We start from the raw sequence: 55,603 nt of genomic DNA, 5'->3' as shown, positions 1-55,603 counted from the left end.
GTGCAGCCGATGTTAATTCGTTTCCATCACTATACATTTTTATCGTGAGATTGCTCATAATCGCCGATAATAAAAAGGATATTCCCAGTACGATAACCAATGCAATAGTGCCCAAATTCAACGCTGTTAGTAATGTGGATTGCTTGACCGCCTTTTTCATATTGATTTACCCTCCTCGGATCCAAATTTCAAAGCGAGATGTATATTAAAAAGCGAAATTTGATGTGTCATATTCGCTATCTTTTCCACTGCTGAACCCTGCCCGGCAAGAGGCATTTTCGATGTTGTTCGCGTTTTGTACAAATTGATTGTTATTAGTATAACCTATCTTGTCCAAAAGGACAATGGTTTTTGGAAAAAATTGTGTACTAAAAAGAGCGATTTTACCAGCTGACAAATAGGGAGGATAGAGTCATGAGGTCAATGCTGCGTTGCAGCACTCAAAAATCACAAGAGCGGATAACCACGGATAAAAAGACGTATACATGCGGCATGATATCTGGACAATCCTTTCGTGAAATACCGCAGAAATGCGTTATTCAGAAACCGAAATAGATTGTTTCAGAGAAGTGTACGGAGATTGCTGCTCCGGCCTTGCTAAATAAAGAGTGATGCAGCTGCTGCACATGAGAAGCAATTCCAGAAGAAGGGCAGCATAGAATTTTATCAAAGTAGAAAGGAGGCCAAACAATGAATGATACCAAAAAAAACACGTATCCTGTACCGTGCCGTGCCACACTTCTCCAGCTGCTTGAGAACGCCATTGTGGCGCAGTTCGAGGAAGAGGCGGCCGGAAAGTCGGCATAGGTTAGCGGGAACGCTGGCGGTCGGCAAATGGGGAAGGGGAGATCATTATTCAAAAATTGTCGGCCGCCTGTAGAACGGTCTTGTATCTGCGGCTGAGCCGTGACGACGATAATCCGGGCGAAAGCGAAAGCATCCAGAACCAACGCAGCCTTTTACAGGCGTATGCGGCGCGGGAGGAACTTTGTGTTATAGGGGAGTATGTGGACGACGGATGGTCGGGCACCAGCTTTGACCGTCCGCGCTTTCAGGATATGCTCCGTGACATGGAGCAGCACCGGTTTGAGGTCGTTCTGGTTAAGGATTTGTCACGGCTTGGGCGCGATTATATCCAAACCGGGCGGTATCTGGAACTGGTATTCCCGGAGCATGGTGTGCGGTTGATTGCGGTAGGGGACGGGATTGATACCGCACGGGCAGATACCGGCCTGGCACCGTTTCGCAATGTCGTCAATGAGATGTACGCTCGTGATACCAGCCGTAAGATTCGCGGCGCGCTGTATACAAAAATGCAGGCAGGCAAGTTTATCGGTAACTTTGCGCCGTATGGATACCAAAAAAGTCCCAAAGACAAAAACCATTTGATTCCGGACGAGCGGGCTGCTGCGACCGTGCGGCAGATATTTGCTTGGGCAGCTGTCGGCAAACGGCCGGCAGAGATTGCGCGCATGCTGAACGAGCGCGGCAAACCGCCGCCTTCTGTCTATCGCTCTTTGGTGCATCCGGCACTGAGTCCCGACCATTACTCCAAGCACAAGGAGTGGACCTCGACGGGGGTCAGCCGCATGTTGCAAGATGTGGTATATCTGGGCCATATCGCACAGGGAAAGACCGAAAAAGTCAGTTTCAAAAGCAAAAAAACGCGCGTAAAACAGGCGGATGAATGGATTCTTGTCCCGAATCAGCACGAGCCGCTGGTTTCTGAACAGACTTTTGCTGCGGTGCAGCGCCAGCGGTCGGCCCGCCGCTGTAACCGGAAAGAGGCGTTTTCCAATCTGTTTTCAGGACTTGCTTTCTGCAAGGATTGCGGTAAGGCCATGTCCACAGTCGGAACACGCAAGAAAGGCTCGGCAGCCAATCTGGCTTGTGGCGCGTATAAACTTCGGGGCATATCTGCCTGCTCCAATCACTTTATCGCCTATGAGACGCTCTATCGCTGTGTATTGGAGGCGGTGCGGCAATACGTCTGCCTGTCTGAGCAGGAGTGCAGCGCATTATTTGAGAGGTTGAAGCGTCGTTTACGGCTTGACGAGCGGGGACAGGAAACGGGTCGTGAGCGGGAGCGGCTAATGCAGGAGATGGGGCAGGTGCAGCGACTGGTGGCGCAGCTTTACGAGGACCGCGCAGCGAATCGGATTGGGGAGACCAACTTTTATCCGATTCTGGAACGATATGAACAGAGGACGGCCGCGCTGCAGCAGCAGATCGACGCGTTGCAGCCGGATAGCGGGGCAGAAAGCCTGCATCGGCTGCAAGAACGATTGTGGGCAATCATTGGCCGGTATACAGATGTGGAGGAATTGACGCCGTCCCTGCTGTTTGAACTAATTGAGCGAATCGAGGTCGGGCAGGGTACATACGAAAAAACAGGGAAAGGCAGGGTCAAACGGCAAAAGATCGTTATTTATTTCCGTTTTTTGTCTGTGCCTTACGAAATTGACTGGATAGAATAAACGGGACGTACCAGCCAGATGGTACGTCCCGTTTGCTTGTATCCCTTGTGGGGTTATGGCAGTGCGGTGAAGTTCGTCAGAATTTTTGCTCCTTCTGCACGGGTGGCGCTGCCCAGCGGGGCGAGTGTGGTCGCTGTGCGGCCGTTGAGCAGTCCGGATGCCACTGCCCATTGCATGGCTTCCCGTGCGTATGCGTTGATTTGCGCGGCATCCGTGTATACAGACAGGTCGGCGCGTGCGCTGGTATCCTTGCCGAGGAAGTTTGCAAGTCGATAGAGCAGGACGGCGGCCTGTTCGCGGGTGACCGTGTCATTCGGTGCAAAGGTTTCGTCGGTGTAGCCGGTCACAAGGCCGTTGGCCCGTGCCCAGTAGACGGGCAGGGCATAATAGGCATTTGCATCCACATCAGCATACGGATAGCCGAGATTGTCGCCCACGTCGGGCTTGCCCGCGAGGTTGTACAGCACCGTGGTCAGCATTGCGCGCGACATTACGGTGTCAGGTGAGAAGGTATATGCGTCTGTACCGTTCATCAGCCCTTGCTGGACAATTTCACCCACACTGTCATAATACCAGCTGTCCGCAGGAACGTCAGTGAACAGACGACCATATTGAGTCAGTGTGCAGGTGACGACCGGGCTGTTCAGATGGCCGGATAGGATGGCGATGCACTTGGTGGTTGTCGTGGGTGTAAACGGCCCGGTGTAGGGCGTGCTGGACGCGGTCGGCGTGGAGCCATCGGTCGTGTAATAAATGGACGCACCCGCGGTGGCGCAGTTTAGTGTCAGCACACCGTTTTCATATAAAACCGTCGGCGCAGTCGTCGGCGGTATTCCCGCAACCGTCTGGGTTGTCACCGGTGTGCGTGTGCCATATTTGTCGATGCCGATGACCGTGAACGTCGTGTCACGGGTGATCGTGATAGGGGCGGTGTATTTGGTGCTTCCAAGATGCGGGGTCGCGTTGCTGGTTGTATAGTACAGGGTCAGCCCTGTGTCAGCGGTCGAAAACGTGACCGAAACGCCGTTGTCACCCGGTGTGGAGGTGATGGTCGGTGCGGCATATGCGGGCAGGTTGGTTCCTTTGTTCGGGGCGCTGGTGTAGACAAGGCCGTTTTGTGGGGTGATGCCGCGTCGGCGCAGCAGCTCGGCAACCGTGACAAATTCATATCCTTGTGCTTTGAGCGTATCAATCGCGCGCAGCGCACCCTGTACGCTGGTTTGATAGATGTCGTGCGCCAGCACGATTGCACCGTCGTGCGCGCCCCTGATGATGTTGTTATAGACTGTGCTTGCGTTGCGGTACTTCCAGTCGAGCGGGTCCACGCTCCACTGGATGATGGGGGCGGCAACCGTACTTTTGACCGCGCCGCCCAGCGCACCGCCGGGCGTGCGCACCATGTCGGTGTATGCGCCGCCCATGCGGTCAAACAGCAGACTTTCCACGCGACTGACTTCGCTTGAGATCGTGGCCGCGCCGTAGCTGTCAAACGGAATCAGGTGCTGATACGTATGGTTGGCGAGCTGGTGGCCTTCCTCGCGCATGCGGGTGAGCAAAGAGCCGTGGCTTACGATGCCGTGCGGGCCGTTTGCACCGTTCATAAAGAAGGTCGCTTTGGCGCCGCGGGCCTTAAGTCCATCCAAAAGGGTAGCGGTATAGGCCGATGGGCCGTCATCAAAGGTGAAGGCGATCAGTTTGGTGCCGGTACTTGCCGCAACGGGCGTTTCCGCAGCTGCCGCAGCAAGTGGCAGGCAGGGGATAAGCAGGACAAGCATCAGCAATAGAGCGGTGAGTCTTTTTTTCATAATAGTCTCCTTTTCGGGGAAAACATGGGATGTAAGTATCCACATTGTAACCGGTTTTTACCGCGCCGTCAATCATCCGATACGGGACGAAAAAAGCCGCTGCCCTGGAGGACAGCGGCCTGTGCCAGCAGTTTTTGCTTATAGGAAGATATACTTGAGGATGAACAGCACCGCCAGCACATACATGAGCGGAGTCACCTTTTTGCCCTTGCCAGCGGCGAGGTTGAGCAACACATAGGAGATCACGCCCATCGAGATGCCTTCGGAAATGCTGTAAAACAGCGGCATGGAGATGATGGCGAGGTAAGCCGGGATGGCTTCGGTCAGGTTGTCCAGATCGAAGCGGATCTCGGTGACCGTGCCGACCATCAGGAAGCCGACCATGATCAGCGCCGGCGCGGTGGCGAACGAGGGGATGGCGGTGAAGATCGGCGCAAACAGCGTGGAAACGAGGAACAGAATGCCGGTAACCAACGCGGTCAGACCGGTGCGGCCACCGACAGCTACGCCGGAGGCAGACTCAACAAAGGTCGTCGTAGTCGAGGTGCCGAGGATAGCGCCCGCAGAGGTTGCAATGGCATCCGACAGCAGTGCGGGCTTGATGCCCGGCAGCTTGCCATCCTTGTCGAGCATTTTTGCCTTGGTGGCAACGCCGATCAGCGTGCCGAGCGTGTCAAAAATATCGACAAACAGGAACGAGAAGATGACCACAACAAAGTTGATGATGCCGACCGCGCCGAAATCCACGTTAAAGCACTGGCCGAAGGTCAGGCCCAGCTTGGAAAAGTCGGTCATACCGAAGGCCGGGAACAGGGTGTAGAAGCCTGCTTCCGCGTTCGGCACATACAGACCGGAAAGCTCACACAGCATGCCGATGACCCAGGTCGACAGGATGCCAAACAGGATGGCACCTTTGACTTTGTGGATATACAGCACCGCCGTGATAAACAGGCCGACCAGCGCGAGCAGCGCGCAGATGCCCGAGGTGTGGAAGTTATCCGTGAAGCTGGTGATGGTAACAAGTGTGGACGAGTCCACCGCAAGACCCGCGTTCTGCAGGCCGATGAAGGCGATAAACAGGCCGATACCGACCGAAACGCCCTTTTTGAGCGTCAGCGGGATGGCGTTGAAAATCGCTTCGCGCACGTTGGTCAGCGAAAGCACGATAAAGACAAGGCCCTCGATGAATACTGCGAGCAGCGCAACCTGCCAGCTGTAGCCGTAACCGGCGACAACGGTGTATGCCATAAAGGCGTTCAGACCCATGCCGGCGGACAGCGCAAACGGTAGATTTGCCATAAACGCCATACAGACCGTGCCGAGGAAGGACGCCAGTGCGGTTGCCAGCAGTACAGCAGTTGGGTCCATGCCGGTTGAGCCGAGAATACTCGGATTGACCGCGAGAATGTATGCCATGGTCATGAAAGTAGTGAGTCCTGCCATGACCTCGGTGCGGACTGTAGTGTGGTTATCCGACAGCTTGAACATCTTTTCAAACATGTGTGGTTTCAACCCCTTTTGATTTTCTCTTTTTCCCTTTTCTTATTTGCCGTCGTAGGATACGACCGTCGCAAGCGGGTAGCTCTGCAAACGGTCGCGGCCGTGAAGCCCCTTTAGCTCGAGCAGGCAAACAATTTTGACCACCGTTGCGCCGAGCGATTCGAGCAGCTTAGCCGCCGCTTCCAGCGTGCCGCCCGTGGCGATGAGGTCGTCGATCAGCACGACGCGCATGCCCGGCTGAATGTCGTCACGGTGCACCTCGATCGAGGCGGTGCCGTACTCCAACTCGTAGGACATACCGGCGGTCGCACGCGGCAGCTTGCCTGCCTTGCGGATCGGAATGAACGGCTTGTGCAGCTTGTACGCGATCGGCATACCGAACAGGAACCCGCGCGATTCCAACCCCGCGACTACATCAAATGTTTCCCCCTCCAGCAGCGCGGCCATTTCGTCTACCGATAGCTGCAAGCCGTCTGCGTTGCCGATGACTGTGGTGATGTCGCGAAAGATCACGCCCCGTTCGGGAAAATCCGGGATACTGGTGATATACGGTTCAATTTTACTCATGCTTCCTCCTCCATGCAGTGTTTGTTCCGCATTCTGTGTGTAGTCTTATGCCGCCTACAGGCGACAAATCATACACAACCATTTTAAGCAAAACCCGCGCGCATTACAAGAGTTTTATTGCCGGAAATCCGATGAGATATGTAGCTTTTTCGCCCTACACAGAATTGAAAAGACATTTTTGTACAAATTTGGGAGAAGTGTACGGATTGGCGGGAGCAGAACGTAAGACGGCATCCGTTTTTGACCCAAGCACATGGTTAGACTTTGCTTGCCGCAGGCGTGTGCGCGGCGAAACGCATGGTCGAGCTGAAAGGCGACGCGCGGCAGGTAGCCTGCGTCCTCAAGCAGTGTGAACAGCGGAAAAAAGATGGCCATGGGCGGCAGCATGACCGATACAACCGTCGCCAGCACACGCCACAGGCCGTCTACCAGTAGGGAAACGACAAATGGCGGCAGGCCGAGTGCGGAAAGAAAGGCGGTAAGCGGTACGCTCAGACCGAGCAGGTGCTCGCCCAGCCATTCGCTCGGGATGTTGGCGCCGAACAGGGTGATGTAAAAGACAAGCGCAAGCAGCAACAGCATAAGCGGCAACCCAAACCGACGGCTGAGCAGGATGCGGTCTATGCGCCGGTCACGGGCATCCGCATCCGCGGGGCTCTGTACGCAGGTCAGGGCGATCTCCTCGGCGCGCAGCGCTGCCGCGGCGGTCATCCAATCGTCTAACTGCTGCGCGGACAGCCCCTCTGGCGGATGCTCGGAGAGCGCGGCGAGCGCCTCTGCGCGCGCAAGGCCGGATGCGTGCACCGCGTTCTCAATTTCGACGGGATAGCGAATGGCCGTGGGGCTGGGGAGGGTTTCTCCATCCAGCACGCTGCAAACTGCCTGCGTCAGCGCGGGCAGACCCCGCCCGCGCCGTGCGGCGCATGGCACGACCGGTACGCCCAGCTCGCGCTCAAGTGCGGGTATATCAATGTGGATGTGCTTTTTGCGTGCCTCGTCCATCAGGTTCAGGCATACAACAACGTTGGGCAGCAGTTCCAGCACTTGTAGAATCAGAATGAGGTTGCGCTCCAGACAGGTTGCATCCGCAACCAGAACAGCGGCGTCTGCTTCGCCATCGGCGAGAAAGTCCCGCGCGACGCGCTCCTCCGCTGAGCGGGGACGCAGCGAATACGTACCCGGCAGGTCGACCAGCGTCATTTCCCGTCCGCCGCATTGCATTGTGCCGCGCGCACCGGATACGGTTTTGCCGCTCCAGTTGCCGGTGTGCTGGCGCGCGCCGGTCAGCGCGTTAAAGACGGTGGATTTGCCGACATTGGGGTTGCCCATCAGCGCCACGACCGGAGTTCGCTCCGCCCCCATCAGGTATCCACCCCGATTTCAATTTGCGCGGCATCGTCTGCCCGCAGCGCGATGATCGCGCCGCGGATACGGTAGGCCGTCGGGTCGCCTGCCGCGGCGCGTTGGATGCAGGCCACCCGCGTGCCCGCCACCAGCCCGAGGTCTTGCAGACGGCGGCGCATGCCGCCCGACAGGTGCAGGGCATGCACCCGCGCCCCCGAGCCTTCGGGCAGTTCGGACAGCGGGGAAAAGATTTCGTGATCCATGCAATCATTCCCAGTTTGATAAATTTTTTGCCGCATTTCCCGCAGGGAAAGCGGTCATTGCATCCTATGCGGCAGCAGAACCCCGTGTGCGCGACAGAAAAAGCCGGAACCCGAAGGTTCCGGCTTTTGCGTCACTCTGCCGAAGACAGCATCAGCTTGATGCGGTTTTCCTGATTGATTTTGGATGCGCCGGGGTCATAGTCGACCGCGACGATGTTCGCCTGCGGGTAGACCTCGCGGATCCTGCGGATCATGCCCTTGCCCGCAATGTGGTTGGGCAGGCAGCCGAACGGCTGGGTGCAGACGATGTTGGTCACGCCTTCGTTGATGAGCTCGACCATTTCGGCCGGCAGCAGCCAGCCCTCGCCCATCTTAACGCCCTCGCCGATGATGGCCCGTGACTTTTTGCGCACCTCGTCAAACGGCATCGGGGGACGGAAATTACCGTCCTTGTTCATCAGCTTGATGATGTCCGCCTGCTTGCCCAGCAGGAACTGATAAACGAATTTGTAAATAGCGGCACGCTTGGCCGAGCGGCCGTACAGGTTATGGTCGATAACCGAGTTGTAGATGGAATACAGGCAGAAGTCGGTCAGACCGGGCAGTACCGGTTCGCAGCCTTCCGAAAGCAGGAACTCCTCCAGTTGGTTGTTGCCAAGCGGGGAGAACTTGACATAAATCTCGCCCACGATGCCGACCATCTTCTTTTTCTGCGTCTTATCCAGACGCAGTTTGCCGAAAGCGGTCAGCACATATTGGTACAGGTGCTTGACTTCGCTGTAACGCACCATGCGGTCGCCCGTAAAGCGGGCAGTGACCGCATTCATGCAGATTTCGATGGCTTTTTCGGTCGAGCCGGGCACAACCTCGTAGGGGCGGCACTGGTTGGCCACCAGCATAATCAAATCGCCAATGAGCAGCGTGTAAGCGATCTGGATGAGCATGGTCTTGGTCAGCTTGAAGCCGGGGTTGGCATCCTCTTCCAGACCGGCAAAGTTGAGCGAAATGACCGGAATAAAGCCGTATCCGTTCTTTTCCAGCGCCTTGCGCATCAGATGGATGTAGTTGGAGGCGCGGCAGCCGCCGCCGGTTTGCGGCAGGATGAGCGCGATCTTGTGGATATCGTATTTGCCGGACTCGATGGCGTCCAGCAGCTGGCCGATAACCAGAAGCGCGGGGTAGCAGGTGTCATTGTGGACGTTGCGCAGGCCCTGCTCTGCGATGTTCGGCCCAAAGGTGTGGAGCAGCTCCATGTTATAGCCGAAGTTCTTCATCAGGCGGCACATCAGGCCGAGCTGCACGGGCAGCATATTGGGCACCAGAATGGTGTAATCCTTGCGCATTTCTTCCGTGAACTGCGCGTATTCATAAGTTTTAGGCGTTGTGCTGTTGTTTTGCAAGTTTTCTGCCCTCCTCTACGGCAGCCAGCATACTGCGGATGCGGATTTTTGCCGCACCGAGGTTGCTGATCTCGTCAATCTTGAGCTGTGTATAGAGTTTGCCGCCATTTTCGCAAATGGCGCGCATTTCGTCAGTGGTGATGGCGTCGATGCCGCAGCCAAAGGACACCAGCTGAATCAGCTGCGCGTTTTCCTTTTTGGTGACGTATTTGGCCGCGCCGTACATGCGCGAATGGTAGGTCCACTGGTTAAGGACATGTACCTGCGGCGCTTCGGTCAGCTGCCAGACCGCGTCCTCGGACACGATAACCAGTCCAAACGAAGCAATCAGCTGGTCGATGCCATGGTTAATCTCCGGGTCGACATGGTACGGACGGCCCGCGATGACCGCGATATCCAATCCGTGCGTGTCTGCATAGGCAATGGCCTTCTGGCCCTCCGCGCGGATCTGCGCGTAATAGTCGGCCAGTTCCTGATAGGCGGCCTTAGCCGCAGCATCCACCTGCTTTTTCTTCAGCTGCGGATACTTGCCGCAGAAATATTTTGCCGCGTGCTGGATAAACCGCTTGGGATCGACCAGCTCAAAATACGGCATCATAAAGTCGAAGTCGGAAAGCGCCGCGACGTTGGCCTGCAATAGCTCGGGATAATATGCCACAACCGGGCAGTTATAGCAGTTGGTCGCGCGGCCCTCATCCATGTTGTAGGTCATGCACGGATAGAAAATCGCGTCCACGCCCTTTTCCAGCAGGTTTTCGATGTGGCCGTGCATCAGTTTTGCCGGATAGCATACGGTGTCCGACGGGATGGAGTGCTGGCCCTTCATATACATATCCCGGGTGGACACGTCACTCAGCACGGTTTCAAAGCCGAGCGTGCGCAGGAACGTTGTCCAGAACGGCAGCAGTTCGTAATAGTTCAGGCCGAACGGCAGACCGATCGTGGCGAGCGGCGCGGGATTGCCGGATGGCTCGCCGTAGCTTTTGAGTTTATCCAGCTTCCATTTATAAAGGTTGGGCAGCTCGCTCTTTTTCACGCCGCCGAGCGGACGCTCACAGCGATTGCCGGAGATGAAGCGGCGGCCGCTGCCGAAGTCGTTGATGGTCATGTTACAGTGGTTTTCGCATAGGCCGCAGCGCGCCGTGCGCACCGTATGCTCGAAAGCCGAGAGCACATCGGTTCCGATGAGCGAGGTCTGTTCCGGGCGGTTGTCCTTGGCGTGCAGCGCCGCGCCGTAAGCGCCCATCAGGCCGGCGATTGCCGGACGGGTGACGTCGCGGCCGATTTCCTGCTCGAACGAGCGCAGAATGGCGTCATTTAAGAAGGTGCCGCCCTGCACAACGATATGCTGGCCGAGGTCATCCGGCGAGTGCGCGCGGATAACCTTATACAGTGCGTTTTTGACAACCGAAACCGACAGGCCGGCCGAAATCGTGTCGATGCCTGCGCCGTCCTTCTGTGCCTGCTTGACCGAGGAGTTCATGAATACCGTGCAGCGCGAGCCGAGGTCGATGGGATGCTGGGCAAACAGGCCGAGCTTGCAAAATTCCTCGATAGAGTAGCCCATCGAACGGGCAAAGGTCTCAATGAACGAGCCGCAGCCCGACGAGCAGGCCTCGTTGAGCGAGATGTTATCGATGCACTTGTTGCGGATTTTAAAGCACTTGATGTCCTGTCCGCCGATGTCGATGATGAAATCGACATCTGGGCAGAAGTGGCGTGCCGCGCGGAAGTGCGCGACCGTTTCCACCAGACCGAAATCCACGCCGAAAGCATTCTGGATGAGCGCTTCGCCGTAGCCCGTGACCGCGCTGGACACGATATGTACGCGGTCGCCGCACAGCTCATACAGTTGGGTGAGCTGCTCACGGATAACGTCCGCCGGGTTGCCCTTATTGGATTGGTAGTGGTGGTACAGAATTTGATGGTCCTCGCCAATCAGCACCAGCTTGGTCGTGGTCGAGCCGCAGTCAATGCCGAGATAGGCGTCGCCCTCGTACATGGTAACGTTTTGCGTCATGACATCATGCACGCCGTGGCGATGTTTGAATTCCTCATACTGCGCTTCGTTTTCAAACAGCGGCGGCAGATAGTTTGCCACCACGGGCGCGCCCGCCGCCTGCTCGAGCGCGTCGAGCAGCGACGAGACCGTATAGGTTTTCTGCGTGTCGCCTGCGTATTCCGCAGCGCCTGCGGCAATCGCGTAGGGGGCAAGGTCGGGGAAGTGCGCATGCGCGTCATCCAGACCGAGCGTCTCCTGAAAACGGCGCTGCAAGCCCTTGAAGAAGAACAGCGGCCCGCCGAGGAACAGCACGTCGCCTTTGATTTCACGGCCCTGCGCCAGTCCCGCGACCGTCTGGTTGACGACCGCCTGAAAAATGGACGCGGCAACGTCCTCCTTGCGCGCGCCTTCATTGAGCAGTGGCTGCACATCCGATTTGGCAAATACGCCGCAGCGGGATGCGATGGTGTAGAGTCGCTCCGCATTCTGCGCAAGCTGATCCAGTTCGCCGGGGGTTACGTCCAGCAGCACGGCCATCTGGTCGATGAAAGCGCCGGTGCCGCCTGCGCAGGAGCCGTTCATGCGCTCCTCGAGCTGGCCGGATAGGAACACAATCTTGGCATCCTCGCCGCCCAGTTCAATGACCACATCCGCCTGCGGCACATGTACGCCGACCGCCTTGCGGGTGGCAAAAACCTCCTGCACAAAGTCAATGTCGGCAGCCTTGGCTACGCCCAGCCCAGCCGAGCCGGTGATGGCGCAGCGCAGCGTGGTGTCTTCCCCAATCAGCGCGCGCGCATCTCGCACCAGCTCGACCGCTTTTTCGCGTACTTTGGAAAAGTGGCGCTCATAGTGCTTGTGGATGATCTCGCCATCGCGCACAACGACGATTTTAACCGTTGTTGAGCCGATATCGATTCCTACATTTACGTTCATATATCCTTATTCTCTCCCATGATAAAAACAATGCGTCCGCAGGACGCATGGTGAATGCCGGTAAGAACATATCAAAAAGCCGCACAGATCGGCTGGCGGCAAGGTACATTCTTACTTATTTAATATAACGGTGCGCAGAGAAAATGTCAATCCGCTTACAATATCCGAATTTGCTGAAATTTTCCCTTGACAAATATTCTGTTTTTATGTAAAATAAACTGCGTAAGTAAATATATGACCTTATCCAGAGCGGTGGAGGGAACGGCCCAATGAAACCCGGCAACCTGCGCAAAACCATGCGTAAGGTGCCAAATCCGGCGTAGGAACACGAAAGATGAGGGGGCAAAACGGTTTTTTCGCTCCCTGACGGGAGCGTTTTTTGTTATGTCCCGACGTACATTAGAAAGAAAGGAACGATACCATGGCACATCATTTTTTCACCTCGGAATCGGTAACCGAGGGACATCCGGACAAGATTTGCGATCAGATCTCGGATGCGATTCTTAGCGAAATCTTAACGAAAGATCCATATGCGCGCGTTGCCTGTGAGACGACCTGCACCACCGGCATGGTGCAGGTGATGGGCGAAATCTCGACTGCCTGCTATGTGGACATCCCCAAGGTCGTGCGCGACACGATTCGGGAAATCGGCTACGACCGCGCCAAGTACGGTTTTGACTGCGACACCTGTGCGGTGCTGACCGCAATTGACGAGCAATCTGCGGACATTGCGCTGGGCGTAGATAACTCGCTTGAGCGCAAGGAGGGCGCGTCGGACGCCGACCTCGCCATCGGCGCGGGCGATCAGGGCATGATGTTCGGCTATGCGTGCGACGAAACACCCGAACTGATGCCGCTGCCTATCTCGCTGGCGCACAAGCTGGCCAAGCGTCTGACGGAGGTGCGCAAGAATGGTATGTTCACCTACTTGCGTCCGGACGGCAAGAGCCAGGTGACCATTGAGTACGATGAGGACAACCTGCCGGTGCGTGTGGATACGGTCGTGCTGTCCACCCAGCACAGCCCGGACGTTTCGCTCCAGCAGATTCGCAAGGATATGATTGAGCAAGTGGTAAAGCCGGTTATTCCGTCCCATCTGCTCGATGAGAATACCAAGTATTTCATCAACCCGACCGGCCGCTTTGTCATCGGCGGCCCGCAGGGTGACTCCGGCCTGACCGGCCGCAAAATCATTGTCGATACCTACGGCGGCATTGGCCGCCATGGCGGCGGCGCATTCTCGGGCAAGGACCCGACCAAGGTCGACCGCTCGGCGGCATATGCGGCGCGCTGGGTCGCTAAGAATATCGTGGCGGCAGGTTTGGCCAAGCGCTGCGAGATTCAGCTGGCGTATGCCATTGGTGTGGCTGAGCCGGTTTCCGTCATGGTTGAGACCTTCGGCACGGGCACTGTGGATGAGGGCAAGCTGGCCGAGGCGGTACGCAAGGTATTTGACCTGCGCCCGGCGGCAATTATCGAGACACTCGATCTGCGCAAGCCGATTTACAAGCAGCTTGCTGCTTACGGCCATATGGGTCGTGAGGAGCTGGGCGTTAAGTGGGAGAATACCGACAGGGTAGAGGCGCTCAAGGCCGCGCTCGCGTAAGCGCATAGCGAACGAACTTGCGAAAAGTGGCAAAGCATGACGGAGGAAGAAAAATCGTTAATCGGATCGTCATGGGGATGCGCGTCCCCTTATCGGGAACAATGTCCGGATTGCGGAGAATAGAGACGCGAATGCCAATATGGAGCCGCTTTGACGGGAAAGTATAGAAAAAGTCCTGCCGGGATTCCGGCAGGACTTTTTGGCTTCAGTCCAGCTTTTTGTCCAGCAATTTGTAGGCGAACAGCAGCAGGAGCGGTAATACAAGCGCAAGCAGAAAGTGCATGGTAAACAGAGGTTGCTCGAGGAAAAAACCGGCACATAATGCGGCAAGCAGGCAGAGAAACAATATGACAAACAGCAGTCTGCTCGTCCGCGCGCCCGGGGAAAAAGACGTGCGGCTGATCAGCGTGACGGCGCCGGAAGCTGCTGTCAGCAGCAGCACACCGCCGAGTATATCCCCGACGGTCACGGTTAGCATCGGCCATGCCGCTATGCCGATGGCATATTCAGATAGTCTGCCGATCAGCCAGATCACCAGCAAAACGACAGTGGCAGGTAGAATGTCCCGCAGTGCTGTCAGCGCGCGGGCGCTTGCCGATAGCGGCGGTATCTCAGAGATAACGCTGTCACAGAAGGTCTGATAATCGTTTCCGATTACCGACTGGGCATCGTCGCCGCGCGCTTCGCCGTCGAGAAGCATCTGCGTGATATCCCGCCGCACGCTCTCCTGTCGATATAAGCTGATGGGTGCCGTGCGCAGATAAACAACAATGTCGGTCAAAATCTGTTGTGCGGCAGCGGAGAGCTGCTTTTCCGCCTCATTATTTTCCCGTAGCAGCAATTTGGTGCGTTTGTTCATCGTTATCCTCTCCTGTATCAGCCAGAAGTTTGTCGACCGCTTGCGTCAGCTCACGGTAGCTTGCGAGAAAGCCCTGCAATTGTGCACGGCCTTTTTCGGTCAGCGCGTAATATTTTCGTTTTGGCCCGACCTCGGAGGCGCGGTATTCCGCCTGCGCCAACCCGTTCTTCTCCAGCCGCAGCAGCAGAGGATAAATCGTACCCTCGACAATCTGGCCGAAGCCGTAAGAAGAAAGCTGCTCGGTAATTTGGTAGCCGTAGGTCGGCGCGCGGCTGAGTATGGCAAGAATACAGCCCTCAAGCGTACCCTTGAGCAGTTGTGACGGTATCACACCGGGCGCACTCCTTTCTTTGATATCTTGCTTTGCAAGGTAGTAGCTATATTGTAATGCAATGTAGTGTGATTGTCAATGTATCCGGACAAATCCAGCGAAATTGCCAAAAGCAGGCTGTGAAATCCAGCGTAAATGCTAAAAAAAGGACGGCGGATTGACACAGCGGTTCAAAAAAGCTATGCTTAAATCAGAAAAAAGGGAGGCGGATACATAATGCAGGTGTTGGAAAACGAGCTTTTCCGGGTGGAGATTAACCCGTTAGGGGCGGAATTAACCAGCTTTAAGAGTAAAAAGACTGGCACGGAGTATGTCTGGCAGGCGGATCCCGCCGTGTGGAACCGGCATGCGCCGCTCCTGTTCCCGATTGTCGGGCGGCTCAAGGATAAAACCTATACCGTGGGCGGAACGCCCTATGAAATCACCCAGCACGGCTTCGGACGCGATTTGGAATGGCAGGTCGGTGCTGCGGGTGAAGAGTATGTGGAATTTGTGCTGGAAGCGAATGATTTCACCAAGAAAATGTATCCGTGGGATTTTGTCTGCACGGTGCGTTATACGCTGACAGACGCAACCTTGAAAAAAGAGCATATCGTGTTTAACCGCAGCGATACCGATATGTATTACGAGGTCGGCGGGCATGATGGGTATACACTCTGCTGGCAGCCGGATGAGTCGATTGCAGACTATTTTGTGGCGTTTGAGGGCACGACCGTGCTGCATCCCGTTCTGATGGATGAAAACGTGATGCTTAGCCGCGCGCACGGTGATTTGCTGCTCAAGGACGGCCGTCTGCCCATCACGCGCGAGACATTCCGCAACGACGCAATCATTATGGACGACCTTCCGGTGCGCCGCGCCACGATTGGAAATACGCGAAACAACCGAACCGTGACCATGGACTTTGCGGACTTTCCGTATTTCGCGGTGTGGAGCGCGTATAAGGATTTCGATGTGCCCTATGTCTGCTTGGAGCCGTGGAGCACGCTGCCCGATGGCGGCTATCTTGACCACGCAATTGAAAACAAGGTTGGCGTGCGCATGCTGCGTCCGGGACAGGAGGAATGTTTGTCCTTCTCAACGACCATTACCGAGTGATATGCCAAACCAAAAAGCCGCACGGATACCGTGCGGCTTTTGTTATGTAAGAGAACCATGAATCGGGGAGGGTATAGAAAAAATACCGGTGCTTTTCACAGAGGGTTGACAAAAGAAAGTGTGTGCGTTATACTAACTGTGCAACAGACCCCCTCCCCGGGGGAGGGGTGAGAGTTAAAAGGAGATCCTGATATGAAACAACGATTTCGCGTCGGTGGGATGAGCTGCGCAGCGTGCTCTGCACATGTGGAAAAGAGCGTATCCGCGGTGGCGGGGGTGCGCGAGGTGCAGGTTAACCTGCTGGCGGGCAGTATGACAGTGGAGTATGACGAGAGCGCGTGCGGCGATGAACAAATCGTGCGCGCGGTTGAAGCGGGCGGCTACACCGCTGCCGTGGACGGCGGTACGCGCGCGGCAACGCCTGCAAAGGATGCTGCGCCCGAGGATGCGCTGCATGAAATGAAAAACCGCATCCTTGTCTCTGCGGTGTTCCTTATCATTTTAATGTATTTTTCGATGGGACCGATGTTCGGTTTGCCGATGCCCGGCTTTGTCAGCGGTGAGGCGCATGCGTTTGCGCTGGCACTGGTGCAGCTGCTGCTGACGCTGCCCATCCTGTTGGTCAACCGCAAATATTTTATCAACGGCTTCCGCACACTGTGGCATCGCGCGCCGACAATGGATGCGCTGATTGCAGTCGGTTCCGGTGCGTCCGTGGTGTACGGCGTGTATGCGCTGTTTCAGATCGGCTATGCGGGCGTCGCAGGCGACATGGCACGCGTGCATGAGTATGCGCATGACCTGTATTTTGAGTCCGCGGGTATGATCCTGACGCTTGTCACGCTCGGCAAGTTCTTTGAAGCGCGCGCCAAGCGTAAGACCGGCGAGGCCATTGCCGCGCTCATGGATTTGCGGCCGCAAACCGCGTCAGTCATACGCGGCGAACAGGAGATCACCGTACCGATTGAAGAAGTGCGCGTGGGCGATTATGTTATTGTGCGCGCGGGGCAGGCTGTGCCGGTAGACGGAGAGATTGTAGAGGGGCACGCCTATCTCGATGAGAGCGCCATCACAGGCGAGTCCATGCCGGTGGAAAAGGGCAAAGGCGACACGGTGATTGGCGCAACTGTGACGAAAAATGGTTATTTTGCCATGAAAGCGTCGCGCGTGGGCGATGATACAACGCTCAGCCAAATCATCCGGCTGGTCGAGGAGGCGGGTGCCTCCAAGGCGCCGATTGCCAAGCTTGCGGATAAGGTCGCGGGTGTGTTTGTACCGATTGTCATGGCGATTGCACTGGTGACTGCGATCATCTGGCTGGTGGCCGGGGAAACACCGAGCTTTGCTTTGACCCGCGCGATTGCGGTGCTCGTTATTTCCTGTCCGTGCGCGTTGGGACTGGCAACGCCGGTTGCCATCATGGTAGGCACGGGTGTGGGTGCGAAAAACGGCGTACTGTTCCAGTCGGCCGAAGCGCTTGAGAATCTGCATAGCGTGGACTGCGTGGTGCTGGACAAGACCGGCACCGTCACCGAAGGACGTCCGGTTGTTACAGATATCAAATCCTTTGGCGTTGAGCCGGAGGATCTGCTGTCGATGGCGCTGTCTCTTGAGATGCACAGCGACCATCCGCTCGCGGATGCAATTGTGCGCTATGCACGCTCTAAGCATGTCCGGGAACGCCAAACGGATTCGTTTGAAATGATTGAGGGGCAGGGCGTGCGCGCGGTGATCGACGGTGTGCGCTGCATGGCGGGCAATCGCCGTATGCTGCTGGCAAATGGGCTTGCGCTGTCGCGCTCGGCGCAGCAGATGGGCGAAAAACTTGCTGCTGAGGGAAAAACGCCGCTGTATTTTGCGGCGAACCGGCAGGTGGTCGGCATTTTTGCGGTAGCGGACGTACTCAAGCCGAGCAGCCGCGCTGCGGTTGATACGCTGCAAAAGTTGGGCGTGCAGGTGACGCTGCTGACCGGCGACAATCAGGCAACCGCGCAATCCATTGCCGCCGAGCTAAATGTGCAGGACGTGGTGGCCGAGGTGTTGCCGCAGGATAAGGAGCGTGTCGTGCGCGAAAAGCAGGAGCAGGGTCATAAGGTGGCTATGATTGGCGACGGCATTAACGACGCCCCCGCGCTGGCACGCGCGGACGTGGGCATCGCCATCGGCGCAGGCACGGATGTGGCGATTGCATCGGCGGACGTGGTGCTGATGAAGAGCGATTTGATGGATGCGGTTGATGCAATCCGGCTGTCGCGGCAGACCATGCGCAACATCCGTCAGAATCTGTTCTGGGCGTTTTTCTATAACTGCATCGGTATTCCGATTGCGGCGGGTGTGCTGTGGCTGCCGCTGGGACTCAAGCTCAGCCCGATGATCGGTGCAGCCGCGATGAGCTTAAGCTCGGTTTGTGTGGTTTCCAACGCACTGCGTTTGAAGTTTTTCAAGGCCTCTCCCAAGCAGGAGAGCAGCCAATGTGTCATTCTGCCAAAGGAGGAAGAAAGTAAAATGGAACAGACCAAAGTAATTCAAATCGAAGGTATGATGTGTGAGCACTGCGTGGCGCATGTGAAGAAGGCGTTGGAGGCATTTGACGGTGTAAGCGCGCAGGTGGATTTGCAGGGCGGCACGGCGACCGTGAAAGGCAGCACCCTGCCGGACAACGCCAAACTGACCGAGGCAGTCGAGCAGGCGGGCTATAAGGTGGTCGGCCTCGAATGAGGGCGGATCGGAAAAAGGTTGAGCCACTGCTGCGCACCGCGCGCGGCCAGCTCGACGGAGTGCTCAAGATGATTGAGGACGATCGATATTGTATGGAAATCGTCATGCAGCTGCAGGCGGTCGAGTCGCTGGTGCATAAAGCGCAGCGTGAGGTGCTGCGCGGCCATCTGGCGGGCTGTGTGCAGGATGCTTTTGAAACGGGCGACGAGCAGGCCCGCGAAAGCAAGCTCGATGAAATCATCAAGTTGCTCGATAAAGCATAAGACAGAAAAAGCGGAACCGTTTTCGGTTCCGCTTTTTTATGGTTTGAGGATTTACAGGAAAGTGCGCAATGCGTCGATCATGCGATCCATTTGGTCATCCGTGCCGATTGTAATACGCAGATAGTTGTCGATGCGCGGCAGATTAAAATATCGGATAAAGATGTTTTTCTGCCGCAGGTATTCAAAAATCTCCGATGCCTTTTTGTTCGGGTGCGTGACAAACAGAAAGTTGGTCAACGAAGGCTGGAGAGTAAAGCCCAGCGCACGCAGCGCGTCGGCCGTGCGCTCGCGCGTGGCTATGACCTTTTGGCACGTTTCCTGAAAATACGTCTCGTCCGCGACCGCGGCTTCGCCTGCGGCGAGCGCAAGTGCGTCCATGGTGTAGGAGTTATAGGAGTTTTTGACCGCCTCGAGCGTCGCAATCAGCGTTTCCGAGCCGAGCGCATAGCCGATGCGCAGGCCGGCGAGCGAACGCGACTTACTCATCGTCTGCACGACAAGTAGGTTTTCATATTTCTCGATGAGCGGCACCGCGCTCTGTGCGCCGAAGTCGACATAGGCTTCGTCGATGATGACGACGCAGTCCGCATTGTGCTGCAACAGATCCTCAAGCAAGTCAAGCGACAGGCCGCGTCCGGTCGGTGCGTTGGGATTGGGCAGAACAATGCCGCCGTTTGGCTTGTCATAGTCGCGTACATTCACGCAGAAGGCTTCGTCCAGCGGCACGGTCGCATATGGGATACGGAACAGGTCGCACCAGACCGGATAGAACGAGTAGGTGATATCCGGATAGAGAATCGGCTCACCCGAGCAGAAAAACGACTGGAACGCGAGTGCCAGCACGTCGTCTGAGCCGTTGCCGAGAAACACCTGCGTCGGCTTTACGCCAAAGCGGTTTGCAAGCGCGGTTTTGAGTGCTTTGCCGTTTGCATCCGGATAGAGCGCAAGGTGCGAGGCGTCAAAGGTACGCAGCGTTTCCTGCACGCCCGGCGCGGGCGGATACGGGTTTTCGTTGGCGTTTAGTTTGATGATATCGTCGCTCTGCGGCTGCTCGCCCGGCACATAGGGGTCGATGCGGCGCAGCTTTGCGAGAAAGGGCTTGTCCATCGGGAAACTCTCCTTTTGCTTTACTGACTGCGGATAGTTTATCACAGTAAAGCGAGAAAGTCAAGCCCTGTTTGTGCGTGAACAAAAATCGTGATATAATTATGCCATCACCGTTAGGAGGGAGCGACATGAAAAGGGCAGGATATGCACTTGGCTTTGTGGCAGCGCTGTGGTCGTTATATGTGTTGGTGATATATGCAATAACTGTGGGTGACGTAGGCGGTCTGCTTGGCCTGTATAGTGGTGCTGCATGGATGTATAAAGCGCCCGTACTGTGGTTTGTGCTGTTTGCCGCGCTTGCCTGCGGTGTGATTGTACGACTGTTCCACGGGCAGCCACGCGGTGCAGAGCGCATTGCCGCGCTACTATTGATTCCGCTGTCGCTCATCAGCGTATTCGGCTAGGCAATCATTACTGCGCTTGTCGCCGCAGCCTGATTTTATAAGGAGAAAGAAATGTATCAACCTTTAGCGGATAAAATCCGTCCGAAAACCTTGGATGATGTGGTTGGACAGCAGCATTTGCTGGGCAAAACCGGTCTGCTGCGCCGCGTGATTGCGTCGGGTACGATTCCGAATATGATTTTTTATGGCCCGTCCGGCGTGGGCAAGACAACGGTCGCGTCTATTATTGCAAAGCAGACCGAGCGCAAGCTATATCATCTGAACGCTACGACTGCCGGCATTGCGGATATCAAGGCGATTATTGACGAACTGGACACCTTCCTTGCGCCCAACGGCGCGCTGGTGTATCTGGACGAGATTCAGTATTTCAATAAAAAGCAGCAGCAGAGCCTGTTAGAATTCATTGAAACGGGCAAAATGACGCTGATCGCGTCCACGACGGAAAACCCGTATTTTTACGTCTATAACGCGATTCTCAGCCGCAGCACGGTCTTTGAGTTCAAGCCCATCGAGACAGAGGATATGCAGCGTGCGGTCGAGCGGGCGTTTGCGCTTGCCATTGGTGACAAAGGCATGCCCGTCGAGGATGGTGTCGCGGCTTACATCGCGCAGGCGGTTGGCGGGGACGTGCGCAAGGCGCTGGGCGCGGTAGAACTGCTTGTGCTGGGCGCAGGCGCGGACGGCGTGACCCTTGCGGACGCGAAACAGGCGGCGCAGCGCTCCAACATGCGCTACGACCGCGACGGGGACAGCCATTACGATATCCTGTCTGCGCTGCAAAAGTCCATCCGCGGCTCGGACCCGGACGCCGCGCTGCATTATCTCGCACGCCTGCTCGAAGCAGGCGATATGATTTCGGCTGCGCGGCGTATGCTGGTCATTGCCAGCGAGGATATCGGTTTAGCGTATCCGCAGTGCGCGGCCATTGTCAAGGCGTGCGTAGACAGCGCGTTCCAGCTTGGTCTGCCCGAGGCGCGCATTCCGCTGGCCGAGGCGGCCCTCTTGATGGCCACCGCCCCCAAGTCCAACAGTGCCGCCGCCGCGATTGACGCGGCGATGGCGGATGTGCGCGCGGGCAAAACCGGAGATATCCCGGTGCATATCAAGGATGCGCACTACGGTGGTGCGCAAAAGCTCGGCCGTGGGCTGACCTATCAGTATCCGCACGCCTTCCCCAATCATTGGGTGCGGCAGCAGTATCTGCCGGATGAAATCAAGGATGCACATTACTATGATTACGGCCCGAACAAGACTGAACAGGCGGCAAAAGCCTATTGGGAGCGCGTCAAAGGCGCAAAATAAGTCTCACTCGAACACGGTTGCGATGTGTTTTCGGTCGCAGCAGGCGGGGGTGTACACCCATTGGTCGATATGTCCCTCGGTAATAAAATAGGGCGGCGGATCGGGCGTGCCCGCAGGCGCAAGCACGTCGATGACGGTCAGCTTGATTTTCATGCGCTGCGGCAGGATGGATTTGATGTAAACCGACACGATGGTGCCGGGCGCGAGGTCGTCGCGCGGCTCGGCAAGGCCGGACAGATTGGGGGCAAGCTCAATAAAAATGCCGTATGGCTCGACCGAACGCACCACCCCGCGCACGGTTTCGCCGGGCGAAAACAGCGCGGCGTTCTGCTCCCAGGTGCCGAGCAGCTCGCGATGCGTCAGCGAAATGCGGCGCGCCTGTGCATCGACAGAGCGCACGACAGCGCGGATGCGCTGGCCGACGTGCAGCCGGTCGGCAGGGTGGAAAATGCGCGACACCGAAAGGTTTTCAATTCCGATGAGCGACGCCACACCGCAGCCGATATCGACAAACGCGCCGAAGTTCTCCAGATGGGTGACGGCGGCCGGAATGACGTCGCCCGGACGCAGAGTTTCGAGCAAATAGTCCTGTGCGCGTTGCTGCGCAATGGTGCGCGACAGCCAGATGAGCGGCGTGTCTGCGCTTTCGTCGATCTCGGTGACAACAAAGCAGGTGGGCTTGCCCACGCGGGACAGGATGGCAATTTCCCGCGTGTCTCCCTCGGCCACGCCCAGCGCGCAGCACGAGCGCGGCATAATGCCCTGTGCAAAGCCAAGGTCGAATAGTAGGTCATGCGCGGGGGTGCATCGCTGCGCGACCGCTTCCAGAATCATCCCTTCATCCTGTGCGTGCCGCAGTCCGTCGAGGGATGTGAGTGCCTGCCGTACCTCGGGCAGCGCGGTGTAACTGCCCTCGGGCAGATAGCATTCGCTTGTTTTCATAATATAGCAGAGCCTCCTTTGGGGTCTGTCTTACTATATGAAAAAACGGCTGGGATTAGCACTGCAAATATGGTATGATAAAAGCGATAAGATGGCGGCGGCCATCCTGAAGGAAGGGGAAATGAGTATGGACGTGCAGATCGGCGATATACTGACCATGAAAAAGCCGCATCCTTGCGGCTCCAAGCAGTGGAAGGTGCTGCGCACGGGCATGGATTTTAAGCTCAAATGCACGGGCTGCGGGCATGAGGTCATGCTGCCGCGCGCAAAAGCGGAAAAAAACATCCGAGTGATTGAACGGGAGGGAAAAACGGTATGTTGATTGATGGAAAACAGATGCATTTGCAGATTACCAAGGGCGATGTAGGCCGGTATGTGATTCTGCCGGGCGACCCGGCGCGCTGCGAAAAAATTGCGCGCTATTTTGACAAGCCCAAGCAGATCGCCCAAAATCGTGAGTATACGATCTGGACGGGTACGCTGGACGGCGAACCGGTCGCGGTGTGCTCGACTGGCATCGGCGGACCGTCGGCTGCCATTGCGCTGGAAGAACTGGTTGAGTGCGGTGCGGATACCTTCATCCGTGTTGGCACCTCCGGCGGCATTGTGGACGAGGTCTGCGGCGGCGATATCGTCATTGCGACTGCGGCCATCCGGCAGGAGGGAACGAGCCGTGAGTATTTGCCGATCGAGTTCCCAGCGGCAGCGAATTTTGCGGTTGTCAGCGCGCTGCGGGACGCGGCGGTTAAACTGGGCCTGACCCATCACGTCGGCGTCATCCAGTCCAAGGACAGCTTTTACGGTGAGATTCGCCCCGCGCAGCAGCCCATTGCGGATGAGCTGCTCGCCAAGTGGAAGGCTTGGAAGGCGGCGGGGGCGCTGACCAGCGAAATGGAGACCGCGGCGCTGCTGATTGTCTCGCAGGTGCTGCATGTGCGCTGCGGCGCGGTGCTCAATGTCCTGTGGAACGCAGATAATGACGACGCGCCAAGCATCCCGCCCGACGCAGCTGAGCGCGGTGTACGCACGGCGGTTGAGGCGTTGCGCATCCTGATTCGGGAGGATAAAGCGCACTGACATGGAAAAACAGAAAAAGCAAAAGCGTGTGGCCGATCTGGGCAACGACCCGGTCGGCCCGCTGCTTGTTCGTCTTGCGCTGCCGACCGTGTGCGCGCAGGTAGTCAACCTGTTGTACAACATCGTCGACCGCATCTATATCGGACAGATTCCGGTAGAGGGAAAGCTGGCGCTGACTGGTATGGGTGTGACCTTTCCGGTTATCACGCTGATATCGGCCTTTGCCGCACTGATTGGCATGGGCGGTGCGCCGCGCGCTTCGATTGCGATGGGCGCGGGGCAGCACGAAAAGGCGGAGCGTACGCTGGGCACCTGTACCGCTTCTCTGTGGGGGTTGGCGGTTGTGCTGACCGCGCTGTTCCTGCTGTTTCAGGAGCCGTTGCTGGTGCTGTTTGGCGCGTCGGCAGACACGCTTCCCTATGCGATGCAGTACCTCAACATCTATGTGCTGGGTACGATTTTTGTCATGACCGCGCTCGGACTTAACGGTTTTATCACTGCGCAGGGCAAGTCCGGCGTAGCGATGAAAACCGTGCTCATCGGCGCGGCATTAAATGTTGCGCTGGACCCGGTGTTTATCTTTGTGTTCGGGCTGGGCGTGCGCGGCGCGGCGATTGCAACCGTCATCTCGCAGGCGGTTTCCGCTTTGTGGGTGGTGCGCTTTCTGACCGGCGCAAACAGCACGCTGCGGCTGAAAAGAGCCTTTTTCCGGTTGGATAAGCGCTTGCTGCTGCCCGCGATTGCATTGGGCGCGTCACCATTTGTCATGCAGTCGACCGAAAGTTTGCTGACCGTAACATTCAATGTATCGTTGCAGAAATACGGCGGTGATTTGGCCGTCGGCGCGATGACCATACTGACTTCGGTTGCGCAGATGGTACAGATGCCGCTGATGGGGCTGGCGCAGGGGGCGCAGCCGATTTTGAGCTTCAACTACGGTGCGAAGCGGCCCGACCGCATGAAACAGTCGGTCAAGTATAACCTGCTGATTGCCTGCATATTTGCGTTTGGGGTTTGGGCGCTTGCGATGCTCGCGCCGCATATGCTTGCGCGTTTGTTTGCACACGACAGCGCGCTTATCGAAGAGACGGCATGGGCGTTGCGCATCTATTTTGCCGTGGGCTTTGTGTCGGCGTTTCAGAACACATTCCAGCAATGCTTTGTCGCGCTGGGAGAGGCCAAGATTTCGCTGTTTCTCGCGCTTGAGCGAAAGATCATCCTGCTCATTCCGATGATTTTGATTCTGCCGCATTTTTTTGAGGATAAGCTGTTTGCGGTATTCTTTGCCGAGCCGATTGCCGACTTGCTTGCAGCCGCGACAACCACCACATTGTTTCTCATCCGATTTCGGCAGATTCTGCACCGCATATCCATGCAATAATTAAAAAAGAACCGCTGTGAGGCGGTTCTTTTTTTGTTGATGCGATTGCGAGAGGTCTACTCCAACTCGAATGCGCCTGTGTAGAGTTGATAATATTTGCCGTGCTCGGCAATCAGCTGTTTGTGGTTGCCGCGCTCGATGATGTGACCGAGCTGAAGCACCATAATGACGTCCGCGTTCTGTACGGTTGACAGACGGTGCGCGATGACAAACACCGTTCGGCCGTACATCAGGCTGTCCATGCCTGCCTGCACAATGGATTCCGTGCGTGTATCAATCGAACTGGTCGCCTCGTCAAGAATCATAACCGGTGGGTCGGCAACGGCTGCGCGTGCAATCGAAATCAGCTGACGCTGGCCCTGCGACAGGCTGCCGCCTTCGCCGTCGATGACGGTGTCATATCCGTCCGGCAGACGGCGGATAAAGTCGTCGGCGTTGGCCAGCTGCGCTGCCGCTTCGACCTCCTGATCGGTGGCGTCCAGATTGCCGTAGCGGATGTTGTCGCGAATGGTGCCGGTGAACAGGTTGGTATCCTGTAAAACGATACCCAGCGAGCGGCGCAGATCGGCCTTCTTAATTTTGTTGATGTTGATGCCGTCATAGCGGATTTTGCCGTCTGCGATATCATAAAAGCGGTTGATGAGGTTGGTGATCGTGGTCTTGCCCGCGCCGGTCGCACCGACAAAAGCGACTTTCTGGCCGGGTTCGGCATACAGCGTGATGTTATGCAGTACGATTTTATCCGGGTTGTAGCCGAAGTCTACATCGTAGAAACGCACATCGCCCTTGACCTGCTCGTAAGTGATGGTGCCGTCCTCGTGCGGGTGCTTCCATGCCCAGATGTTGGTTTTTTCCGGGGTCTCCACCAGATTGCCCTGCTTGTCGTACTTCGCGTTAACCAGTGTGACGTAGCCGTTGTCCTGCTCGGGCGCTTCGTCCATCAGCTCGAAGATACGCTCGGCGCCGGCCAGCGCCATAATGATGGAGTTGAACTGCTGCGAAATCTGGGTGACCGGCATGGTAAACGATTTGGTCAGCTGCAGGAAGGAGGCAATAACGCCGATGGTGATGCTGCTGCCGACCACGCCGGACAGCGCCAGCGTGCCGCCGACCACAGCCACCAGCACATACAGCAGGTTACCAATATTCATCATAATCGGCATGAGAATGTTAGCGAAGGTGTTGGCGTTTTTGGCGCTTTCGCGCAGCGCGTCATTGAGCACGTCAAACTGTTCTTTGCATTTTTCCTCATGGCAGAATACCTTGACGACCTTCTGTCCGCCGATCATTTCCTCAATATAGCCGTTGACCTTGCCCAGCGCGGTTTGCTGCTCGAGGAAGAAGCGGGCGGACTGGCCGCCGATGCGCTTAACAACCACCAGCATGACAGCGATGCCGACCAGCACAAACAGCGTCAGCCAGAAATTGGTCGCCAGCATGGCGATGAACACGGCAATAATGGTCATCAGCGAGGAGAACATCTGCGGTACGGACTGGCTGAGCATCTGCTGCAGCGTGTCGGTATCGTTGGTAAAGTGGCTCATCAGGTCGCCGTGGGTGTGGGTGTCAAAATAACGGATGGGCAGTTTCTGCATGCGCTCGAACATTTCGTCGCGCACTTGCTTGAGGATACCCTGTGAAATGGACACCATAATGCGGTTATACAGGAAGGTCGAAACGATGCCCACCAGATACACAAGTGCCATGAGCGAAATCGCATGAACCAGCCCCGTGAACACGGGTGAGGCCTGTAAAAGCAGCGGCGCAATATAGTCGTCAATGAGTACGCGCAGGAACATCGAGCCGGCGACGTTCGCTACCGCAGAAAACAGGATGCAGACCAGTACCACGGCAAACTGCACGGCGTAACCGCCCCGAAAGTAACGAAGCAAACGCGCGAGGGTTTTTTTGGGGTTCTTGCTGCGCTTGCCACCGCCCATATGACCGTGACGGCCCGGGCCGCCGTGACCGCCCATGGGTCCTCTTGTTGCGGGTCCTGCCATTATTCCTCGCCTCCTTTCTTCATCTGCTGGTTGTAAATCTCCTGATAGATAGAATTGTTTGCCAGAAGCTCTTCGTGTGTGCCGACGGCCTGAATCGCGCCGCCGTCCAGAATGACGATCTGGTCGGCGTCCTGTACGGAGGAGATGCGCTGCGCGATAATCAGCTTGGTCGTATCAGGAATCTCTTCCGCGAAGGCACGGCGGATGAGTGCGTCAGTCTTGGTATCGACTGCGCTGGTCGAGTCATCCAGAATCAGCACCTTGGGCTTTTTCAGCAGCGCGCGGGCGATGCACAGACGCTGTTTCTGGCCGCCGGACACGTTGGTGCCGCCCTGTTCAATGTAGGTATCGTACTTATCCGGCATCTGCTCAATAAACTCGTCGGCCTGAGCCAGACGGCAGACACGCTTGAGGTCTTCATCTGTGGCGTGCTCGTCGCCCCAGCGCAGATTTTCCTTGATCGTGCCCGAGAACAGCACGTTTTTCTGCAGTACCATGGCGACCTGTTCGCGGAGCACTTCAATATCGTAGTCGCGCACATCCACGCCGCCGACCTTGACCGAGCCGGTGGTTACATCATACAGGCGCGGGATAAGCTGTACCAGAGTGGACTTTGCCGAGCCGGTACCGCCCAGAATACCGATGGTCTGACCGGCTTTGATGTGCAGGTTGACATCCCGGAGTGCGAGCTTGCTTGCGTCGCCTTTGTAGCTGAAGTTGACGTCATCAAAGTCAATATCGCCGCTTTTCACCTCATTGACCGGGCTTTTCGGGTTGTGCAGGTCGGGCTTTTCTTCAAGCAGCTCCACGATGCGCTCCGCGCTGGCCTTGGACATGGTGATCATGACGAATACCATGGCCACCATCATCAGGCTCATCAGAATCTGCATCGCGTAGGAAAACAGGCTGGTCAGTTCGCCGGTCGTCATGGTGCCGCCCACGATCAGACGCGCGCCGAACCATGAGATGAGCAGCATGCAGGCGTACATGCAAAACTGCATGAGCGGCATAACGCCCGCCATGGTTTTCTGCGCCTTGGAGAACTGGCGGTACAGCAGGCCGGACACACCCTTGAACTTTTCGGTTTCGTGGTCCTCACGCACATAGGCCTTGACCACGCGGATGCCGCGCACGTTTTCCTGCACGACCGTATTCATGCGGTCGTAAGTTTTGAACACGCGCTCAAATACCGGCGCGACGGTTTTCATCAGCACTCCCAGACCGATCGCCAAAATCGGCAGTACGCACAGGAAGATCAGCGCCAGCTGGCTGTTGATCTGGAACGCCATGACCAGTGCGAACACCAGCATCACCGGGCAGCGCACCGCGATGCGTGTACACATCTGGAAGGCGTTTTGCACGTTGGTAACGTCGGTTGTCAGACGGGTGACAATGGAGCCGGTGGAGAACTTATCAATATTGGAAAATGAGAAATCCTGCACCGCATAATACATGTCGTGGCGCAGATTGCGGGCAAAGCCCGTTGAGGCACGCGCAGCATAAGTGCCTGCCGCCGCGCCAAAAATCAGCGCAAGCATGGCGCAGACGATCAGAATGATGCCGTATTTCCAGATTTCCCCCATGTTTTGCGCATCAATGCCCCGGTCGATCAGCAGCGCCATCACTGCGGGGATGACGACCTCCATCACGACCTCCAGCACAACGAAAAACGGCGTGAGCAGCGCTTCTTTTTTAAATGCACGCACGCTTTTTAACAGCCTATTAATCATCCTTGTCCCTCCGAAGCCTTGCATTGATAATTTTCTAAATTGGCGCGGATTTTTTCGCAGACACGAAACCAGACGGCAAGATCTTCCGGATCAATACCCTCTTCCATAAGTGCCTCGGTTTGCGCCATTGCCTGATGGATGCGCTCATACAGCGCCTTGGCCCGGTCGGTCAGCACCAGCCGTTTGAGCCGCCGGTCCTGTTCCACCGGTTCGCGCCGCAGCAGACCGTGATCTTCCATCAGGTTCAGGATACCGGTTGCGGTGGAACGACGGATGCGAAAATGGGTTTCGACATCCCGCTGGAAACGCGCTTCCTTTGCCTGCATCAGGAACCACAGAATCATCGCCTGCATGCCGGTGATGTTGGCTAATTCATCTTTGCCGGTGGTGCAGACCATCTGTCGTTTGAGCAGGTTGCCCAGCATGCCAAGCTCTGTGCCGATTCGCTTTTCGCACACTTTGTTAGCCTCCTTACTATTAGCTTACTAACACATTATAGCTGGTTGAAAGGCAATGTCAACCATCTTCACAGAATGTTCAAAAAAAGCCTGCCGCATGACAGAGCGGCAGGCAAAATACGATTCGCGTTTGTGCAGATTTACGGCTGATAGGGCGGCGTAAGATATAAATTCTGCAAAAATATTCGGCCGGTATGTGTGCGGAATACTTGTTCATCCGCAACTTGACAGGCATCCGGCGGGAGCGTGTCTTCATAAGCGTTGACCAGAAAATCCGCTTCAAGCAGGATACGGAAGTCCTTGTCCTCGGAGGCGGTATAGGTATGGTGGTGTGCAATCAGCCAGAGGACCCGTTCGCACGCTGCCGGATCAGCGTCTGCCCGTTTCAGCAGCGGCGCGGCGACCGCCGGGCCTTCCACCTCCTGCCACTTGCCGGCGGAAGAGCCGTGCTTGTGCTCTGCCTCGTGGATGCCGATGTCGTGCAGGATGGCGGCCGCTTCAAGGGTGTTCTGCGTTTTTTCGTCCAGCCCCTCGCTCTGCCCGATGATGCGGCAGAACGCATAGACCTTCATCAAATGCTGCACGCGGCGCGGGTCGCCTGCGTCGTAGGCGACGGCCAGCTCGGTCAGTTTGGCAATGTCAATCATAGGATAAGCCCTCCCATTGGTATTTCTGCATGTCCACGCGGCCGTCCGGCGTAAATTCCACGCCGTCGGCTTCGAGCATGGCGCGCTGCGTGTCCGCACCGCCGAAGGCAAACGCGGGGGAGGTATGTCCGTCTTTTGTCACCACGCGGTAGCAGGGGATGCCCTCCGGGTCGGGATTTACGTGCAGGGCGTAGCCTACAACTCGTGCCCAACGCGGATTGCCCGCAAGAAAAGCCACCTGTCCGTAGGTAGCCACCGTGCCGCGCGGGATGCGCCGCACAACTGCATAAATTTTTTCAAAAACTGTCATTTTGCAAGTTTCTCCTTTGACTGTTTCATTATATCAGGTAAATGTCACAATTTCTATCCCCTTTCGACAAGGAAAAAATGTATATTTTTAACATGCTAAATTATTGCACTCTTCCGCGAAATACTATATAATAGTTACACACTACCGCGAGTATGTAAGCGATTCCGCACTTTTTCCTGAAAATTGGAAAGAGACTGCGGCAGAAATGTAAGGAGGACAAACAAAATGGCACTTACCAATTCTTACCTCAAGCGCGTATATGAGACCGTGCAAAAGCGCAATCCGAATGAGCCGGAATTTCAGCAGGCGGTTCTCGAAGTTCTCGAGAGCTTTGAGCCGGTTGTCGAAGCCCGTCCCGAGCTGGAGAAGAACGGTATCATCGAGCGCATCGTTGAGCCGGAGCGCATGGTGATGTTCCGTGTTCCGTGGGTAGACGATGAGGGCAAGGTTCAGGTGAACCGCGGCTTCCGCGTACAGTTCAACTCCGCAATCGGCCCGTACAAGGGCGGTCTGCGTTTTCATCCGTCCGTTAACGCTTCGGTTATCAAGTTCCTGGGCTTTGAGCAGTGCTTCAAGAACAGCCTGACCAGCCTGCCCATGGGCGGCGGCAAGGGCGGCTCCGACTTTGACCCGAAGGGCAAGTCTGATGCGGAAGTAATGCGTTTCTGCCAGTCCTTTATCACCGAGCTGTCCAAGCATATCGGTCAGTTCACCGACGTACCGGCGGGCGACATCGGTGTCGGCGGCCGTGAGATCGGCTTTATGTACGGTCAGTACAAGCGTCTGAAGAATGAGTTCACCGGCGTTCTGACCGGTAAGGGCCTGTCCTATGGCGGCTCTCTGGCCCGTACCGAGGCGACCGGTTACGGCCTGTGCTACTACATGAAGGAAATGCTCGCATACAAGGGCACCTCGTTCGAGGGCAAGACGGTTGCGATCTCTGGTTCGGGCAACGTTGCCATCTACGCTTGCCAGAAGGCGACCGAGCTGGGCGCGAAGGTTGTTACCGTGTCCGACTCCAACGGCTTCATCTACGATCCCAACGGCATCAATCTGGATGTTGTGAAGGACATTAAGGAAGTCAAGCGCGGCCGCATCAAGGAGTATGCAGAGCGTGTGCCGGGCAGCACCTATACCGAGGGCCAGCGTCCGTGGAGCGTTAAGTGCGATATCGCGCTGCCCTGCGCGACCCAGAACGAGCTGGACGAGAACGATGCCAAGACGCTGATTGCAAACGGCTGCAAGTTTGTTGCTGAGGGCGCAAACATGCCGTCCACGCCGGAGGCAGTTGCTGCGTTCCATGCAAACGGCGTATTCTTCGGCCCGGCGAAGGCTGCAAACGCAGGCGGCGTTGCAACCTCCGGTCTGGAGATGAGCCAGAACTCGCTGCGTCTGTCCTGGACCTTTGAGGAGGTCGACCAGCGTCTGCACGATATCATGGTCAACATCTTCAAGACCTGCATCACCGCGGCGGAGAAGTACGGCCATAAGGACAATCTGGTCATGGGCGCCAACATCGGCGGCTTCGAGAAGATTGCCGACGCGATGCTCGCACAGGGCGTTTGCTGATTGCTTTATTTGCGGCATACAGCCGCAAATAAGAAACGGTATCGCCAGCCTATGGCTGGGAATACCGATTGCAGAAAAAGAGCTTCGGATTTTCCGAAGCTCTTTTTCTGTTTGTATCGAAAAGTCGGGCAAAGCTCGACTTTTCGATGCCGCTCACAGAGCGGCTGCTTGATGGCGCGGGAGATATGCGAAAGGTACGGCGGCATATTCCTGTCCTGGCTCTGCATAAGCTATACCAAGTGAAAGGAGGCGGCGGACATGACAGGAAAACGTCCGGTGCGCAAGCGTGCAGGCAGCGGAAAAGGCTTACTGCTGGTGGTGGCGCTGGTGCTTGCCGCGGGGATTGTCAAATATACGGATACGCCTTTTGCGGTCGCCGCACGGGAGAAGGCGGCGCAGGTGCTCGCAGGCACACCCGGTGTGGATCAGATGCTTGCTGCATTCGGTGGGGAGGATGCGGATGCGGTGTTTGGGGAGCAGTCCGGCGGGGAGAACGTCTACGCGGCATCCTCGGGCGGTGCGGAAGATGTGCTCGGCCGGGAGCAAAGCCTGTTCCCGGATACGGTGGATGATACGGTGCATGCGCTGTCGTTTGAGCATGCTGTGCCGACGGAAGGGACGCTGACTTCGGCCTTTGGCAGCCGGTTAAGTCCGACCACGGGGGAGCCGGCATTTCATTACGGCTTGGATATCGCCGCAGATGAGGGTACGCCCATCGCGGCTTTTGCCGACGGCACGGTGCGCGAGGTGGGAGAGTCCGATTATGGGAAGTATCTGATTGTTGACCATGCAGACGGGTTTTCCACGTTGTATGCGCATTGCAGCAGCATTTTGGCAGGCGTGGGGGATGAGGTAGAATGCGGCGGTGAAATTGCGCTGGTCGGGCAGACGGGCAACACGACCGGGCCGCATCTGCACTTTGAACTGTGGAAGGACGGCATGGCGCTCGATCCGTCGGACTATCTGGAACTGGCGTGACGCGCGGTCGGGTTGAGGTGCGGGATGGGTTTCTCGTATTGCTCGCTGCGCTGTGGTGCACGGATCGGACAAACGTGCTGCCGCTGGTGCTGTTGGCTGCCGCTGTGCACGAGGGCGGGCATCTGCTGGTGCTGCACCTGTCTGGCGGGCGGCTGCACCGACTGACGCTGACCTGCTGCGGCGCGGTGCTGCACTGCGCACTGCCCGAAGGGCGGTTTGCGCGGGCGGCGGTGTGTCTGGCAGGACCGGCGGCGAGCTTTGCGCTGACCGCGCTGGCACAGGCGTGTGGCTGGTACCGGCTTGCTGGCGCAAGCGTGCTGCTCGGCGCGTTCAATCTGCTGCCGCTGCCGCCGCTCGACGGCGGTATGGTGCTGGAGCACTTGTGCGCGGGCGGTGCGGCAACCGTACGGGCAGCGCTGGCTTTGCTGAGCGCCGTGGGCCTCTTCTGCTGCGGCCTTTGGCTTCTGCGCGCGGGGGGCGGTTGCTGGCTGCTGCTCATCGGTATGCTGATTGGTGTGAAAAGTGCGAAAAACCTTGCCAATAGTGTCAATATGATGTAAGATAAAAAAGATCACAGAGGCTTGCTGGAACGGAGGCATTATGTATCAGATCGGCGATAAGGTCGTTCATCCATTGCATGGCGCAGGCGTGATTGCGGATATTGTCGAGCGCACAATAGACGGTGTGCCTACGACGTATTATGCCCTCAGGCTGGCGCTGGACGATACACAGCTGTTCATCCCGATTGATGCGTGTGAAAAGCTGGGCATCCGCCCGGTCTGTTCCCGTGCGCAGGCGCAGGCGTTTGTACAACGGCTGGACGATATTGCCCGCGGGGAGAATAAGGGATGGAATCAGCGGTATCGGGAAAACATGCTGCACATCCGTTCGGGTGACCTGAGCGAGGTGGCACAGGTAGTCAAAAGTCTTTCCGCACGCGAGAGGGAGCATGGCCTGTCCACGGGGGAGAAGAAGATGCTGCTTTCCGCACGTCAGATTCTGGAATCCGAGCTGTGCTTCGCGCTCAACTGCAGTCCGGAGGAGATCGCACAGGTGATAGATCAGCATTTAGGAGCATAATCAGCAAGGCTTTGCGGCGGAGCAAAGCCTTTTTTCAAAGGAGCATGGATATGCAGGGAAGAAAAAAGAAAAAATCCGTACCCGTTGCGGTGTGTGCGGTCATTGTGGCGGCGGGGTCGTCGCGTCGTATGGGCGGGGAAAACAAGCTGCTGCTGCCGCTTGCTGGCGCGCCCGTGCTGGCGCATACATTGTCCGCCTTTGAGAAATGCGCGGCGGTGCGCGATATTGTGCTGGTTTGCCGCGAACAGGATATCATACCCTATACCGATTTGGCGCGGACATTCGGCATCTCCAAGTTGCGCACGGTCACGCGCGGCGGAGACAGCCGCACGGCATCCGTGCTGGCGGGCATTACGGCGGCTCCCGAGGATACCGTATTGGTTGCCGTGCATGACGGCGCACGACCGCTGGTGAGTGAAGCGGTTATCACCGAGGCGGTGCACGCTGCGGCGGAGTACGGGGCGGCGGCGCCGGTTGTGCCGGTCAAGGATAGCATCAAGCGCATCAAAAACGGCTGTATTGCAGCCGATGTACCGCGTGATACCCTCGCAGCAGTGCAGACGCCGCAGGTGTTCCGGCGAGAGGTGCTGCTGCGCGCGCTGACCGATGCGCAGCGGGAAAACCGTTCGTTTACCGATGATTGCGCGGCGGTGGAAGCACTGGGACAGATCGTGTGCGCCACGCATGGCAGCTACGAAAATATCAAAATCACCACGCCTGAGGATATCCCGGCTGCTGAGGCGTTTTTGAACAGGGAGGAGGACTGAACATGCGTATCGGACACGGATATGACGTGCATCGGCTGGTGGAAGGCCGCAAATGTATCATCGGCGGGGTGGATATTCCGCACGAAACCGGGCTGGACGGACATTCGGATGCGGATGTGCTGGTGCACGCGGTGATGGATGCGCTGCTCGGTGCGCTGGCGCTGGGGGACATCGGCAAGCACTTCCCGGATACCGACCCGCGCTACAAAGGCGCGGACAGTATGACGCTGTTAAAGCATGTGGCGGCTTTGATGGCGAAAGAGGGCTATCGTCTGGGCAATCTGGACGCGACCGTGCTGGCGCAGGCGCCCAAGCTCGCGCCGCATATCATGCAGATGCGCGAGAATATTGCGCGTGCGCTCGGGTGCGAGGTTTCGCGTGTGTCAGTGAAAGCAACTACCGAGGAAAAACTCGGTTTCACAGGCGCAAAACAGGGTATCGCGGCGCATTGCGTTTGTTTGCTCGAGCGGACAGTATAAGGCGAGAACGGACTTGGCAAAAACAGACCCGGATTTATGTTCGGGTCTGTTTTTGCATGCGGCGCAGCGACAGTGCGGAGCAGCGGACAGCGGATGCAAAGAAACCTGCGTAACACTGAAAACGGTTGCATGATTCCTTGCACGGTGGACAAATGTTTTTCGGAAGAAAGCACAAAATTTACATTTTTGTTCAAAAGATAATCGGTATTTTTTCTGAATTTGCATGTGAATTGAAAAAAACAATGCCGCTTTTATAAAACCGTAGTATAATAAAAAATAATCTGAACGCTTTACAGAAAAATTCTGCGGGGCGGGGGAGATTACACAGTAAAGGAGAAGATTACCATGAAGAAAAGTCTCAGCATGCTGCTGGCCGGTTTGATGCTGGTTGGTACGCTGGCTGGCTGCGGCGGCAATACCGCGGGCGGCGATAATGCGGGTACGGATGACGGCAGCGCTTCCGGCGCGGCGTTTAAGATCGGCGGCACCTCTCCGCTGACCGGCGACGCGGCTATTTACGGCAACGCGGTTGCGCGCGGCGCGCAGATTGCGGCCGACGAAATCAACGCGCAGGGCGGCATCCAGATCGAGCTGAAGTTTGAGGATGACGAGAACAACACCGAGAAGGCCGTCAATGCGTACAACACCCTGAAGGACTGGGGTATGCAGTTGTCGCTGGGTTCGGTTACCTCCAAGCCCTGTGAGGCGATTTCGACCGATATCAATACCGACCGCATCTTTGCGCTGACTCCGTCGGCATCCTCTGTGGCCACCACCGAGGGCAAGGACAACGTGTTCCAGATGTGCTTTGCCGACCCGAACCAGGGCACCGCGTCCGCGGAATACATTGCGGACCAGAAGCTCGGCACCAAAATTGCAATCATCTGGAAGAATGATGACGTTTATTCCACCGGTATCCATGACAAATTCGTCAGCGAGGCAGAGGCTAAGGGGCTGGAGATTGTTTCCGACACCACATTCACCGACGCTTCCGCGACCGACTTCTCGGTTCAGCTGAATGATGCTAAGAGCAAGGGCGCGGATCTGCTGTTCCTGCCGATCTATTATAACCCGGCTTCTCTCATCTTGACGCAGGCCAATGCGATGGGTTATGCACCCAAGTTCTTCGGCGTGGACGGCATGGATGGCATCCTGACCGTGGAGAACTTCGACACCACTCTGGCCGAGGGCGTTATGCTGCTGACTCCGTTTAACGCGGACGCTGCCGACGAAAAGACGGTTTCTTTCGTCACCAAGTACCAAGAAGCATACGGTGAGATTCCGAACCAGTTCGCAGCAGACGCTTATGACTGCATCTATGCGTATGCGCAGGCGCTTGAGGCTGCCGGTGCAACGCCGGATATGTCCAACGAGGAGCTGTGTGACGCGATGATCGCCCAGTTTACCTCCATGACCTTCAACGGTCTGACCGGCGAGAATATGACCTGGGATGCTTCCGGTGCGGTTTCCAAGAGCCCGAAGGGCATGGTCATTGAGAACGGCGCATACGTAGGTATGTAAAAACAGGTTTCAGGGAAAACGCTGTTTTCCTTGGATAATGAAAATGGTGTGCGCGGCGCGCACCCGAACACAAAAGACGCAAGTAATCAGCAAAGGAGGGCGCCGCATTTCGCGACGGCCCTCCTTTGTCTATTTTCCCGTTTACCGGCATTATGGGGTGGGGCGACGGCTTGACCGAAATCGCCAAGCCACCGCCCCATCCCACAAACGGATAAGAGAAATGAAAAAGATTTGAGGTGTATGAAACCATGAGCTTTCTCAATCATCTGATAAACGGCATCAGTCTGGGAAGCATTTACGCGATCATCGCGTTGGGATACACGATGGTCTACGGCATTGCCAAAATGCTGAACTTTGCCCATGGCGATGTCATTATGGTCGGCGGTTATATGTGCTTCTGCGCTACCACCTATCTGGGCTGGCCGCCGATTGCGGGCGTACTGCTTGCGGTGGTGGTCTGCACGGCGCTGGGCGTGGTTATCGAGCGGCTGGCGTATAAGCCGCTGCGCATGGCTCCGTCGCTGGCGGTGCTTATCACGGCAATCGGTGTTTCCTACTTTTTGCAGAACGCGGCGCTGCTCATCTGGGGCTCGAGCACGAAGAGCTTTACCTCGGTGGTTGGCGGCGATCCGATTCAGCTGTTTGATGGACAGCTGACCATCACGCGCGTGACAATTGTGACGATTGTGGCGTGTCTCGTTATCATGGTGGCGCTGACGCTGTTTACGGGCAAGAGCAAAATGGGCACGGCGATGCGTGCAGTGTCCGAGGATAAGGGCGCGGCGCAGCTGATGGGCATTAACGTCAACACGACAATTTCGCTGACCTTTGCCATCGGCTCGGGCCTTGCTGCAATTGCGGGCGTACTGCTGTGCTCGGCCTATCCGACCCTGCTGCCCACGACCGGATCGATGCCCGGTATCAAGGCGTTCACCGCAGCGGTGTTCGGCGGCATCGGTTCGATTCCGGGCGCGCTGCTGGGCGGTATCCTGCTGGGCGTGATTGAGATTTTCGCCAAGGCGTACATCTCGACGCAGCTGTCGGACGCGATTGTATTTGCGGTGCTGATTGTCGTGCTGCTGGTCAAGCCGGACGGCTTGCTTGGTAAGCACGTGAGTGAAAAGGTATAAGGGGGCGGAAAATAATGAACAAGTTGAAAAAATGCGCCTCTAAGTTGAAAAAATGCGCCTACAAGTTGAAAAAATATGCTGCCTCCCGCAACGGGCGAGATACGCTGCTGTCTTTTGGCATTGTCATTGTCGCATTCATTGTGGTACAGACGCTGGTGCTCACTGGCAACATTTCCAGCTCGATGAAAGGTCTGCTGGTGCCGATTTGCGCCTATATCATCATGGCGGTATCGCTGAACCTGACAGTTGGTATTCTGGGTGAGTTGTCGCTCGGTCACGCGGGCTTTATGTCGGTCGGCGCGTTTTCCGGCATCGTGGTGACCACGACTCTGGCAGACGCAATTCCTTCCGGCACGGTGCGCCTGATTCTTGCCATCATTGTGGGTGCCATCTGCGCGGCAATCGCGGGTGTAATCGTCGGTGTGCCGGTGCTGCGCCTGAAAGGCGACTATCTTGCCATCGTAACGCTGGCGTTCGGTGAAATCATCAAGAACGTCATCAACGTGCTATATATCGGCAAAGATGCCTCCGGCCTGCACTTTAGCATCCTCGAGCAGAAGTTTCAACTGGCGGATGGCGGCAAGATGATCATTAACGGGCCGATGGGCGTATCGGGCGTTACCAAGCTGTCCAGCTTTACCTCAGGCTTTGTACTGATTTTGATTACGCTTTTCATCATCCTCAATCTGATTAACAGCCGCTCGGGGCGCGCGATTATGGCGGTGCGTGATAACAAGATTGCAGCCGATTCCATCGGCATTGCCACCACGCATTACAAGCTGATGGCTTTCGTCATTTCCGCGGCATTCGCAGGCATGGCCGGTGCGCTGTACGCGATGAACTACTCGACCATCACGGCGGCTAAGTTCGACTTTAACACGTCCATTCTGATTCTGGTATTTGTTGTGCTGGGCGGACTGGGCAACATCTGGGGCTCGATCATCGCCGCAACCCTGCTCACGCTGTTGCCTGAGCTGCTGCGCGCGGTCAATAGCTACCGTATGCTCATCTATGCGATCTTGCTCATTGCAATGATGCTGTTCAATAACTCCTCGCTCAAGGCGCGCCTGCTTGAAAAGCGCGGTATGAGACAAATGAAAAAACTGGAAAAAAGCGAAAAGGAGGGCGCGTGACCATGGCAATGCTGGAAGTTACTTCGCTGGGCATTTCCTTTGGCGGCTTGCGCGCCGTCGATGAGCTGAGCATGAAAATCGAAGAGGGCGGTCTGGTCGGACTGATCGGGCCGAACGGCGCGGGCAAGACAACCGTGTTTAATATGCTGACCGGTGTATATCGTCCTACCGACGGCGGTATCCGTCTAGACGGACAGAATTTGATCGGCAAGAAACCACACGACATCTGCAAAATGGGTGTGGCGCGCACGTTCCAGAATATCCGCCTGTTCTCCAACCTGTCTGTGCTGGACAACGTTAAGACCGGTCTGCACAACGAAATCACCTATACGCTCGCGGAAAGCCTGCTGCACATCGGCTCTTACCGTGTAAAGGAACGCGCAATGGACAAGCGCGCGCTGGAACTGCTGGAAGTATTCGGACTGGAAAACGTCGCGGATTACAGGGCGGCGAACCTGCCGTACGGCAAGCAGCGCAAACTGGAAATTGCGCGCGCGCTGGCGACCGACCCCATGCTGCTGCTGCTTGATGAGCCGGCGGCGGGCATGAATCCGAACGAGACCGAAGAACTGATGGAGACGATTGAACTGGTGCGTAAAAAATTCGGCGTGACCGTGTTGTTGATCGAGCATGATATGAAGCTGGTTTCGGGTATTTGCGAATATCTGTATGTGCTCAATTTCGGCCGTCTGCTGGCGGAGGGCACACCGTCCGAAGTGCTGAAAAACCCGGAGGTCGTTACGGCCTACCTCGGCGAGTGAGAAAGGAGGAAACCAACCAATGGCAATGCTGGAAGTCAAGGATATTAACGTATATTACGGCCTGATTCATGCGCTGCGCGACGTTTCCTTCGAGGTAAACGAAGGCGAGGTCGTCGCACTGATTGGCGCGAACGGCGCGGGCAAGACCACGACGCTGCATACGATTACCGGTCTGCTGCCGTCCAAGGGCGGTACAGTGACATTTGAGGGCAAGGACATCACCAAAAAGCCCGGCCATGAGATCGTTCGTCTAGGTATGAGCCATGTACCGGAAGGACGACGCGTATTTTCCGGACTGACCGTGCGCGAAAACCTTAAGATGGGCGCCTATACCCGCCCCAAGAGTGAGGTGGAATCCTCTCTGGCTGAAGTCTATCAGCGTTTTCCGCGTCTGGAGGAACGAAAAAATCAGCCTGCGGGTACGCTGTCCGGTGGTGAGCAGCAGATGCTGGCGATGGGCCGTGCCTTGATGGCAAAGCCGCGTATCCTGCTGTTGGATGAGCCGTCGATGGGACTGTCTCCGCTGTTCGTCGGCGAGGTGTTTAAGATCATTCAGGAGGTTTCGGCAGCGGGTACGACCGTGCTGCTGGTCGAGCAGAACGCGAAGAAAGCACTGTCCATTTCCGACCGCGCCTATGTGCTGGAGACGGGAAAGATTGTCAAGACAGGCAAAGCGTCTGAACTGCTAAGCGATGACGCAATCAAAAAGGCATATCTGGGTGAATAAGGGGGAAAGAGCATGAAGCCGTATATTATCACTATCGCTCGACAATATGGTTCGGGCGGCAAAACGGTCGGCAAAATGCTGTCCGACCGGCTGCATATCCCGTTTTATAACCGCGAGATCATCACAATGGCTTCTGAGGATAGCGGCATCAACGCCATGCTGTTTTCGGATGAGCGCCTTAAGCCCGATTTACTCACCCGTCTGAAAAGTAGATATAAGGGTGAGCTGCCGCTGCCGAGCGATTCCTCCAAGGCATATCTGCGAGACAATGCTCTATTTGATTATCAGGCAAAAATTATCCGCAAGCTGGCCGATCAGGGCCCATGCGTGATGATTGGCCGCTGCGCAGACTATGTGCTCAAGGGCCGCCCGGATGTCGTGCGCGTGTTTGTACATGCGGATGCAGCTTTCTGTCTTGAGCAGGCGATGAAGGTGGATTCATTGCCGGAGGATGCGGTTGTGCGCAAGATTGCGGAGATTGACGAATACCGTGCAAAGTATTATAAGCATCACACCGGTCATGATTGGTATGATGCGCGCAATTACGATCTGTCGCTCAACAGCGGTGTGCTGGGCTTTGACGGCGTGGTCGAGGAGATTGTGCAATATATGGAAGTGCGGTCGCAGTTCCAAGAATGAAAGCAACACACCCTGCGCCGCTGGCGCAGGGTGTGTTGCTGAAAACAAAAATCAGGATAGAAAAAGAAAAGAAAAATTGAAAAAGGTAGGTTTGTCAAACATATTGGACAGAGAACTCTAAAGGAGAAAGCCAACCCAGAGGCCTCATGGGAAAGTTGCTCGAGCAGCGGTTAGGGACAGCAAGCTGCTTTGTGAAGTCTTGAAGGGAGTAAAAGCAGTGGGAAGAATAGAAACGCTTTTGATCTTCTCGGTGGCTACGCTCCACCTTACCGTTGTGTTGTGGGGTGTAGGGACGGATGAGCTTATGCCGGATGCCCAGCTCGGCAGCGGTGACCTCAAACAGGGTGGGCAGATCCCGTCTGCTGTTGGAAAAGCGGTTAGTGAACTCAAAACCGTTGTCCGTCTGGACACATTCCACGCGGATGCCTCGGCGGGCGTACCACTTGAACAACTTTTTCACGAAATCCGAGGAAGAAAAGGTGTTTTGCTCTGGATAGGCAGCCAGAAATCGCAGGCGGGTAAACTCGTCAATGGCGGTGTACTGGTAGAGGCGGAGTTGCGAGTCTGCAATGCATTTGCGGGGCACCACCTTTACGTCCACCTGGACCCGCTGGCCGGGATAGGTCATCTGCTCGTAAGGCTTTGGTTTATACACTTTTTTCTTTGAAACAGCAGGAAATAGGCCCAATTTGCGCATGACTCGGAACAAACTCTCCGGACGTCGGGTATAACCCCGTAGCCGCAGCCTATGCCACAGCTCCACCATGCCAAGGTTGGGATTGCGGCGGCGCATATCCCGAATCAGCTTCAGTTCTGTCGCCGTATGCTGATTTGGATGGCTATGGGGACGTCTGGACTGGCAGGACAGAGATTTCACCGTGCCATCCCATCGAGCTTTCCAGAAGTAAATGTACGACCGGCTTTTGTTGTACTTCCGGCTGGCGCGACTGACGCCGTATTTCTCTGCGTACTTCATTAGAGATTGCCGATACGCCATGTCCTGTGTTATACTCTTGCTCATGAAGGATTTGGCCCCCTCTCGTTGAGTTGTTGTCCGCAACTTCAACTTTAACCGATGAGGTCCTATCCTTCATCCTTTTTTATTCCACTGTTCAAGATGTATTGTACTCCTACAAGAAAAAGAAAAGAAAAATTGAAAAAATGCTTGACGAATTTGAATTTATCCAGTATAATATCTCTTGTCCTTTGTGAGAAAAATAAATATTTGGAGAGTTGGCTGAGTGGTCGAAGGCGCACGATTGGAAATCGTGTAGGCGTGATGAGCGTCTCCAGGGTTCAAATCCCTGACTCTCCGCCATATTACCGCACTTTATCGAAAGATAAAGTGCGGTTTTTGCTATTTTCAGCGAAAAATCATAACATTTTCGCGAGTAAGAAATTTTTGAGTGTAATCCTGAGTGCAATCAGAATTTATTGCGCTTCTGGCAGGGATGCGATCAGCGCATCCATCCGTGCTGAGCTGTTTCGCTGCATCTGGTCGCTGACGTGGGCGTAGGTCTTCAGCGTGAACGACGCGGCATAGTGGCCGAGGTTGGTCTGCACCGTCTTGATGTCGTCTCCGTTTTCCAGCGAGATCGTCGCAAACGAGTGGCGCAGGGAATGGAAGGTATAATTGCCCATGCCGCAGTCCAGCAGAATGCGCTTGAGGTGCTTGTACACGGTGCGCCGATTAAGCGGTTGCCCGAAATCATTCGTAAACACCAGATGGAAACTATTGTCCCAAAGCATGCCAGCTGCCAGCTGCTGCTCATTCTGCTTTGCCCGCTGATGCCGCAAGACACGCATGGCGTTCTGCGCGAGAATCACCTTGCGTTGCTTGCCCTCTTTGGGCGGCGCGAGGAAATAGCCGAAATCGCCCTTGACCTGCTTCTGCTGCAGCTGCTGACGGACATAAATGCAGTCGTGATCAAAATCAACATCCTCCCAGCGCAAGCCGAGGATCTCGGACAGGCGCAGGCCGGAGAAAATGTCGATAAAGAAAATGTTGCGGAACTGCTTGCCATCGATTGCCCGCAGGAACTGGCTGAGTTCGGCGGTCGTGATCACGCGTACCTGATGTTGGGTCACGCGCGGCAGTGAGCAGCGCTCGGATACATTGCGCAGCAGCAGCTCGTCACGGATGGCGGACTCCAGCATGTTGTGCAGGATGCCGTGGATGTTGCGGACGGTTTTGGCCGACAGCTTCTTTTTGACCGACAGAGATGTGACGAACTGCTGTACCTGTCGATGGGTCAGATCGGTCAGCTTGACCTTGCTGAGCGCGGGAAGAATATGGTTTTCCAAGATTTTCTGATAAGTCACCTGCGTGCTGTGCGCCAGATTAACTGCACAGATCGAGAAGTATTCCTGCGCGTAGGCCGCAATGGTGATCTGGCTCGGTTCCTGATAGATACCACGGTCAATGTTTGCGGTTGCCTCGCGCAGCTTGGCGGCGACCTCTTTTTGTGTTTTGCCGTAGACGGAATGACGCAGCAGTTTGCCTGTAATGGGATCACGGCCGGACACATATTGTCCTTGCCAGCGGCCGTCTTTGCGCTTGTATATCGTGCCGCTGCCGGCTTCGCGTCTGTTACGTTTGCGTGCCATTGTTGCTTCATGCTCCTTTCCGGCACATACAATTTAGGTGTTTCCATTATACCACGGAAGGTGCTATTGTGGTATAAAAATGGGGCTGCCCATTGCAGGGCGCCCCGCATTGAAGTGTGCCAATGCTTGTCAGTGTGACGGCTTAGCAGCCGCTGTCTGGGAATAGATACGGCGGCTGATAGCCGTGGGTGGTTTTGCCCTGCGCGTCCAGCCATTTGGTGAGTTTGTCCTGTTTGACGAGTAATCGTTTGCCGATGCGGAAGGACGGGAAATCCGCGCGGTGCATCAGGTTATAGGCCGCGCTGCGGCTGATACCGAGCAGCAGCGCCAGCTCCGGCGCGTTATAGGTCAGTTTATCCATTCAAAACATCTCCTTTGTGTCGTCGAACCAGTAGGCTTGAAATACTGTGCCGTCACCCGTGAGAAAACGGCCTTGGGCGTCATGTGGAATCCGGTCACTTGCGTCAGTGTTGTCCAGAATGATCGAGGAAAGCACATGATCGGCGCGTCCGCAGATGCGGTAGCCGATGTTGTTTTTGATCTGTCCGGACAGGATATTCGCATCCGGTCGCTGGGTAGAGAGAAACAGGTGAATACCGAACGCACGCCCTTGTCGGGCGATGGTGGACAGCCGGTTTTCAATGCGGGCGACCTGTTCTTTTTCCTCTTTTGTCAGTCCGGTCTTGTCCAGAATCTCAGCGACCTCGTCTACCGCGAACACGATTCGATCCATTGGAATCGGCTCATGCCGGTTGTAGTCGTAGATGTCCCGGCGCTCGACTTTACCAAGCACATCCTTGCGCTGTTCTAGCTTTTCGGTCACGTCATCCAGATAGCGTAACAGCGTCTCGCGGTCGAGAATCAGTTTGCAGTTTGGATGTTTGCGCCATGGGCTGCCGAAGTCCACACCGCCCTTGAAGTCTGCGATCGTGACCTGCACATTGGGCTGCTTGAGGCACTGCATCAGCATCAACTTGAGCAGCACTGACTTGCCCGAACCCGTGCCGCCGCCCAGCAGCACATGAGGAATGAGGTTGAGGTCGAGTGTCACCGGCCCGAGCAGGCTTTCGCCAAGCACCAGCTTACATGCGGGAAATGCGTCACGCAGATAGGTATCCTTCCACGGCAACAGCTTGGGCAGCTCGTCGGTGGCGGGAACCGTGTACAGCTGGATGCGGCGCTTGCCGTCGCTTTCGCGAATGTCCGCAATGTGGATATTCAGCGCGGTTTCAATATCGGCGTGCTTGTCCTCCCAAACGGATTTGGGAACGCCACATGCCAGAAACTCGAGAACGGTCATGCGACTGCGCACATCGTCCGATTCCTCCATCCTGATGGCAATCAGCAACGGTGTTTCGCCTGCATGGTTGACCAGCCCGATGCGCTGCAAGTTGTTCTGGATGCTTTTCGCCTTGGAAGGCGTGCCTGCCCATAGAATGAGCACAGCCAGCCCGCCGAACACGAGAAACGGAAAGCAAAGGCTGAACGCGATCCGACTGGCTGCATCGAAAATATCCGGCCCGCTGTACGCAAGATCCCATGGGCGGATGATGCTGAACAGCAGTGCGGTGAGCAGGTAGAGCACCAGCACTTTCAGACGGTATTGGTCTGTCCAGATCTCCTTGAGACCGGTTTGAAACAGAAGCAGCATATACTTACGCTGCGTTTCCTGTTCCAGCAGATTGCGTTTTCGGTTATCCATCTTCCAACATCCACCTCCATTCGCTGATGGGTCGGGTGATTGCTGCGCCGTTCTCGCGGTACTCGGTGAAGGTGCGAATGCGGCGCAGAAAGGCTTTCCATGTTTCCGGGTGATACTGCTGCACCGCCTGATACTGGCGGCTGAGCGGCAGGTTCGAGGTGATATACACCTTGGTATAACACGCGACTTTATCGCTGTACCGGGCGGGCAGCATGAGTGGGTAAATATCCAGTAAATTGAGCATTTCTTCGATGGGGATTTGCGATGCAAATTCCTCAAACACGATCACGTCCTGCCCATGGTAATCGTCAAATGAAACGCCGCGTCCGTTCCGGTAGTTGGTCACGCGGTAGATGTCGCGCGGATCGTGCCGCCGATAAATGCCGCTCGTTTTGCTGGTGCCGGTCGCGCCATAAAGATATTGCGTTTCCACGATGCGGTTCTGATCGGCATATTTCTCGGACAGCAGCGTCTGCCGCAGCACGTCGATTTCCTTCACCCGAAACGCCAGCTTGGGATTTTCACGGATGATCTGTGAAGTCGTCTTACCGGCGGCAATGTCCTTAAGCAGGACAGTCATTTCGGGGGCTTTCTCGCTCTGCGGCAGCGGCATGTGCCCGAACTCTTCAAAGCTATCGGGTACAACCGTTTCGGCTTTTTCGGTATCCGACCATTTGCCACCTTTTTGAATATAGTCGCGGTTTTCCTGCGCGCTTCCGTATGCCTTATCAATGTGCGCGGTCGGGAACAGGTTCTTGACCGTGTGCCAGCGCACCGGCGAAGGGCGGTACAGAAAAACATGCGTGTGATGCGTACCGGTTGACGCGATCTCGTCCGCCATGCAGAAATACGCGGGGGACAGCGACTGCACGAGCGCTTTGATTTTGTCATGCGTCAGGCCGCAGTCTGCCGGGTTGTTGATTGTGAGCAGGTATTTGCGGCTCTGTTCGTTCTTTGCCATGTTCACCACCTTCGATTTCGATGGGCTGCTACATGCTACAACCATGCCCTAAGGTAATACTAACTTAGGGCATGGGCGGCGCGGCCGCAGGCCGCAGGGGGACTTTCCTCGGAAGGAAAAGTCCTCGCCCCTGACGGCCTGCGCCCTGCGCCGTCAGCCCTTGCCAGTGTTTACCGCAGAGATGCCTTTGGCACGCGCGCCCAGCGATACTCGCCGCCCGACCAGTACAGGTACGGTTCGAGCTCGGCAAAACGGACTTCGACAAAGCTGGCCGGTGCGTCCATCTGCTGAGCACCGTCAATGCGCACGTTGATTTTGTCTAGCCCCTTGTCTGGCAGGGCGACGGTGTAGCGGTAGCCCGTGACCGTATCCGTGCGCTGTCCATTCTGGTACGCATACGACGGAATCACGTCCACCAGCCAGAAACGCTTGCCCAGGCTCGCGGGATCGATAATCATATCGGAAAGTTTCATGAAAATACACTCCTTTTCAAAAATCGTGGATGATTGACGTTCAAACCGGTTTGTGAAAACAGGATAGCATTTTCTTGGAGGCCTGTCGTTTCGCGCCGCGTAACGGTGCCAAAACGCGGACAGGCGCGCATACGCACATCCATTCATGTGAAGGCAGCATAGAGATTGCGTATCGGTGATTTCCTGCGGCGAAGGCATTCTGCACAGATGGAAAATAAGGGCGGCGGAGTAAAATACAAAAAAATACGGTTACGCGTCGCGTAACCGTACGATAAAGATTTGTAGGATTGCACAGCAAAGTCCCGCACATTTCTGTGCGGGACTTTGTTTTGTGCTTTCTTTACTTTTCAGAACCTTGCCGATAGCCCCGTGAGCCAAGCAGAATGCGGTCGAGAGTGCGCCCTTCCTCTGCAAACAATTCTGTCAATAGCTCGTTTGCGTCATCGATTGAAATACCGCTGCACCTTTCAATCAGATAACGGTAAGCGTTGTGGACGGGATTGCGCTTGCTGAGTGCATACCCGCGCAGCGCAAGGAGCTGTTCGGATACCGTAATATTCAGCTGCATGCCGATACAGAGAGCAACAAGCACTTGCAAGGTCACATTATGGGTGCTGGCTGCATCGTCATTCAGATGTTTGATTGCGGTGAACCGAGGTCGGTCGAGTAAACATGCTTCACAGATTTCTTTTTCACTCCAGCCCTTCTGCTGCATCAGCGAGAAGAGCATGTCTTGAAATGATTTCGTCGTTATTTGGATCTCCGAGAGGTAGTCCTGCATCTCTTCACAGAGATGCACTTTCTCCCAGTTTTCCAAAGAACTTCAGCTTTCGTTGCTCTTAGGTTCTTGTGCCGGAGGTGAAATAAAACGGTTGTTTTATGATTGTGATGGGTTTGTAAAGGGTACAAACTGCCATACGAACCACCTCCTTACAAGTGTGTCATAGGTTTTTAAGCTACCTCCGACACGAGAACACAATCCAATTGGTGCCTGACAGAAAAATTCTGTCGTCGTCTTAAACTTCTTCCAGTAAATTCAATTGAGTTCCATGATAAAATGATTCCCGGTTTTCTTCGGATCAGCGCTTGCAGAACGAATGGAGGACTTGACCTTGTTGTGCCTGTATGGGTATCATAACACAGGATAAAGTTCGTGTAAATACAAAAAATGTTACATTATTATTGCTTTTCGTGCTATTTAGTGCTGTTTTGTGTTATCTGGTGCATATAGGGCAAAAAGACGCATTTTCTGCAAAAACTGACGTGGGAAACTCTCAGTCAATTGCCCCCTTAAAGAGGGAAAAGGTTTTGGATGACAAGCCCCTTCTGTTGCGCATAACGGAGGGTGTAGGCGGTGCCGCCGGCGCTGCGATTACAGTATGCGATACAATAGCGGGATTGATCGACCATATATCGGTTGCGCTGGAGAAAGGCGCCTTTTGATGGAGTGTGTGAACAGTAAACAATTTGATCGGCCTGTGTATCGATGTTCGCGGCACGTTTTTTCTGTGCTTCGCTCCAGCGATTGCGATACTCTTCAAACGGGAGCGCCAAACAGATCACGAGTTGAGAATGCTGCTGTTTTAGTTTTAATAGGTGTTCCGCAGCTAATGTATCAAAGCCCAGAGCGCCGCCGAGCCAGAAAACGCGGATCTCTTGCTCGATAAGCGGCAATAAGATCGAATTGAGTTTGCGCAGAATTGCGGTTGTTGCATTTGCAGGAAGTATGCGATGTCCTGTAAAACAGCAGGTTTGATCACGCAAGTCCATCTTGTACCCCTCACTTCAATATATAAATTATAATTACAAGTTGTAAATCTTTATTACAATTTTAGAGATAATAAATGATATTGTCAATGGGCAAGGAGGGGTTGCCCGTGAAGATTTACGACTATCATGGAAAGAAGAATTTGTGCGGTGATCGTATCCATCAGGCGCGCACGACGCAGCGGATGTCGCAGTCAGATCTGGCGGCTCGTATGCAGGTCAACGGCGTTATTATTGAGCGAGAGGCCATCAGCAAAATTGAGACGGGTGATCGCTTTGTTACTGATTATGAACTGCTGACTTTTGCCAAGGTGCTGGGTGTATCGGTGGATTGGCTGCTGATGGATGAAACTGGACAGGAAAATCGCTGAACAAATTAAATTGGGCATAGAAGGTTATAGATTGCCATTACGATTGATGATCTTTTTTCTAATTGTGCCGCTTCCGGCGGGTGCGCGATGTGCCATGATTGAACACCTTCTGATTTTCAAGAATTAATTTTAAGTATAAGAGTAAATTGGAAGCTTGGTCTGGTCTTTCGCTTTTCATCCCGTTACAAATTTCATAAATCATATTCATTTGGAGTTTGTCAAAGGCCTTTTCTGTTGCAAATGCAAACTGTGATACTATTCGTTCTCTAAAATATAAATATGCTTCTAGACCAGGCATATTGAGCGTGCCATCAGCTTCAACGCGAGTTTTTCGTTTGATCGAAGATTCGACGTTGCTTCCCGCGCCTATAAAGCTTTCTAATGAAAATGAGACGTTTTCCTGTACCGCATTCAAATCAAGATTAACAATGATTTCGCTCAACAGGACATTGAACATCAATCTGTTTTTGTAAATATCGTTCGATTGTTTCAATTTGGCGACAGCATCTTCATTAATGCCGACAGACTTCCAAATGTCAGCAGCCTCTTTAGTACGTGCATCGTACTCGCAGAGGAGATATGCAATATCACATGAGAATAGTTGTGACATGCGAAAAAAAATGTCTACAGACGGGAGGGCTTTACCTTTTTCCCACTTCCGAATTAGTGAGGTGGAATCTGCGGAAAGGTTTAGCTGCTCGGCAAGGTTGGCTTGAGTTAATTTCAAGTTTTCTCGCTCAAATTTTATTCTTTTACCAATTTTTTCTTGTCTTTGCAAATTCATTTGCTGTTCTCGCCTCCATAAGCGATACTAATAATATCGATAAATCATAAATACTGATGATTATAGTAATAAAACGACTCTGTACGTATCTATTATACCGTGTTAGAATGACATTATCAAGAGAAAAAACTTTTTATGGAAAGGAGACTTAAAATGCAAAGACTGTTAGGAGTTCGTGAACTAATGGATCGTCTTGGAATCGGACGTGATGCAGCATATCGTTTGATGCATCAAAAAGATTTTCCGAGTTTCCTCATTGGACGAAAAAATAAGGTTTCAGAAACTGCCTTAGAGGAATGGATTAAAAAGCAAGAGCAGCAGTGAAAAGGAGATGCACAGACTAATGGATAAAGAAAAAAACCGCCCCAGTGCTGTAACACTGGAGCGGCATACTCAAAAAACTCACTTTGACGCTGCAACGTCCGAGCGAGACGAGCGGGAAAGCCATTTCACCGGCGATGATCCCCACATTGATTCTACCACAGCGCGAGGCTTGATTTCAAGACTTTTGCTAAAGGGTAGAGAGAACGCACTGCACCTGAGAGATTTGGTAACAATCACCGGACTAAGCGAACGCGAAGTCCGACAGCAGATACACATAGAACGGCGGCGCGGTATACCTATTTTGAGCGATAACTTGAGCGGGTACTATTTACCGCAAAACGAAGCCGAGCGGGTTCGTTGTGTGCATTCTCTTCGTCATAGGGCAGCGGAAATCTTGAAAGCAGCAGCGGCAATTGAGGGCGATAGCAATTTAGAAGGGCAGCTGCAATTAGGAATGGAGGACGGCGCTTATGAGAAAACGAAAAACGCCGTACCAGAAAAAACCGTTTGAATCGACGGGCGCAAGCAATGACACCAGCGCGAATGTTTATATGTCCATGCTGCTTTCTGCTGCTTGGCGGGCGCTCACCGCCCAGCAGCAGCGGCTCTATCTGTATTGCAAAGCACAGTTTTATGCAGAAAAGCAAAAGCCAAACAACGACCCGCTTTGTTTTACGATGAACCAAAGCAAATGGGCTGCGCTGTATGGCCTTTATGAGAAATCAAACGCAAAAGGCTTTTACCGCGATATGTCCGCGCTGATTGAAAAGGGTTTTCTAACCTGTGTCGAATGTGGTGCAATTACACGCACAAAGTCGATTTATCGCTTTTCGAGTATGTGGCAAAACTACGGAACGGAAGCGTTCACGGTTTCCCCCTCTGAAATGACCCTTGCGATGCAGAGAAAAGAGCGAACAAAAAAGCCATAGCCTATGGCAAATATTTATTAAATCTATTGACTTAAGGCAATAAGGTAACACGGGCAAACGCGGGAACAGTTATTGCCTTTTGTCAATAAGGGAAAGCAGACACCTCCCAAAACTTATTGACTTTAAGTAATAAGTTTTCGGACAAAGTTATTGACTTAAAGCAATAGCCGAAATGGAATGCGGCCTAATTTGAAAACAAGAATCGTTATAATTTAGGAGGAATAAATCATGTATAAAATCATTCAAATCGCACCGATGCACACCAAATTGTGGGCAAATTACCGAGATGGCAAGCGGCCTTGCGTTTGCATTGCGTTGGTAGAGGATGAACGCGGCCAACGAGAAGTTCGCTGGCTCACGGCTAACAAATATGGCAGCATTGAGCCTGCAAACGGTCGTTATGATCGAGACTTTATGGGTATTGAGTGGGAGGAAGAATAAATGTTTTATTTGAAGCACAAAGGCAAAAAACTTACAATCTGCGATAACAATGTTTACACCCGCTGTCCTGTGTGCGGTCGGGAGCATCCCGTCGATCTGATGGATATTTTGGCAGGCGGCGACTGTGACTTATACGGCACGGTTGTCTATTGCGAAGAATGCAGCTGCAAGCGGGATAACGTCGGAAAACAACTCGAACCACATCGCACAGAGATTGTGGCAATCGCCAAACGACATGATACCACCGAAAGCAAAGTGCGCGAGATCGTGGTTTCTGCACTGGTGGCTGGTCTGTCGGTTCAAGCGGGGTTGGCGGGTGCGCGGCTTGCCCTTTCCACAGAAGATGGAACGGAAGAATTTTTTACTGTAAATGATGTGGCCGCCATACTGGGCACAGATGAGCAGACAGCGGCGCAGGAGATGGAAAAGACCGGGGTATCGCCCGCGCGCATCACTACGCTTCCCGGCTTTGAGTGGTTATTGGGTAAATAATTGGTGTGTACATTATTAGGCACTTGTGCGGAGTGAGCCAATGTCGCCACAATTGTCGATATGCAAACTTAGAACAACAAAAAGAGGTGTTTTCGCTTGAATTTGCTGGAACGAGAAACAGTTATCACTTTTAACGAGCAAGAACAGTTTGCAGAAGTTTTCACATATAACCCGCGCATGAAGCGTGAGCTTGCCGCACTCGCAACTAATCGCCCTGACGAAACGAAAAAGATCAAAACAAATGGTGTAGGCGGCGAAACATACACCGTTCCCAAAAAGTGGGTTAAGATACGAGCAAACCGTATTCTTACTCATGAACAGCGGCAGGAATTGCAGGAGTGAGCAAGGGCATTGCGTGGAAACCAAATCTTAGCCAAACAAGCACGGTAATTCGCACAGCAGGACAGCATAACAACAGGGCAGAGGGTAAGTATATCCCCCCTGCCCTTTGTGTGTCGGAATACCGTTGCAATTCACAGAATTTCAAAAAGATTACAAAAAGTATTAAAATAATAATTTATAATTAAATGTGATAATTCAATAGTACATATAAATAAAGCGCGAATAGGTATAGTTTATTGCTTTGCTTGGTAAAATTGGCAAAGCGTTTCAAAACGCGCGGCGATGTTGTTACCCTTTTTACTGACAATTCATTTTGCAATCAATACGCATTCTGTTTGTTTTGATAGGTTTATGTCCCTTTTTCAAAATGAATGGGATATAAGGGGGTGCATTTCAAGTGCGCATTTGGCATTTATAATTCCGAATTGCCAGTGCTATACCGAATTTCTATCTGTTAGCCTTAAAAAAAGAGCCTTTCGGCTCTTTTTTTAGTATGGGTGCATTAAAATTTGCAATTCTAATATAACTGCTTTTGCTACGGCGTTCTTCGTCTCCATTGCATGGCGGTGAAAGATGTTTTCGGAGCTAAAATTGCTCGTGGTACACTTCTGCATCACGCCAAAATTAGAATCCGTCATGCCCACAAGTTGGTACGCCATTATCCCCGCTTGTGGGGAAAATAAATCAAAAAAGATAACCTCAAACTCCTGTTTTATACAAAGGGTATTCTGGTTTCGCTTAATTGTAAAGGTACTACGAACGTAATCAAGCAACATTGCAAGGGGGTGGTGAAACGCCATCTTACCGATTAATGGAAAATGAGCAATTACTCTCCAATTCCCACCAACGCGCACGCACTCCTCACTTGCATATTGGCTTTTTGCAGGTAATCCATTACTGCGCTGGTCACGATTTCGATCCCCTTATGCGCGTTCATCAGCAGTTCGACGTTTGGGCATAGTTCTTCCTCATAGTATTCCGCGATCATCAAGCCCTGTAAGTGGGCTGCAGTTTCCAGCGTATTCCGCAGTTGTGTCAATGCGTCTTTCATCTCGTTTATGTTTTTCTCGGTCATTTAGGTTTTCCTCCTTGAATCTGGTGGGCGGCTACGGTATAATACAGTCAGCCGCCCTATGGTGGTTATTCTTTCAGGCTCCTTACCTTGCTTTGGTCGGCGTGGGTAAGGGGCTTTTCTCATGCCAGCACAAAACGGCGGGTTTCGGTCGAGCGGGTGAAGTGGCTGTAAAGGTCAGGCATAGCGACCTTAAACGCCTTGCTGTCAAAGCGTGTGGACTGTACTGGCTTCCATGTGGCCTTCCAATCGTCACCAGCCAGCGTGTCCACGCCCTGAGCAGTCATTTCCTGCTTGATATTGTCGGTGATCATCTCGATCTCAGCGGCGATCTCGTCCGCCATTCGGCGCAGCTCGCGCAGTTCTTTGACCTTGCTGTTTAACTCTGTTCTGCTCATTGTGAATCCTCCTTTGTTTTTTCAGAATTGGCGCTGTGCGCGTATTAGTGGGCTTGATGGTTCTTTGCGTCCGTGCCTTGAAAATGGCATACAGCGCATTCTCACGCCCGCTCGCGTCATCTTCGTGTCTATTGCTGTTCTCGGCTCACAGGTATATGGTCGCGGGCTTCAAGGGTTTTCGTTCCCTTTAGGCAGTTGTCTGTTTCGGTGGACTATTCCGGCGGTCGTTATCGGCGCAAACCGCGTGCGGCAAGTAGTGGGCTGCTTGCAACCAGTCAGCGGGATTTGTGCCAGCCGCCCGCTTGCGTGTCTATTGCTCTCGCTCACAGGTACGCGGTACGGCTCTTGGTCGGGTGGTCTTGCCCTCGGCTTTCTTCCCTTGCTGTGATTATATTATACTACACTGTACCCAGTACATCAATCGGTAGAATGAACAAATGTACCAAGTACATTTTATGAATATTTGTACTGTACTCATGATGTAATTTGTGTTATAATCATGGCATGATGGAGGAGGTGTGCCTATATGCCTATTACCGAAGCAAGGCGTAAAGCGAACGAAAAATATAATGCCAAAGCTTATGACGAAATAAAAGTACGTGTTCCCAAAGGACGCAAGGCAGAGCTGCAAGCTTACGCAGAGCAGAGAGGGGAAAGCTTAAACGGTTTTATCGGGCGTGCAATAGAAGAACAGCTCACGCGGGACAACGAAGCGTAGTCTCGATCTACGAGCATAAGAAAGCCGTTTGTCGCAATATGGCATAATACATTTGCACCACTGACAAAATCATGTTAAACTGGAATACTGTTAGGGTATGTCGGGGTAGGATAAGGCACGGCGTGGCGTGGCATGGAAAACTAATTCGAAAGGATGATTTTTCATGTTTACAAACAAAGCCTTAGAACAAAGACTGCGACGCAACTTAATGAAAAATTGTTATGCAATGCACAAATCGCGCCGCAACATAAGCGCAGATAATTTGGGCGGGTACATGATTATTTACCTAAACGGAAATTATGTTGTAGCAGGAAGTCGATTTGAATTGTCTCTGGAAGATGTGCAAGAGTGGTTCGACGCATTGCATTAACCAGTAAGAGGCTACACTTTGTTAGTGTAGCCTCTTACATTTCGATTCTTTACCATACCCTTTAGGCGATTTACTGCAATTAATAATGATCATAAATATTTGCATTTCACCGTGTTTTTTTGCTTTTAGATGCACAGAATATTGCTGCATTTTATTCCAATAGTATTCTGTCTCATAAATATTTAATAAAAGTTTGTCTTTTTCGCCTTACTTTGATATAATTAAGGTGGCCGGGGTAAGGCTCCCGGCGCATCTTGTATCTTGGCTTGCGGTGTGCTTTGGTCGGCTTTGCCGCAAGCCTATTTTGTTTTTGCTTCTCGGATTATCCGAGCCGCGTCTGCTATGTTTTGGGTTTGACTTAAGCCGACAATATTCGTCAAGGAGCGATATTGCTTTAGGTGTATCGGCCACTTGTTCTTGTTCAACGTGTAGGTTTGTCAAACATATTGGACAGAGAACTCTAAGGGAGAAAACCAACCTAGAGGCCTCATGGGAAAGTTGTTGGAGTGGCGATTATGGATAGCGAGCTGCTTGGCGA

The 55,603-nt window shown here is 54.5% G+C and carries 58 protein-coding genes, 1 tRNA gene and 1 riboswitch (1 of these 60 cut by a window edge); of the genes, 31 read left to right on the top strand and 28 right to left on the bottom strand.

Annotated elements, in window-relative coordinates:
* Window positions 1–160, bottom strand: the 5' end (the start) of a protein-coding gene (locus ACTQ3V_RS05450) for a methyl-accepting chemotaxis protein (RefSeq protein ID WP_441466634.1). Its footprint begins 1,541 nt before the window's first position; 160 of the gene's 1,701 nt are visible here — the first part of the coding sequence; the start codon lies at window positions 158–160; its stop codon lies off the left edge, out of view.
* 703 nt (window positions 161–863) lie between these two features.
* On the opposite strand from ACTQ3V_RS05450, the gene ACTQ3V_RS05445 reads away from it, so the two are divergent.
* The gene (locus ACTQ3V_RS05445) at window positions 864–2,477 is read left to right on the top strand and encodes a recombinase family protein (RefSeq protein ID WP_441466633.1); all 1,614 of its coding nucleotides are present in this window, start codon (window positions 864–866) and stop codon (window positions 2,475–2,477) included.
* A gap of 53 nt (window positions 2,478–2,530) precedes the next feature.
* On the opposite strand, the gene ACTQ3V_RS05440 is transcribed toward ACTQ3V_RS05445, so the two are convergent.
* From ACTQ3V_RS05440 to ACTQ3V_RS05410, 7 genes are all read right to left on the bottom strand, one after another.
* Window positions 2,531–4,282 (bottom strand): S-layer homology domain-containing protein, encoded by a 1,752-nt coding sequence (locus tag ACTQ3V_RS05440; protein ID WP_441466632.1) that lies wholly within the window; start codon window positions 4,280–4,282, stop codon window positions 2,531–2,533.
* 138 nt (window positions 4,283–4,420) lie between these two features.
* The gene (locus ACTQ3V_RS05435) at window positions 4,421–5,782 is read right to left on the bottom strand and encodes an NCS2 family permease (RefSeq protein ID WP_441466631.1); all 1,362 of its coding nucleotides are present in this window, start codon (window positions 5,780–5,782) and stop codon (window positions 4,421–4,423) included.
* A 42-nt stretch (window positions 5,783–5,824) separates the two neighbouring features.
* On the bottom strand, window positions 5,825–6,349 hold the full coding sequence (locus ACTQ3V_RS05430) for an adenine phosphoribosyltransferase (protein WP_441466630.1): 525 nt from the start codon (window positions 6,347–6,349) through the stop codon (window positions 5,825–5,827).
* A gap of 114 nt (window positions 6,350–6,463) precedes the next feature.
* On the bottom strand, window positions 6,464–7,711 hold the full coding sequence (locus tag ACTQ3V_RS05425; protein WP_441466629.1) for a FeoB small GTPase domain-containing protein: 1,248 nt from the start codon (window positions 7,709–7,711) through the stop codon (window positions 6,464–6,466).
* Window positions 7,711–7,992 (bottom strand): FeoA family protein, encoded by a 282-nt coding sequence (locus ACTQ3V_RS05420; protein ID WP_441466628.1) that lies wholly within the window; start codon window positions 7,990–7,992, stop codon window positions 7,711–7,713. Before ACTQ3V_RS05420 ends, ACTQ3V_RS05425 begins: the two co-directional genes overlap by 1 nt.
* A gap of 95 nt (window positions 7,993–8,087) precedes the next feature.
* Window positions 8,088–9,356 carry a 2-hydroxyglutaryl-CoA dehydratase gene (locus ACTQ3V_RS05415; RefSeq protein ID WP_441466627.1) on the bottom strand — a complete coding sequence of 423 codons (1,269 nt, stop codon included), beginning with the start codon at window positions 9,354–9,356 and terminating at the stop codon, window positions 8,088–8,090.
* Complete coding sequence (locus ACTQ3V_RS05410) at window positions 9,331–12,294, bottom strand: acyl-CoA dehydratase activase (protein ID WP_441466626.1); 2,964 nt, start codon at window positions 12,292–12,294, stop codon at window positions 9,331–9,333. The genes ACTQ3V_RS05415 and ACTQ3V_RS05410 overlap by 26 nt, the downstream gene beginning before the upstream one ends.
* Before the next feature lie 237 nt (window positions 12,295–12,531).
* Window positions 12,532–12,635: riboswitch (SAM riboswitch) on the top strand.
* An 80-nt stretch (window positions 12,636–12,715) separates the two neighbouring features.
* Here ACTQ3V_RS05410 and metK point away from each other — a divergent pair.
* The gene (gene metK / locus ACTQ3V_RS05405; RefSeq protein WP_441466625.1) at window positions 12,716–13,900 is read left to right on the top strand and encodes a methionine adenosyltransferase; all 1,185 of its coding nucleotides are present in this window, start codon (window positions 12,716–12,718) and stop codon (window positions 13,898–13,900) included.
* Between the two features lie 205 nt (window positions 13,901–14,105).
* On the opposite strand, the gene ACTQ3V_RS05400 is transcribed toward metK, so the two are convergent.
* A complete protein-coding gene (locus ACTQ3V_RS05400; RefSeq protein WP_441466624.1) occupies window positions 14,106–14,759 on the bottom strand; it encodes a hypothetical protein in 654 nt (217 codons plus the stop codon).
* A complete protein-coding gene (locus tag ACTQ3V_RS05395) occupies window positions 14,722–15,090 on the bottom strand; it encodes a PadR family transcriptional regulator (RefSeq protein ID WP_441466623.1) in 369 nt (122 codons plus the stop codon). The genes ACTQ3V_RS05400 and ACTQ3V_RS05395 overlap by 38 nt, the downstream gene beginning before the upstream one ends.
* Window positions 15,091–15,306: 216 nt before the next feature.
* Between ACTQ3V_RS05395 and ACTQ3V_RS05390 the strand changes: the two genes are divergently transcribed.
* The 3 genes from ACTQ3V_RS05390 to ACTQ3V_RS05380 all read left to right on the top strand — a co-directional run bounded on the left by ACTQ3V_RS05390 (window position 15,307) and on the right by ACTQ3V_RS05380 (window position 19,169).
* The gene (locus ACTQ3V_RS05390; RefSeq protein ID WP_441466622.1) at window positions 15,307–16,188 is read left to right on the top strand and encodes an aldose 1-epimerase family protein; all 882 of its coding nucleotides are present in this window, start codon (window positions 15,307–15,309) and stop codon (window positions 16,186–16,188) included.
* Window positions 16,189–16,380: 192 nt separating this feature from the next.
* Window positions 16,381–18,906: a heavy metal translocating P-type ATPase gene (locus ACTQ3V_RS05385; protein ID WP_441466621.1), complete on the top strand. Its 2,526-nt coding sequence runs from the start codon at window positions 16,381–16,383 to the stop codon at window positions 18,904–18,906.
* A complete protein-coding gene (locus tag ACTQ3V_RS05380; protein WP_441466620.1) occupies window positions 18,903–19,169 on the top strand; it encodes a metal-sensing transcriptional repressor in 267 nt (88 codons plus the stop codon). Before ACTQ3V_RS05385 ends, ACTQ3V_RS05380 begins: the two co-directional genes overlap by 4 nt.
* Window positions 19,170–19,220: 51 nt before the next feature.
* Here the strand turns inward: ACTQ3V_RS05380 and hisC are convergent, their stop codons facing one another.
* Entirely contained in the window at window positions 19,221–20,276 is a 1,056-nt protein-coding gene (gene hisC / locus ACTQ3V_RS05375; RefSeq protein WP_441466619.1) for a histidinol-phosphate transaminase, read from the bottom strand.
* Between the two features lie 128 nt (window positions 20,277–20,404).
* Between hisC and ACTQ3V_RS05370 the strand changes: the two genes are divergently transcribed.
* Both ACTQ3V_RS05370 and ACTQ3V_RS05365 read left to right on the top strand, forming a co-directional pair.
* Window positions 20,405–20,680, top strand: a complete 276-nt coding sequence (locus ACTQ3V_RS05370) for a hypothetical protein (RefSeq protein WP_441466618.1) — start codon at window positions 20,405–20,407, stop codon at window positions 20,678–20,680.
* A 51-nt stretch (window positions 20,681–20,731) separates the two neighbouring features.
* Entirely contained in the window at window positions 20,732–21,982 is a 1,251-nt protein-coding gene (locus tag ACTQ3V_RS05365; protein WP_441466617.1) for a replication-associated recombination protein A, read from the top strand.
* Window positions 21,983–21,985: 3 nt separating this feature from the next.
* Here the strand turns inward: ACTQ3V_RS05365 and ACTQ3V_RS05360 are convergent, their stop codons facing one another.
* Window positions 21,986–22,924 carry a S1 RNA-binding domain-containing protein gene (locus ACTQ3V_RS05360; protein WP_441466616.1) on the bottom strand — a complete coding sequence of 313 codons (939 nt, stop codon included), beginning with the start codon at window positions 22,922–22,924 and terminating at the stop codon, window positions 21,986–21,988.
* 127 nt (window positions 22,925–23,051) lie between these two features.
* Between ACTQ3V_RS05360 and ACTQ3V_RS05355 the strand changes: the two genes are divergently transcribed.
* Genes ACTQ3V_RS05355 through ACTQ3V_RS05345 form a run of 3 tightly spaced genes read left to right on the top strand, consistent with a single transcriptional unit; the run spans window position 23,052 to window position 25,382 of the window.
* A complete protein-coding gene (locus ACTQ3V_RS05355; RefSeq protein WP_441466647.1) occupies window positions 23,052–23,246 on the top strand; it encodes a DUF951 domain-containing protein in 195 nt (64 codons plus the stop codon).
* Window positions 23,240–24,001: a uridine phosphorylase gene (gene udp / locus ACTQ3V_RS05350; protein ID WP_441466615.1), complete on the top strand. Its 762-nt coding sequence runs from the start codon at window positions 23,240–23,242 to the stop codon at window positions 23,999–24,001. The genes ACTQ3V_RS05355 and udp overlap by 7 nt, the downstream gene beginning before the upstream one ends.
* A gap of 1 nt (window position 24,002) precedes the next feature.
* A complete protein-coding gene (locus ACTQ3V_RS05345) occupies window positions 24,003–25,382 on the top strand; it encodes an MATE family efflux transporter (protein ID WP_441466614.1) in 1,380 nt (459 codons plus the stop codon).
* A 56-nt stretch (window positions 25,383–25,438) separates the two neighbouring features.
* Here ACTQ3V_RS05345 and ACTQ3V_RS05340 read toward each other — a convergent pair whose 3' ends face one another.
* The 5 genes from ACTQ3V_RS05340 to ACTQ3V_RS05320 form a co-directional block, all read right to left on the bottom strand.
* On the bottom strand, window positions 25,439–27,322 hold the full coding sequence (locus ACTQ3V_RS05340) for an ABC transporter ATP-binding protein (RefSeq protein WP_441466646.1): 1,884 nt from the start codon (window positions 27,320–27,322) through the stop codon (window positions 25,439–25,441).
* Between the two features lie 62 nt (window positions 27,323–27,384).
* Window positions 27,385–29,115 carry an ABC transporter ATP-binding protein gene (locus ACTQ3V_RS05335; protein ID WP_441466613.1) on the bottom strand — a complete coding sequence of 577 codons (1,731 nt, stop codon included), beginning with the start codon at window positions 29,113–29,115 and terminating at the stop codon, window positions 27,385–27,387.
* Window positions 29,112–29,573, bottom strand: a complete 462-nt coding sequence (locus ACTQ3V_RS05330; protein WP_441466612.1) for a MarR family winged helix-turn-helix transcriptional regulator — start codon at window positions 29,571–29,573, stop codon at window positions 29,112–29,114. Before ACTQ3V_RS05330 ends, ACTQ3V_RS05335 begins: the two co-directional genes overlap by 4 nt.
* Window positions 29,574–29,713: 140 nt before the next feature.
* Window positions 29,714–30,220 (bottom strand): HD domain-containing protein, encoded by a 507-nt coding sequence (locus ACTQ3V_RS05325; protein WP_441466611.1) that lies wholly within the window; start codon window positions 30,218–30,220, stop codon window positions 29,714–29,716.
* A complete protein-coding gene (locus tag ACTQ3V_RS05320; RefSeq protein WP_441466610.1) occupies window positions 30,213–30,530 on the bottom strand; it encodes an MGMT family protein in 318 nt (105 codons plus the stop codon). The genes ACTQ3V_RS05325 and ACTQ3V_RS05320 overlap by 8 nt, the downstream gene beginning before the upstream one ends.
* A 225-nt stretch (window positions 30,531–30,755) precedes the next feature.
* On the opposite strand from ACTQ3V_RS05320, the gene gdhA reads away from it, so the two are divergent.
* The 12 genes from gdhA to ACTQ3V_RS05260 all read left to right on the top strand — a co-directional run bounded on the left by gdhA (window position 30,756) and on the right by ACTQ3V_RS05260 (window position 41,314).
* Window positions 30,756–32,099, top strand: coding sequence for an NADP-specific glutamate dehydrogenase (gdhA, locus tag ACTQ3V_RS05315; protein ID WP_441466609.1), 1,344 nt, complete (start codon window positions 30,756–30,758; stop codon window positions 32,097–32,099).
* Window positions 32,100–32,357: 258 nt separating this feature from the next.
* Window positions 32,358–33,077 carry a M23 family metallopeptidase gene (locus tag ACTQ3V_RS05310; protein WP_441466608.1) on the top strand — a complete coding sequence of 240 codons (720 nt, stop codon included), beginning with the start codon at window positions 32,358–32,360 and terminating at the stop codon, window positions 33,075–33,077.
* On the top strand, window positions 33,074–33,637 hold the full coding sequence (locus ACTQ3V_RS05305) for a site-2 protease family protein (protein WP_441466607.1): 564 nt from the start codon (window positions 33,074–33,076) through the stop codon (window positions 33,635–33,637). The genes ACTQ3V_RS05310 and ACTQ3V_RS05305 overlap by 4 nt, the downstream gene beginning before the upstream one ends.
* Window positions 33,638–33,677: 40 nt before the next feature.
* Window positions 33,678–34,157, top strand: a complete 480-nt coding sequence (locus ACTQ3V_RS05300; RefSeq protein ID WP_441466606.1) for a CarD family transcriptional regulator — start codon at window positions 33,678–33,680, stop codon at window positions 34,155–34,157.
* Between the two features lie 50 nt (window positions 34,158–34,207).
* Complete coding sequence (ispD, locus tag ACTQ3V_RS05295; RefSeq protein ID WP_441466605.1) at window positions 34,208–34,924, top strand: 2-C-methyl-D-erythritol 4-phosphate cytidylyltransferase; 717 nt, start codon at window positions 34,208–34,210, stop codon at window positions 34,922–34,924.
* A 2-nt stretch (window positions 34,925–34,926) separates the two neighbouring features.
* Complete coding sequence (ispF, locus tag ACTQ3V_RS05290) at window positions 34,927–35,403, top strand: 2-C-methyl-D-erythritol 2,4-cyclodiphosphate synthase (RefSeq protein ID WP_441466604.1); 477 nt, start codon at window positions 34,927–34,929, stop codon at window positions 35,401–35,403.
* Between the two features lie 345 nt (window positions 35,404–35,748).
* A complete protein-coding gene (locus ACTQ3V_RS05285) occupies window positions 35,749–36,924 on the top strand; it encodes an ABC transporter substrate-binding protein (RefSeq protein ID WP_441466603.1) in 1,176 nt (391 codons plus the stop codon).
* Window positions 36,925–37,172: 248 nt separating this feature from the next.
* A complete protein-coding gene (locus tag ACTQ3V_RS05280) occupies window positions 37,173–38,054 on the top strand; it encodes a branched-chain amino acid ABC transporter permease (RefSeq protein ID WP_441466602.1) in 882 nt (293 codons plus the stop codon).
* Window positions 38,055–38,068: 14 nt separating this feature from the next.
* Complete coding sequence (locus ACTQ3V_RS05275; RefSeq protein WP_441466601.1) at window positions 38,069–39,187, top strand: branched-chain amino acid ABC transporter permease; 1,119 nt, start codon at window positions 38,069–38,071, stop codon at window positions 39,185–39,187.
* 2 nt (window positions 39,188–39,189) lie between these two features.
* Entirely contained in the window at window positions 39,190–39,948 is a 759-nt protein-coding gene (locus tag ACTQ3V_RS05270) for an ABC transporter ATP-binding protein (protein WP_441466600.1), read from the top strand.
* 19 nt (window positions 39,949–39,967) lie between these two features.
* Window positions 39,968–40,675: an ABC transporter ATP-binding protein gene (locus ACTQ3V_RS05265; RefSeq protein ID WP_441466599.1), complete on the top strand. Its 708-nt coding sequence runs from the start codon at window positions 39,968–39,970 to the stop codon at window positions 40,673–40,675.
* Window positions 40,676–40,687: 12 nt separating this feature from the next.
* Window positions 40,688–41,314, top strand: a complete 627-nt coding sequence (locus ACTQ3V_RS05260; RefSeq protein WP_441466598.1) for a cytidylate kinase-like family protein — start codon at window positions 40,688–40,690, stop codon at window positions 41,312–41,314.
* 94 nt (window positions 41,315–41,408) lie between these two features.
* Here the strand turns inward: ACTQ3V_RS05260 and ACTQ3V_RS05255 are convergent, their stop codons facing one another.
* Entirely contained in the window at window positions 41,409–42,335 is a 927-nt protein-coding gene (locus ACTQ3V_RS05255) for a DDE-type integrase/transposase/recombinase (RefSeq protein ID WP_441466597.1), read from the bottom strand.
* A 206-nt stretch (window positions 42,336–42,541) separates the two neighbouring features.
* On the opposite strand from ACTQ3V_RS05255, the gene ACTQ3V_RS05250 reads away from it, so the two are divergent.
* Window positions 42,542–42,632: transfer RNA gene (locus ACTQ3V_RS05250), tRNA-Ser, on the top strand.
* A 113-nt stretch (window positions 42,633–42,745) separates the two neighbouring features.
* On the opposite strand, the gene ACTQ3V_RS05245 is transcribed toward ACTQ3V_RS05250, so the two are convergent.
* The 7 genes from ACTQ3V_RS05245 to ACTQ3V_RS05215 all read right to left on the bottom strand — a co-directional run bounded on the left by ACTQ3V_RS05245 (window position 42,746) and on the right by ACTQ3V_RS05215 (window position 48,827).
* Entirely contained in the window at window positions 42,746–43,921 is a 1,176-nt protein-coding gene (locus tag ACTQ3V_RS05245; protein WP_441466596.1) for a tyrosine-type recombinase/integrase, read from the bottom strand.
* 142 nt (window positions 43,922–44,063) lie between these two features.
* The gene (locus tag ACTQ3V_RS05240) at window positions 44,064–44,282 is read right to left on the bottom strand and encodes a helix-turn-helix domain-containing protein (protein ID WP_441466595.1); all 219 of its coding nucleotides are present in this window, start codon (window positions 44,280–44,282) and stop codon (window positions 44,064–44,066) included.
* Complete coding sequence (locus ACTQ3V_RS05235) at window positions 44,283–45,623, bottom strand: FtsK/SpoIIIE domain-containing protein (protein ID WP_441466594.1); 1,341 nt, start codon at window positions 45,621–45,623, stop codon at window positions 44,283–44,285.
* Window positions 45,616–46,584, bottom strand: a complete 969-nt coding sequence (locus ACTQ3V_RS05230) for a viral replication protein (protein ID WP_441466593.1) — start codon at window positions 46,582–46,584, stop codon at window positions 45,616–45,618. Before ACTQ3V_RS05230 ends, ACTQ3V_RS05235 begins: the two co-directional genes overlap by 8 nt.
* A 170-nt stretch (window positions 46,585–46,754) precedes the next feature.
* Complete coding sequence (locus ACTQ3V_RS05225; protein ID WP_441466592.1) at window positions 46,755–47,057, bottom strand: hypothetical protein; 303 nt, start codon at window positions 47,055–47,057, stop codon at window positions 46,755–46,757.
* A 340-nt stretch (window positions 47,058–47,397) separates the two neighbouring features.
* Entirely contained in the window at window positions 47,398–47,874 is a 477-nt protein-coding gene (locus ACTQ3V_RS05220; protein WP_441466591.1) for a hypothetical protein, read from the bottom strand.
* Window positions 47,875–48,347: 473 nt separating this feature from the next.
* A complete protein-coding gene (locus ACTQ3V_RS05215) occupies window positions 48,348–48,827 on the bottom strand; it encodes an SLOG family protein (RefSeq protein WP_441466590.1) in 480 nt (159 codons plus the stop codon).
* Between the two features lie 107 nt (window positions 48,828–48,934).
* Here ACTQ3V_RS05215 and ACTQ3V_RS05210 point away from each other — a divergent pair, with 107 nt between their 5' ends.
* A complete protein-coding gene (locus ACTQ3V_RS05210) occupies window positions 48,935–49,195 on the top strand; it encodes a helix-turn-helix domain-containing protein (protein WP_441466589.1) in 261 nt (86 codons plus the stop codon).
* Between the two features lie 58 nt (window positions 49,196–49,253).
* On the opposite strand, the gene ACTQ3V_RS05205 is transcribed toward ACTQ3V_RS05210, so the two are convergent.
* On the bottom strand, window positions 49,254–49,979 hold the full coding sequence (locus tag ACTQ3V_RS05205) for a helix-turn-helix domain-containing protein (protein WP_441466588.1): 726 nt from the start codon (window positions 49,977–49,979) through the stop codon (window positions 49,254–49,256).
* Window positions 49,980–50,132: 153 nt separating this feature from the next.
* Between ACTQ3V_RS05205 and ACTQ3V_RS05200 the strand changes: the two genes are divergently transcribed.
* The 6 genes from ACTQ3V_RS05200 to ACTQ3V_RS05175 all read left to right on the top strand — a co-directional run bounded on the left by ACTQ3V_RS05200 (window position 50,133) and on the right by ACTQ3V_RS05175 (window position 52,507).
* Window positions 50,133–50,303 (top strand): helix-turn-helix domain-containing protein, encoded by a 171-nt coding sequence (locus tag ACTQ3V_RS05200; protein ID WP_441466587.1) that lies wholly within the window; start codon window positions 50,133–50,135, stop codon window positions 50,301–50,303.
* Between the two features lie 19 nt (window positions 50,304–50,322).
* Window positions 50,323–50,814, top strand: coding sequence for a hypothetical protein (locus tag ACTQ3V_RS05195; protein ID WP_441466586.1), 492 nt, complete (start codon window positions 50,323–50,325; stop codon window positions 50,812–50,814).
* Window positions 50,774–51,232 (top strand): hypothetical protein, encoded by a 459-nt coding sequence (locus ACTQ3V_RS05190; protein WP_441466585.1) that lies wholly within the window; start codon window positions 50,774–50,776, stop codon window positions 51,230–51,232. The genes ACTQ3V_RS05195 and ACTQ3V_RS05190 overlap by 41 nt, the downstream gene beginning before the upstream one ends.
* 228 nt (window positions 51,233–51,460) lie before the next feature.
* On the top strand, window positions 51,461–51,673 hold the full coding sequence (locus tag ACTQ3V_RS05185; RefSeq protein WP_441466584.1) for a hypothetical protein: 213 nt from the start codon (window positions 51,461–51,463) through the stop codon (window positions 51,671–51,673).
* A complete protein-coding gene (locus ACTQ3V_RS05180; protein ID WP_441466583.1) occupies window positions 51,674–52,165 on the top strand; it encodes a hypothetical protein in 492 nt (163 codons plus the stop codon). It abuts the gene before it with no gap.
* Window positions 52,166–52,261: 96 nt separating this feature from the next.
* Window positions 52,262–52,507 (top strand): hypothetical protein, encoded by a 246-nt coding sequence (locus ACTQ3V_RS05175; protein ID WP_441466582.1) that lies wholly within the window; start codon window positions 52,262–52,264, stop codon window positions 52,505–52,507.
* A gap of 826 nt (window positions 52,508–53,333) precedes the next feature.
* Here ACTQ3V_RS05175 and ACTQ3V_RS05170 read toward each other — a convergent pair.
* Both ACTQ3V_RS05170 and ACTQ3V_RS05165 read right to left on the bottom strand, forming a co-directional pair.
* Entirely contained in the window at window positions 53,334–53,582 is a 249-nt protein-coding gene (locus ACTQ3V_RS05170) for a hypothetical protein (RefSeq protein ID WP_441466581.1), read from the bottom strand.
* Window positions 53,583–53,701: 119 nt separating this feature from the next.
* Window positions 53,702–53,977 carry a hypothetical protein gene (locus ACTQ3V_RS05165; RefSeq protein ID WP_441466580.1) on the bottom strand — a complete coding sequence of 92 codons (276 nt, stop codon included), beginning with the start codon at window positions 53,975–53,977 and terminating at the stop codon, window positions 53,702–53,704.
* Window positions 53,978–54,503: 526 nt separating this feature from the next.
* On the opposite strand from ACTQ3V_RS05165, the gene ACTQ3V_RS05160 reads away from it, so the two are divergent.
* A complete protein-coding gene (locus tag ACTQ3V_RS05160) occupies window positions 54,504–54,695 on the top strand; it encodes a RepB family protein (protein ID WP_441466579.1) in 192 nt (63 codons plus the stop codon).
* Window positions 54,696–55,603 lie beyond the last annotated feature (908 nt).

Source organism: Candidatus Agathobaculum pullicola (assembly GCF_052117205.1).
Lineage (GTDB): Bacteria > Bacillota > Clostridia > Oscillospirales > Butyricicoccaceae > Agathobaculum > Agathobaculum pullicola.
Note: the sequence above shows the minus strand (reverse complement) of the source record. Positions and strands in the feature narration are given on the sequence as shown.

Excerpts from the sequence above, each read along its gene's own strand:
- ACTQ3V_RS05440 (WP_441466632.1), bottom strand. The coding sequence starts at position 4,282 with ATGAAAAAAAGACTCACCGCTCTATTGCTGATGCTTGTCCTGCTTATC.
- ACTQ3V_RS05435 (WP_441466631.1), bottom strand. The coding sequence starts at position 5,782 with ATGTTTGAAAAGATGTTCAAGCTGTCGGATAACCACACTACAGTCCGC.
- ACTQ3V_RS05430 (WP_441466630.1), bottom strand. The coding sequence starts at position 6,349 with ATGAGTAAAATTGAACCGTATATCACCAGTATCCCGGATTTTCCCGAA.
- ACTQ3V_RS05425 (WP_441466629.1), bottom strand. The coding sequence starts at position 7,711 with ATGGGGGCGGAGCGAACTCCGGTCGTGGCGCTGATGGGCAACCCCAAT.
- ACTQ3V_RS05420 (WP_441466628.1), bottom strand. The coding sequence starts at position 7,992 with ATGCGGCAAAAAATTTATCAAACTGGGAATGATTGCATGGATCACGAA.
- ACTQ3V_RS05410 (WP_441466626.1), bottom strand. The coding sequence starts at position 12,294 with ATGAACGTAAATGTAGGAATCGATATCGGCTCAACAACGGTTAAAATC.
- metK (WP_441466625.1), top strand. The coding sequence starts at position 12,716 with ATGGCACATCATTTTTTCACCTCGGAATCGGTAACCGAGGGACATCCG.
- ACTQ3V_RS05400 (WP_441466624.1), bottom strand. The coding sequence starts at position 14,759 with ATGAACAAACGCACCAAATTGCTGCTACGGGAAAATAATGAGGCGGAA.
- ACTQ3V_RS05390 (WP_441466622.1), top strand. The coding sequence starts at position 15,307 with ATGCAGGTGTTGGAAAACGAGCTTTTCCGGGTGGAGATTAACCCGTTA.
- ACTQ3V_RS05385 (WP_441466621.1), top strand. The coding sequence starts at position 16,381 with ATGAAACAACGATTTCGCGTCGGTGGGATGAGCTGCGCAGCGTGCTCT.
- ACTQ3V_RS05380 (WP_441466620.1), top strand. The coding sequence starts at position 18,903 with ATGAGGGCGGATCGGAAAAAGGTTGAGCCACTGCTGCGCACCGCGCGC.
- hisC (WP_441466619.1), bottom strand. The coding sequence starts at position 20,276 with ATGGACAAGCCCTTTCTCGCAAAGCTGCGCCGCATCGACCCCTATGTG.
- ACTQ3V_RS05370 (WP_441466618.1), top strand. The coding sequence starts at position 20,405 with ATGAAAAGGGCAGGATATGCACTTGGCTTTGTGGCAGCGCTGTGGTCG.
- ACTQ3V_RS05365 (WP_441466617.1), top strand. The coding sequence starts at position 20,732 with ATGTATCAACCTTTAGCGGATAAAATCCGTCCGAAAACCTTGGATGAT.
- ACTQ3V_RS05360 (WP_441466616.1), bottom strand. The coding sequence starts at position 22,924 with ATGAAAACAAGCGAATGCTATCTGCCCGAGGGCAGTTACACCGCGCTG.
- ACTQ3V_RS05355 (WP_441466647.1), top strand. The coding sequence starts at position 23,052 with ATGGACGTGCAGATCGGCGATATACTGACCATGAAAAAGCCGCATCCT.
- udp (WP_441466615.1), top strand. The coding sequence starts at position 23,240 with ATGTTGATTGATGGAAAACAGATGCATTTGCAGATTACCAAGGGCGAT.
- ACTQ3V_RS05345 (WP_441466614.1), top strand. The coding sequence starts at position 24,003 with ATGGAAAAACAGAAAAAGCAAAAGCGTGTGGCCGATCTGGGCAACGAC.
- ACTQ3V_RS05340 (WP_441466646.1), bottom strand. The coding sequence starts at position 27,322 with ATGGGCGGTGGCAAGCGCAGCAAGAACCCCAAAAAAACCCTCGCGCGT.
- ACTQ3V_RS05335 (WP_441466613.1), bottom strand. The coding sequence starts at position 29,115 with ATGATTAATAGGCTGTTAAAAAGCGTGCGTGCATTTAAAAAAGAAGCG.
- ACTQ3V_RS05325 (WP_441466611.1), bottom strand. The coding sequence starts at position 30,220 with ATGATTGACATTGCCAAACTGACCGAGCTGGCCGTCGCCTACGACGCA.
- ACTQ3V_RS05320 (WP_441466610.1), bottom strand. The coding sequence starts at position 30,530 with ATGACAGTTTTTGAAAAAATTTATGCAGTTGTGCGGCGCATCCCGCGC.
- gdhA (WP_441466609.1), top strand. The coding sequence starts at position 30,756 with ATGGCACTTACCAATTCTTACCTCAAGCGCGTATATGAGACCGTGCAA.
- ACTQ3V_RS05310 (WP_441466608.1), top strand. The coding sequence starts at position 32,358 with ATGACAGGAAAACGTCCGGTGCGCAAGCGTGCAGGCAGCGGAAAAGGC.
- ACTQ3V_RS05300 (WP_441466606.1), top strand. The coding sequence starts at position 33,678 with ATGTATCAGATCGGCGATAAGGTCGTTCATCCATTGCATGGCGCAGGC.
- ispD (WP_441466605.1), top strand. The coding sequence starts at position 34,208 with ATGCAGGGAAGAAAAAAGAAAAAATCCGTACCCGTTGCGGTGTGTGCG.
- ispF (WP_441466604.1), top strand. The coding sequence starts at position 34,927 with ATGCGTATCGGACACGGATATGACGTGCATCGGCTGGTGGAAGGCCGC.
- ACTQ3V_RS05285 (WP_441466603.1), top strand. The coding sequence starts at position 35,749 with ATGAAGAAAAGTCTCAGCATGCTGCTGGCCGGTTTGATGCTGGTTGGT.
- ACTQ3V_RS05280 (WP_441466602.1), top strand. The coding sequence starts at position 37,173 with ATGAGCTTTCTCAATCATCTGATAAACGGCATCAGTCTGGGAAGCATT.
- ACTQ3V_RS05275 (WP_441466601.1), top strand. The coding sequence starts at position 38,069 with ATGAACAAGTTGAAAAAATGCGCCTCTAAGTTGAAAAAATGCGCCTAC.
- ACTQ3V_RS05270 (WP_441466600.1), top strand. The coding sequence starts at position 39,190 with ATGGCAATGCTGGAAGTTACTTCGCTGGGCATTTCCTTTGGCGGCTTG.
- ACTQ3V_RS05265 (WP_441466599.1), top strand. The coding sequence starts at position 39,968 with ATGGCAATGCTGGAAGTCAAGGATATTAACGTATATTACGGCCTGATT.
- ACTQ3V_RS05260 (WP_441466598.1), top strand. The coding sequence starts at position 40,688 with ATGAAGCCGTATATTATCACTATCGCTCGACAATATGGTTCGGGCGGC.
- ACTQ3V_RS05255 (WP_441466597.1), bottom strand. The coding sequence starts at position 42,335 with ATGAGCAAGAGTATAACACAGGACATGGCGTATCGGCAATCTCTAATG.
- ACTQ3V_RS05245 (WP_441466596.1), bottom strand. The coding sequence starts at position 43,921 with ATGGCACGCAAACGTAACAGACGCGAAGCCGGCAGCGGCACGATATAC.
- ACTQ3V_RS05240 (WP_441466595.1), bottom strand. The coding sequence starts at position 44,282 with ATGGATAAACTGACCTATAACGCGCCGGAGCTGGCGCTGCTGCTCGGT.
- ACTQ3V_RS05235 (WP_441466594.1), bottom strand. The coding sequence starts at position 45,623 with ATGGATAACCGAAAACGCAATCTGCTGGAACAGGAAACGCAGCGTAAG.
- ACTQ3V_RS05230 (WP_441466593.1), bottom strand. The coding sequence starts at position 46,584 with ATGGCAAAGAACGAACAGAGCCGCAAATACCTGCTCACAATCAACAAC.
- ACTQ3V_RS05225 (WP_441466592.1), bottom strand. The coding sequence starts at position 47,057 with ATGAAACTTTCCGATATGATTATCGATCCCGCGAGCCTGGGCAAGCGT.
- ACTQ3V_RS05215 (WP_441466590.1), bottom strand. The coding sequence starts at position 48,827 with ATGGACTTGCGTGATCAAACCTGCTGTTTTACAGGACATCGCATACTT.
- ACTQ3V_RS05205 (WP_441466588.1), bottom strand. The coding sequence starts at position 49,979 with ATGAATTTGCAAAGACAAGAAAAAATTGGTAAAAGAATAAAATTTGAG.
- ACTQ3V_RS05200 (WP_441466587.1), top strand. The coding sequence starts at position 50,133 with ATGCAAAGACTGTTAGGAGTTCGTGAACTAATGGATCGTCTTGGAATC.
- ACTQ3V_RS05195 (WP_441466586.1), top strand. The coding sequence starts at position 50,323 with ATGGATAAAGAAAAAAACCGCCCCAGTGCTGTAACACTGGAGCGGCAT.
- ACTQ3V_RS05190 (WP_441466585.1), top strand. The coding sequence starts at position 50,774 with ATGAGAAAACGAAAAACGCCGTACCAGAAAAAACCGTTTGAATCGACG.
- ACTQ3V_RS05185 (WP_441466584.1), top strand. The coding sequence starts at position 51,461 with ATGTATAAAATCATTCAAATCGCACCGATGCACACCAAATTGTGGGCA.
- ACTQ3V_RS05180 (WP_441466583.1), top strand. The coding sequence starts at position 51,674 with ATGTTTTATTTGAAGCACAAAGGCAAAAAACTTACAATCTGCGATAAC.
- ACTQ3V_RS05170 (WP_441466581.1), bottom strand. The coding sequence starts at position 53,582 with ATGACCGAGAAAAACATAAACGAGATGAAAGACGCATTGACACAACTG.
- ACTQ3V_RS05165 (WP_441466580.1), bottom strand. The coding sequence starts at position 53,977 with ATGAGCAGAACAGAGTTAAACAGCAAGGTCAAAGAACTGCGCGAGCTG.
- ACTQ3V_RS05160 (WP_441466579.1), top strand. The coding sequence starts at position 54,504 with ATGCCTATTACCGAAGCAAGGCGTAAAGCGAACGAAAAATATAATGCC.